Raw genomic sequence first — 57,671 nt, 5'->3', positions numbered from 1 at the left:
AAGTGTTGGAAAATCACTCGTTATCCAGTTTAATTTCATCTCCTACACCTGGACCTGCTCTTACATTAGGTGCTGCGACAACGATGGTTGCCGGGGGATTCATTGTTGGCTGTGTTACCACACCTGATATGACCAGGTATGCCCGTTCGGGTAAGGATGTTTTTTGGATCACATTAATTGGGACATTTCTTGGAGAATTAGGTGTGAATCTGATTGCAGTTCTAATGGCTCATGCAGTTAAAGATAGTGATATTATGTCAATTGTGCTTCAGCTAACTGGAGTGCTGGGAGCAGCCATTGTTGCTTTTGCAACAGTCAAAATTAATGATCTCAATTTATATTCTTCCTCCCTAGGTGTTACCAATGTAATCAACACCTTCTTTAACAAGAAAATTAATAGGGGCGTCGTAACGTTAATTATCGGAGTAATAGGAACATTTCTTTCCATCATAGGAATTTTAGACAAGTTCGTAGCTTTCTTAGTTTTTCTTGGTATTTGGGTACCACCTATTGCAGGGATAATGGTTGTGGATTATTTTATTTTGAAGCGAAGCAGACAGGTGCTGGATGAAAGCAGGAATAAAGGCACTCTCCCTGAAACCTATGAAAATATCAACCCGGTCTCTCTTATCGCCTGGGCACTAGGGTTTTTATCGGGTTATTTGATTAAAGGAGGCATTCCTTCGCTAACTTCCATCCTTGTTAGTGCAATCGTCTACTATATTGGAATGAAGATAATCGATACTATTTCAAATCAAAAAAAATTAGAAAACAATAAAACTCGACGAATGATAGGAGGATAACAAATGGCAACATGGATAGGTGAAGAAGAAATTGAAGATTTAGCCATCGGAGCCGCCATCTTAGGTACAGGTGGCGGTGGCGATCCTTATCTTGGAAAGTTAATGGTCCAAAAATCCATCCGCAAAAATGGCCCAATTAAACTAATAGATCCATCAGAAGTTCCTGACGAAGAATTGGTTATCCCAACAGCGATGATGGGGGCTCCAACGATAATGATAGAGAAAATTCCAAATGGGGATGAAGCCCTTAAATCCATGCAACTTTTAGAAAACCATTTTGGCAAGAAAGCTTTTGCTACCATGCCGATTGAATGCGGCGGCTTGAATTCTACCATTCCATTTGTTGTTGCATCAGAAGCAGGTATTCCTATTGTAGATGGAGATGGGATGGGTAGGGCATTCCCTGAGTTGCAAATGGAAACCTTCAATATATACGGAGTCAAAGGGACACCAATGGGGCTCTACAACGAACGCGGTGACCATTGCGTGTTAGACACTCTGGATAATGACATGTTGGAATATATATCACGGGGGATCGCTGTCCGAATGGGTGGAGTAGCACATATTGCAGATTACGCCATGACCGGCTCTGAAGTGAAGCGGACAGCCATTCCGAATACGATCAGCTTATGCATCCAACTGGGTAAAGCGGTTCGAACAGCCCAGGAACAAAAGACAGACCCGATAAAGGCCATTCAACAGGTAACGAAAGAATCGATTTACGGAGAAGCCATCGTTTTATTCAAAGGCAAAATTATTGATGTAGAGAGACGATCAACAGATGGATTTGTCCGGGGGAAAACAGTGATAGAGGGCTTTGACGAATTTGATGGAAAACACCTGCATGTTGATTTCCAAAATGAAAATTTAATTGCCAAAATTGGCTCTCAGCCTGTTGCCATGGTACCTGATCTTATCAGTTTTCTTGATTTGGAAACAGGTTCTCCGATCACAACAGAAGGACTGAAATACGGTTTCCGGGTATTATGTTTAGGAATTCCAACACCACCTATTATGAGAAGTGAGGCAGCTCTCGAGGTGTGGGGTCCTCGTTATTTTGGCTACGAGTATGATTATCAGCGATTAGAGGATATTCATAAAAGAAAGGAGTCTGTGAGATGATTTATAAAATAGGAATAGATGTAGGCGGCACAAATACAGATGCGGTCATTCTAGATGAGCAAAACCAGGTCATTCAAGCGACTAAAGCCCCTACAACTTCGGACGTTGAAACTGGTATTTTTAACGCCCTGGATCAAGTACTATCCAATACCTCAATCAACTTTGGAAAAATAAAATATGTGATGCTGGGTACTACGCATGCTACAAATGCGATTATCGAGAAAAAACGATTGGCAAAAATTGCGGTTGTTCGGATTTGTTTACCAGCTGGGCAATCCATTGAACCTATGTTTACCTGGGATGATTCACTGAAAGAAGCGGTGGGAAATCAGTATTACTTATTACATGGTGGCTGCGAATTTAATGGAAGACCTTTAAACAAGCCAGGACTGATTATCGAGGAATGTAACCAGGTCCTGGATGAAATCGAGAAATCCGGCGCTGAATCAATTGCCATCACCTCCATTTTTTCACCTGTACTTGATAATTACGAGAAAGACTTTGCTGATTTGGTAAAAGAGAGATTTGGAGGCGATTTCCCGGTGACTCTTTCATCCGAAATTGGCAATTTGGGTTTATTGGAAAGGGAAAATTCTGCAGCTCTGAACGCGTCCCTCGTAAAAGTCGCAGAAATGGTATCCAGGGGTCTTGAAAAAGCGCTACAACGTTATCAAATTAATGCAAATATCTATTTTGCACAAAACGATGGAACGTTAATGTCGATGGACTATGCTAAAAAATATCCAATTTTGACAATTGGTTCAGGTCCTACAAACAGTATACGGGGTGCAGCCCATTTGAGTACCCTAAAAGATTGTATTGTATGTGATATTGGCGGAACTACTACTGATGTAGGAATATTGATAAAAGGGTTTCCGCGGGAATCCGCCGTTGCTGTAGATATTGGTGGGGTTCGAACAAACTTCCGAATGCCTGACATTATTTCAATAGGAATTGGTGGCGGCAGTATTGTACGGGAGAAAGACGGGGTAATTACTGTTGGCCCTGATAGTGTAGGATATAACATCACAAACGAAAGTATCGTATTTGGAGGGTCCACATTAACGGCTACCGATTGTATGATCGCATCAGGTTTGGTAAAAATTGATCATCCTGCTTGTAACCCTACAAGGATTGAATCCTTGGATCCATCCATATGGAAAGGTGCTATAGAAGTCATCCAGGAACAAGTGTCCATTGCGATTGATAAAATAAAAACAAACAGTCAGGAAATCCCTGTTGTACTTGTAGGCGGGGGTGCCATTCTTATGCAAGGTAAAATAGAAGGCGCTTCAGAAGTTATCCTTCCAGAAAATTCCGGATGTGCAAATGCTTTAGGTGCAGCAATTGCCCAGGTTAGCGGTGAGATTGATAAAATGTTTTCCACCGAGGGTGGCAACCGTGAAAAAGTCATTGAACTAGCTATGAAACAGGTTAAACAAAAAGCAATTGATGCAGGTGCCAACCCCTCATCTGTCGAGTTGATAGACTTGGAAGAAGTACCTATGGCCTATGTACCATCGAATGTAGTAAGAATTAGAGCCAAGGCCGCTGGGGAACTTGTATTTAAACAAGAAGAAATTATTATCTGATTATAGTGTTATGTTTATATTTATTAAAAAAGTAAACCGAGGCTATTTGGGTAAGGCGAAACTAAAAAAGGGGAGTGCAAATCAATGAAAATTAAAGTAATTATGCCTATAACATCTGATATCTTTAACAAAGAAATTAGAGAAGAAGTAAAACATTATGCTTCCGATTCAACAGAAGTAGGAGTTACGAGCCTTGATTATGGACCGGCATCAGTTGAAAGTGAATATGATGAAGCGTTATGTGTTCCTAACTTTTTGGAAAAAGCAAAAGAGGCAGAAGAAGATGGATATGATGGCGTCATCAGTGATTGTTTTGGAGATCCCGGTGTAAAGCCTGCCAGAGAAATCTTGGATATTCCCGTTGTAGGTGCATGTGAATCGTCCATGCTATTTGCCAGCTCTTTGGCTAAATCCTTTTCGGTTGTAACCGTACTGCCAAACGTTGTGCCTATGATTGAAAACATAAGCAAAACAGTAGGAGTAAATGGTAATTTAGCTTCTGTACGATATGTAAATATTCCAGTTTTGGAAGTTCAGAATAAAGAAAAGTTGAAAAGCGGATTGTACGAAGAAATGGTAAAAGCTATCGAACAAGATAACGCACATGCTTTGGTTTTAGGCTGTACCGGTTTTATGGGTGTTGCAGCGGAACTACAGGCACGCCTGAAGGAAAACGGATATGATGTTCCTGTAATTGATCCAGTGTTCGCCGCAACAAGAATGCTCGAAAGTTTTATTGCGATGGGAGTAAAACAAAGCCGTTTGACATACATGACACCACCTTCTAAAGAAAGAGTGAAAAACTGATAACCTATGCATTGTAGTTTCCTGAGAACTTGAGGACGCACAGGCGGTGGTCTAATAGAATAAATATTGAATGGGACATTTTGAAATGTCCTGTTTTATTTTCCTGGTCAAGCAGTTCTTACGCCTTTCGATTTGACTGACGCTGACCGTTAAAGAAACTTAAAAAAGGTGCACAAAAAGATGCTATAAAGAGTTTGTAGAAAATATCGAATATGTAGAAACAATCGCTTTACTTGACTGTAACTTTAATGTGTGGAAAGATCAGCTAAAAACAATTTCATTATATTTCAGAATATTGGAGGTTTTTAGAAGATGAGGAAATTAGGAAAAAAAGAAATAGAAGATATTGCAGTGGGTGCTGCTTTACTAGGTACAGGCGGGGGAGGAGATCCTTATATTGGCAAGCTTATGGCCTTGCAAGCTATTGAAGAATATGGAGAAATCACGTTATTGGACGTCGATGAAGTACCTGATGATGCCGTAGTTGTACCATCTGCCATGATGGGAGCACCAACTGTAATGCTTGAAAAAGCCCCGAGTGGTGAAGAAGCAATCAGTGCTTTTAAAAACCTTGAGTCTTATTTAGGGAAAAAAATCTTCGCAACAATGCCGATTGAAGCGGGTGGACTTAATTCGATGCTACCATTAGCACTAGCAGCAAAGCTGGGGTTGCCTGTGGTTGATGTAGACGGTATGGGAAGAGCATTTCCAGAATTACAAATGGTTACTTTTTATCTAGACGGGATTTCAGCAACCCCTATGGTTCTTGCGGATGAGAAAGGAAATACCTCCCTTTTATCGACTATCAACAATGTCTGGACAGAGCGTATCGCCCGCGCCTCAACGATTGAAATGGGTGGTACGGTCATGACTGCCATTTATCCAATGACTGGCAAGAATCTTAAAGAAAGCGGAATTAGAAATATCTTAAAATTGGAAGAGGATTTAGGCAAAGCGATAAGACTTGCAAAACAAAACAATGCAGACCCAATAAAAGAGGTTTTGAAACAGGCTGGGGGTTTTGAATTGTTTCGTGGCAAAGTCAGCGATATAAACCGAAAGACAGAAACCGGCTTTGCAAGGGGAGTGGCGACATTCGAAGGGATCAATGATTATAAGGGAGAAACACTTGAGGTTCGCTTCCAAAATGAGCATTTACTTGCTCAAACAGATCAGCGCCTTCTTTGTATCACACCCGATTTAATCGCTGTACTTGATTCGGATACTGGCCTTCCAATAACAACTGAAGGAATCCGATACGGTGCGAGGTGCGTAGTAATCGGAATGCCTTGCCATCCGAAATGGAGAACGAAAAAGGGCATTGAAACAGTAGGTCCTAAATACTTTGGCTATGATGTTGATTATGTTCCAGTTGAAGAACTTGCAAAACAAGGAGTGACATTATAATGGGCATTTATCGTATTGGAATAGACGTAGGGGGAACCCATACGGATGCTGTACTTTTAGATCAAAATAATCGGGTGATTTCGGAAACAAAATCACCGACAACTGAAGATGTAGCAACTGGTATCTATACTGCCATGAAAAATATCATCCAAGATGCCAACGTTCCCAGGGAGCAAATCAAATATGCCATGCTAGGGACAACTCATTGCACTAACGCCATTGTTGAGAGAAAAAGATTAAATAAAATTGCGGCTATCCGCATCGGCGCTCCGGCTACATTGGCAGTAAAACCGCTCATTGGCGTTCCTGATGACCTTTGCGAAGCACTTGGAAAGTATGTATTTCTCATCCGTGGGGGGCATGAGTTTGATGGACGGGAGATTGTTTCTTTAGATGAAGAACATCTCTATCGAATAGCAGAAGAAATCAAAGGAAATGTGGATTCCGTCGCCATCACTTCAGTTTTTTCACCAGTGTCGCAAAAACATGAACAGCGAGCAAGTGAAATCTTAAGAGAGCTGCTCGGAGACGAGATTTCCGTTTCTTTATCATCAGAAATTGGCTCAGTAGGTTTGTTGGAAAGAGAAAATGCTACAATACTCAATGCAGCGGTCGTAAACGTAGCTAAGACAGCAGCAGAGGGATTTATCAATGCACTAAAAAATGAAGGAATTGATGCTAAAGTCTTTTTTGGACAAAATGATGGCACATTAATGTCTGTAGATTACGCTGTTAAATACCCCATTTTTACCATAGCTTGCGGCCCAACGAACTCTTTGAGAGGAGCATCCTATTTGAGTGAAATCTCTGACGCTATTGTTGTGGACGTTGGTGGCACAACGTCCGATGTTGGTGTCTTAGTTCAATCGTTCCCTAGAGAATCTTCCTTAGCGGTAGAGATTGGAGGGGCTCGTACAAACTTCCGGATGCCGGATCTTATCTCAATTGGCCTTGGAGGAGGCACAATCATCAGAATACAGGACAACGGCGACTTCACAGTTGGACCGGATAGTGTGGGGTATCGTCTGCCTGAAAAAAGCTTAATTTTTGGAGGAGATACCTTAACCACTACGGATGTAGTCGTCGCTCTTGGTAAGGTAAATTTGGGTGATCCCTCCAAGGTTGCTCATCTTGATAAGGAACTTTTAAATAAAGTTTATCTTAAGATGGTAGATCTTGTAGAAGAAGCCATTGATAGGATGAAAACAAGTGCAGCACCCGTACCCGTCATACTTGTTGGAGGCGGCAGCATTTTACTACCAGAAGAATTAAAAGGTGCATCTCAAGTTATTCGTCCTCAGCATTCCGGTGTGGCAAATGCTATCGGTGCTGCTATCGCACAGGTCAGCGGACAAATTGAAAAGGTTTATGCTTTAGATGGTGTTGGAAGAGAAAAAGCTTTGGAAATGGCCAAAGAACAAGCGAAATCTGAAGCGACAAATGCTGGTGCGGATCCAGAAACTCTCGTTATTGTTGATGTGGAAGATGTTCCGCTTGCATACATGCCTGGCAATGCGACTCGAATTCGTGTCAAAGCTGCCGGGGATTTAGCGAAAGAGGAAGTCAATGAGTGGGTCTGAGGCTTGTCAGTGGTGCTCGACTGACTTTTAACCTAGTATGTGCAAAACACCTCCCTCAATGCTATTTAGTAGAGGTGTTTATCTTGTGGAAAAAAGTCAAATATTCAGGAGAAAGATGGAAGACTATAGAGAGCTGGAGGACGAGTGTTTTACTGGACAAATGATTTGCACGGGCAGCTAACACCGCCTTGTTCTTATAGATGGACGTAGCGCCATATGGTTTTCCATATGGTCCAATTACGGAAGGCAAGGCAAAGTTCACCATAAACCCAAAAGGCTCTTACCGAACAGGCAATTGTGGAGGATTAACAAGGTAAATAATTTATAAATCCTTAATAAATCTTTAATATCCTTTAATTTAGTCGGACCAAAATAATTTAAAAAGATATGAAATATTTTAAAAACCAAAAAAGTATAAAAGCTGATTTTACAGCAATTTGAGCATACTTTAAAAAGAAAAAAATGGGTGAGATATGTTCCGTACACAAGTTCACCCTTGGGCACGCGAACAATACATGAGCATATATTAAAACCTGAAACCCCTTGACACCATTGGTATTAGGGGGTTTTATTTTTTTGTTATGGTGGTCAGTTTTATTAGTCAAAATGCTCATTGACCACATTTTGACCACCAGTATAATTTAATTTTTAAAAAAGCTTAAACATAATTTTTTGTAGGAATTCTAACAGATTTGTTAATAGAATAAGTTATGCAAGAGATCCATTTTTGGGTCTCTTATTCTTACTATCTTATTCAACAATCGGGCCAGATTGTTGAATAATGAGTTTGTACATATGAAGAATATATTTAAAATTTTTGATGTGAAAAACCACTTTCAGCACTTGATTTATATAACTCCGTTCATTAGTTTAACAAAATCTTTCTTGTGAACGATTAGATTAATGTCCATTTCGAATCAATTCAATCTTTCATAACCTAATAGTGAAAGGAGTGAATAAATTTATGAAGATGAATGAAGAATCAACTTGTCAAAAGTTTGCAAGAATTATCGGTGGACAAGCGGGATTCGCCGGTGGAAAATGTGTGGCAACAATAAGTCGAGAAGATATTAATGCAACTATCATGGGAAAACGATTTAGAGTTACAACTTCTTTCTCATATGAATCTAGAGATAAATGTGGAAGAGCTTTATGTCTAGGTAGGATAGCACTCTTGCAAAAAGAAGTAGCTGGATTTGTTAGTGCAATTATTAATCAAGGAATAGAAGTTTCGTCAATACACAACGAGTGGTTGTTTGATGACCCAAATTTGATTTACGTTAATATTGAAGATGTTGATGATCCACTGAATTTTGCAAGGAAAGTCATAAGAGCGTTAAGATGTCTTTAGTCGTATAGTTGGAAAATGCGCTTTTACGAGATACAACCAACACTCAATAGAAGAATTCTCTATCTTCCCCAAACGGATACTTTTATGAAAAACGTCCAGACAATCTCTATTGAGGGAGAAAACGAGAAAAAACAACCCAATTCGCATAGTAATTAGCACTATGAATCGCAGCGTAATTCGTTGCAATTTTTTATTGGTATATAAGTGTTTTGGTTAAAAAACACCACTTTTACCACCTTAATTAGCGCCTCAATTCGCACACGTAGAGCAGGTTCTTATTCAACACTCGGGTGCGATAGTTGAAGAGCAAAAACGAAACCGATCTACAAAAGATCGGTTCTTTTTGATTCCTCAAACTACGATTATGTTAACTAGTCAATAAAATTGAAGGGAAAACACAAATATATACCGAAATATGGAAACTAAGAATCGTTTATTTCGTAAATTATAGAAGGGAAGGAGCAAAATGGATATCGACAAAGCAAAGAAACCAAGTGTTGCTAAGGAGGCTGCGAAATCCTTTGTTAAAGGGATAACCTTCGGCTCAGTTTTTGATCCAGACATGACTGAGGAAAAAGCACATACGACTAAGGAATTTACAGATAAAGAAATAGTAAATCATCTTACTGGTAAGAAGAAGCTTACAGATCAAGAGGTGGAGGAACTAAAAACGTCCTCCAAATACAGAAGAAATTATAGATTACTAAAAGCAAAAAACTGATTTGCCTAAAGCGAATCAGTTTTTTTGAAGCCGAAAACTGCCATTATGTTAACTACTCTTTTTTCATTTTTCAGCCTGCCTCTTCCGGGTTCGGACCTTGCCACCAACCCAGGCTCCAGCTGCGCCCAAGCAAAACAAAATTGTCCCTTCGATATACCATGGTAAACTTTGAAGCCACTCGCCAATCGATGCCACTACTATTTCCCTTTAAATGAAAAGTATGGTAAAAATCCATCACTAGCATGGTGATTCACCGTCCTATAAACAGATAATACCCGTATAAATAAAACTGTCATTAGGACAGTTTTTTAAAAGCCGACCTTCAGTAGGTTTGCTTTTCCCTTTATGGTTCTTTTTATGGCTTCCGAAAACCACCATTATGTTAACTACAAATGTATATTCTATACACTCTAAAAACAGGAAAAAACCACTGACTCATCAGATATCAGTAGTTTTTTCAACCTAATAGCAATATAAGAACTGATCTATTGGAAGAGCAGGAGGATGCTCACTTTTATAGTATGCGAAATAATGAATATGGTTTGAACTGGCACTATTTTTTATAAGATTTATACTGTTTTTGTGTTTTTTTCCTATAAAGCACCTTATGAAACTAACTTTGTATACCGTATACATAATCGTTTTTAATCTAATAAATATGGACAGGTATACAGGCAAAAAAATATTTATTTAATAGGATATAATCCATTAATATATTCTGTTAAATAAAAGGAGATAAAAATGTTTGAAATTAAAAAAATTTGTTGATGCCCTTCCAATTCCCTCAATAATCAGGCCGAAGGGAATGTATGAAGATAAGCCATTTTATGATGTTCGGATGATTGAAACATTACACAAGTTTCATAGGGATTTACCTAAAACGAAGGTATGGGGCTATAATGGGCTAGTACCAGGTCCAACTTTTGATGTAGAAAAAAATCAGCCTATATATGTGAGATGGACAAACCACTTACCGTTAAAACACTTTTTACCAGTTGATAAAACCATTCACGGAGCTAGTCACAATCCAGAAGTAAGAACCGTTGTGCACCTGCATGGAAGCCCCTCAGAACCAGCTAGTGATGGTCATCCGGAAGCTTGGTTTACAAGAGATTTTCGACAAACAGGTCCCCACTTTATGAAAGAAATTTATTATTATACGAATCGGGAGAGAGCTACTGCTCTCTGGTATCATGACCATGCACTTGGGATTACTCGTCTGAATGTGTATGCAGGTCTTGCAGGACTTTACTTCATTCGTGACGAGCAAGAAAGATCACTGTCACTTCCTAAGGGTAAATATGAGGTCCCTCTCATTATCCAAGATAAAACATTTAATCCTGACGGTTCGCTCTTTTATCCTGCACAACCAGACAATCCATCCCCTAATTTACCATACCCTTCAATTGTTCCTTCATTTTTAGGGGATACCATTACAGTTAACGGGAAAGTCTGGCCATTTTTAAAAGTAGAGCCTCGCAAATATAGATTCCGTTTATTAAACGCTTCCAATACTCGAACATATCAGTTCCGATTAAGCAACTTGCGCCCTTTTGCTTTAATTGGAACTGATGGTGGCCTTCTTTCACGTCCAATTAAAGTGAAAAGTTTGGATGTTTCACCAGCTGAACGAATTGATATTGTTATTGATTTTTCAGGGTTAGAAGGGATAAATGTAATATTACAAGATGGTTTTGAATCAGAAAATCCAACCGGCGAGATAATGAAATTCCAAGTAACTAAATTTTTATCTTGTCCTGATCAGAGCAGACTTCCATCTTTCTTGGGCCATATTGATCGTATTCCATTAAATAAAGTGAAAAAGATAAGACGATTAACATTAAATGACTCGCAAGACGAATTTGGACGCCTTATGCTTTTATTTGACGATAAGGAGTGGATGGACCCAGCAACAGAAACACCCTTACTTAATTCTGTTGAAATATGGGAGTTAGTGAATTTAACCCCTGGAATTCATCCTATTCATGTACATCTGGTTAATTTTCGTGTCCTTGATCGTTATGATCAAAATGGAAACTTGGTAGCTCCTCTCCCAGCTGATTTTGGTTTGAAAGATACTGTTCTAGTGGGTCCAGGAGAAACCGTACGAATCATCATGAAGTTTCAGCCATTTTCTGGAGACTACGTATGGCACTGTCATCGGTTAGAACATGAAGACCATGACATGATGAGACCGTTAAAAATCATACCCTCCAACCCCAAAAGACACAAATCAAACAGATAAATAAATTTCATTGGAAAACGAAGGCTTGTAACTTTATATCAAAAAATCAAAAGAAAAGCTCTCTTAGGCTGTAGAGAGCTTTTTTAAATAGCTAACATATAATAAAACAACTTTAAGTTGTTTCTAATCGCCTTAAGGCAATTTTTCTATGTTTAACGGCTAAGATTTGGGCCTTGATTCTTTCCTCTATTTATAGTTGTAGACACCGAAACTTATAATAAAATGGTAGATTTAAGTAATGATAGCGAGAATGAACTTAAGGGGAGCATATCACTTTATGACTTGATCGCGTTATGGAGCAGTAGCGTCTGGTGGAGATATTGTGCGACGAGAATAAACTTATTGTAGTCTTGACGCTCTCTATTGTTCTTTTTTCGAAATCAAGCACTCTATACCGGCAAGGCAATAATCACATCGGCCAAGCGCTGTCATTTTACCTGGCTTTTTGATAAGAAAAAGGGGTATGCAGATGATATTTATCACTTATGGGTTCACCCTTGGGAACGCGAACAATACATGAGCATGTATTAAAACTCTAAACCCCTTGACACCATTGGTGTCAGGGGGTTTTTGTTTGTTGTTTTGGTGGTCAGTTTCATTAGTCAAAATGCTCATTGACCACATTTTGACCACCAAAATTTAATGGATTTAATTTTTAAACAAGCCCAAACATAATTCACTTTAGGAATGCAAACAGATGTGTTAAGAGAATAAGTCATGCAAGAGATCAATTTTTTGGTCTCTTATTTTTACTACCTTATTAAACAATCGGGCCAGTTTGAGTAAGGTGTTAGTCACCGAATAAAATACTTGTCTCATAATATGAAGTGACAGGTAATTTAAAAAGTCTTTTCTTGAGATGCGTTAGATAATGATTATTAAAACGGTTTTTAAGCTAACCGGGGCGATTGTTCAATAAGAGCAATAGCTTTTCTTGTTCCGCCAACGGGGCAGGATAGTTGAACAAGAAAGACGAATATTATTATCTAAAAATGCACTTTTAAGGTGGTAATTTTGTGAAAATATATATTCTTGTAAAAGAAATGATTGTTGAATGGAACCCAATAGGCTTGCTTAGTTTGGGATGTCCAGATAATGCTGTACATTAAGTCTCTTAGTAATCCAGATTTAGGAGGAGATCAATTTATAAGAAAAATTATTGTGCTTGAACATGTATCTCTTGATCGTTTCATACAAGCCCCAGGCGGGCCAGACGAATATATCACCCGATTACGATCTCCTGGCAGATCTTCTGGTTCAGGCTTCAAGCACTCTGTAGCAAAGTAGGGGAATAGTTCCCTTCAAAAAACAAGGAGGATTTTCATGGATAACAATCTGAATCAATCGTTCGAAATTGCAATTACGCGTGTATTCGATGCCCGTCGCGAACTCGTATTTAAAGCATGGACAGAGCTCGGGCATTTCGCGAAATGGTGGGGACCAAAGGGGGTCACCCTCGAAATCATTAAAATGGACGCTCGATCAGGTGGCGAGTTTTTAGGTATTCAGACGTCTCCTGACGGAAATCAGGTTATGTGGGGAAAATTGGCATACCAGGAGGTTGTCGAACCTGAGAAAGTGGCTTATATCCGATCCTTTTCCGATGAGCAAGGCAATACGGTCCGAGCGCCTTTTAGCGTGAGCTGGCCTCTTGAAATTATGAATATCATAACGCTAGAAGATGACGAAGGTAAAACTGTTTTAAAACTGAAAAGTTGCCCTGTGAACGCTTCAGCTGAGGAACAAGAAACCTACAAAGGTATGGCTCCAAAGCTTCAACAAGATCTTGAGGGTACTTTCGATAAACTTGCCGACTATCTTGTCTCCCTGAATTAGAATACGATAAAACTCAATTTTTAGAGAACATTACAAATTAAGATTTACTTTCAAATAGAGTAGAAGCATTTGCGGATACTAATGCCGAACAGTATAACTATTTAAATCAAAAAGTATTAACTGCTTTATTTAGCTAAAGGGTGCTTATATTCAAGATTAGCTTCTGAATCAGGCAGCTTTTTCTTAATTAACAAACGGGTAGGATTATGGAATAACGGACATTGGAAATATCTGTTAATTAAAAAAATTTAAGTTAGAATAGATCTAATATTAAGACATAAGGGTCAGTGGGGTGTGGGTATGATGGAAGGGTTATTTTTGGACGAGACAATTTATGGGTCTGTAGATGTTTTAACAATGTTGGATTCTTTGTTGCAAGACTTTCCAATCGTATATGTTGCTACGCCTAAGTCTCCACCTTGTAGAAAACAGGTGATTGCAAAGAAGCCATTCGGTTTTAAAGCTTTCTTGATTAGACCTATGTAGTTCATTCTACGGTGAGGAGCAATAAGGTGAAAGCATCCCAAATCATAAACAACGTCATATGCACCCTCTTCAATATCTAATTCAAAAATATTATGAACAAAGGAGAACTGAAAATGAGAAAGCTCGTTCTATTTCTGCACGCATCGCTTGACGGTTTTGTAGAAGGGCCGAACGGTGAAATGGACATTGGCTGGGTTTCCTACGATGCTGAATTGGAGAAACACGCGAAAGAAATTCTGAGTACTGCCGACACTGTTATTTGGGGACGTGGGACTTATCAGATGATGCACAATTACTGGCCATCTGTGCCTTCGAACCCATCAGCTTCCCAGCATGAACGGGATCATGCCGAGTGGATCGAAAAGACATCCAAAATCGTTTTTTCCACGACGCTGGAGAAAGTCGAATGGAACAATTCCAGACTGGTGAAAGAAGATGTCGAGAAAGAGATCAATAACCTCAAAGAACAGCCAGGCAAGGATATGGTCATCCTCGGAAGTCCTAGGTTCGCACACTACCTTATGCAGCTTGATTTAATAGATGAGTATAAAATTACGGTTTCACCCGTCCTGATTGGCAGCGGGTTGCCGTTATTCCAAGGTCTCAAGGAGAAGATCAATCTTAAACTTATCGAAAACAAGACATTTGATTCTGGAGCCATAGGCCTCGTTTACCAGACGGTTAGATGAACTTGTCTCCTAAAGTAGATTACGCTAACCGGATTACGTTAGCACAATAAAAGCAGCGGCAGTCTAGGTCTTTCGAGTTCCTGGTCCGTCACTGCTTTTTTTACGAGACAGTCTAATTCAGTTTGTCGGGTGATCGAAAGAAAGAGTCATTAGTTCTCGAATTCTTCGCTCATCAATCGTGGGCTGGATAGAAAAATTAAACTCATCGATTGTTTTTCTAAACGGCAGCCTCGACAGTTTAAGGGGACAGTTGCTAGGTACAAGTAGGAGAACTAAGTCTAACCGAAACCGCATTTTTTTCAGGTGTTATACATTTATTTCATTCGAGTTTAGAAAAATTTTAGATTTGAAGGATATACTTAAATGGACATTTTTAATCATTAGGGAACAGGAAGGAAGTATTATGTCTATTCGAGTACGTTTGCTTTTATCCAATCTTGCCATGATCATAATGCCCGTCATTTTGTTCGTTCTGGCTGCTTTTTTGCTCTTCTCGTTCGTCTTTGTCGACCACGAGGATCACCGCTCCATTTTTGGCTCGTTGGGTTCGACGGAAGGTGCCCGGCCGGCGGACAAGCAAGTCATGGAATTAAAGAAGACAGCAGCCTTAGCACCGGAAAAACTATTGAACGTCCGGTATTTAATCCGGGCAGATAAGGAATTAAATGGACAGGGTGCAGCTTTAGTCGTAAGAAGAGGGGACAAAGTCATTTACCGTCCCGTAAAAGACAAATCCTTGGAAATCAAGGATCTTCCACCTTTTGGATTCGAGGGATCGAACCGCCCGGTCTCGCGATTGGGCAATAAGCTTTATTCCATGCAAAAGTATGATTTTTACTTCTCAAATGGATCAACAGGGACGTTGTTTTTTATTCGAGATGCTGATTTTGTAAAACGGATCTTCCCCCTTCTTTTTGGTAGTTTCCTGTTCATCATGCTCATTACAAATGGGCTGCTCACCTATTTTGTATCCAAAAGCATCCTATATCCTGTGAACGAACTAAGGGCAGGGGCCAGGAAGATCAGTGAGGGAAATCTGGACTTTCAATTAGTATCAAAAAGAAACGATGAACTTGGCCAGCTCTGCCAAGCATTTGAGACGATGAGAAAAAAGCTAAAAGCTTCAACGGAAATCCAGCTGCAGTACGAGGAAAACCGGAAAGAACTGATCTCCAACATATCCCATGATCTAAAAACGCCATTAACCGCCATTAAAGGATATGTGGAAGGAATCCGTGACGGTGTGGCAAATACTTCAGAAAAAATGGATCGGTATACACAGACGATTTACAAAAAGGCAAACGAACTCGATCATCTCATTGATGAACTGTTTTTGTATTCCAAACTGGATTTAAAAAAAGTCCCATTTCATTTTGAAAAAATGGAAACCAGCGGGTATATCAAGAATTATATCGAGGAATTAAGAATGGATGATACAGTTGGTCAGGTCAGGTTGTCCCTTATGATTAAGGAGGGAAAAGAATTCGAAGTGATTGCTGACCGGGATAAACTAAAACGGGTTTTCACCAATATTATAGAGAACAGCCTCAAATACATGGATAAAAAAGAAAAGTCAATTGATATCGTGTTATCCTCCAATGAAGAAACCGTGTTGGTTGAAGTGCATGACAACGGCCCTGGGATCAAGGAATCTTCTTTACCGCACCTCTTTGATCGTTTTTACCGGGCGGATCCATCCAGGAATACAACCGGGTCGGGGCTGGGACTGGCTATTGCAAAACGGATCATCGAAGATCATGGCGGTGAAATATGGGCGGAAAGCCATGAGAATGAAGGGACCAGTATCCTTTTTACGCTGAAAAAAGCCGTGAATGAGGAGGCAAGCCCATGAAAAAGGTGTTAATTATTGAAGATGATGTGAGTATTGCCGAATTGGAGCGTGACTATCTGGAGATCAATGGGCTAGCGGCCGAAATCGCTTTAGCAGGGGATACAGGCCTACAAAAAGCATGTTCTGAACCGTTTGACCTCGTTCTCCTGGACCTAATGCTGCCAAACATGGATGGATTTGAACTATGCAAAAAGCTGCGGCAGGAAAAAGATATCCCGATATTAATGGTATCCGCCAAAAAAGATGACATTGATAAAATACGGGGATTTGGGCTTGGGGCGGATGACTTTATTGTAAAACCGTTCAGTCCGGGCGAACTCGTGGCGAGAGTGAAGGCACACCTGGCAAGATATGATCGGTTGAGTAAACGGGAAAATCCGGCTGATGAGATCCATATTCGCGGCCTTCACATAAAGAAAGCTTCCCGTCAGGTGCTAATGAATGAGCGTGAAGTGATCTTTACGGCAAAAGAATTTGATCTGCTTTTCTTTCTGGCGGTGAATCCGAATCATGTGTTCAGCAAAGAACATCTTTTCGAAAGTATCTGGGGCCTTGATTCGATGGGTGACATTGCGACGGTTACGGTGCATATCCGGAAGCTCCGTGAAAAAATAGAGATTGATCCCTCCAATCCACAGTACATTGAGACAATCTGGGGGGCCGGCTATCGATTCAGAGGTTAAACCCGGTATAGACCGGGTTTTTTTCGTTAGAATGCAACAGCAAGTTTATTGAAATTTAAGATTTTGTTTAGAAGAGGTTTAGAAATCATGGATACCATGAGGTGAAAGGGATTAGTGACGAAAAGGAGGTGTTTATGATGAAGCAGTTGACAGGCAGGGCAAAAAAATGACTGGTAATCCTCCATCTTTTATTTGCTGCTATTTTATTTGGAGTCACTGTATCCTTTCTTGTACTAAATGTTACCGCAGCTGCTACGGATGACGTGACCATACTGAAGAGCTGTTATACGGTCATGTACATTCTTGCAGCTTCGTCAGTACGTGCATCAACGATCGGTGTAGTCGTAACGGGAATCTTTCTGTCGGTTTGGACGAAATGGGGGCTGTTCAAATTCTACTGGATCATCGTGAAGGAAGTCTTAACGATTCTTTCTATAGGGCTAGGAATCTTCGGGATGTACTACTGGACGCTCGATGCCTCTTCTATAACGGCAACGGAAGGTCTTCGTGCGCTGCATGATCAGGGGTTCCTTGTGAACCAGCTGTAGTTGTTCATAGGTAGTATTTTTCAGATCCTTTCCCTTGGGACGATGTTCATCCTGTCAGTGTTTAAACCATTGGGACGCCGGACTGGCAACAGTTAACCACGATTAAATAAAAGGAGGAAAGTGTATGGGCTGGGAACATCACGGATTTCCATTTCCATTCTTCGGGTTAATTTTTTTAAGTCTAGTAACCGTACTGATCATTTTTAAAATGATAGCATTTCGGAGGTGCCATTCCTATATGAACAGTCAAAACGACGCTTCCGTTATACTGAAACGCCGTCTTGCTTCAGGGGATATTAAAGAAGAGGAGTACAAGAAGCTTAAACAGCTAGTAGACAAATAAAACTTAAAAGGGTTTTACTAATCGAGAAAGAAATAATAGGAGTAAAAAATACAAAAATGAGTAATACGGGGCTGTCCGGAAAGTAGTTTTTAAGCTCAAATTGGAAAAAGTAAAACCCAAGGATGCTGTTGTATCAACATTCTTGGGTTTTTAGTTTGGGCAAATTTCATCCTAAAATGGACTTTTTAGACAGCCCCAATTAATTAAAAGCCGCCTTCTAAAGGATGAAAAGGAATTCGCAATCTTTCTTCCACTATGCGCAGGCGTTGGTTTAATCGGTTTAACTGGCGTGAATGGCGTTCAACAGTGTTTTCAAGTTGGTTAACTTCCCGATTAAGCTGGTCGACTCGGTTTTCCAGCTGATTAACCCGTCTTTCAAGCTGCCTTATTGGAGGCTGTCTATCTGGGTCATGTTGCTGATGGGGATAATAATCATTCGACTGTTGTGAATAAGGGTCGTATTGCTGTTGCTGGACGTATGGTTGATAAGCACCGTATTGCTGCTGGACATATGGTTGAGAACCGTATTGATAAATAAATAACCTCTCCTTTCAAAATTCTTAAAATAAACTCCCTTACTAAGATATGTATCCAAAATCGGAGTGGACATATATAAATACCTATTTTAAAAAAGAAGGAGGAGTCCAGTTGTCATTAATCTCTAATATCATAGTAAATCCTTTTTAGTCAGCCTCTTTATTTTTGTCTAGGATTTAATGGTTTATTACTACAACGCTAAATAAAGGAGAAGAGTTGCACCTCGACGAAAACAAGAATTGTAATAATTTCATTTTTATCTAGAAAATTATGACGTAGAACGTGCAATTGGGACTGAGCCTCTATTTTATCCTTAGGTATATAAACAAACTTAACTGGGTTGGGCACTGCGACGAAAAATGTGTTCAAAAGCAAAGGTGATAAAATAAGATCCAAAATGAAGGGAATTGGATTTGACCAATCAAAAGCTGAACAACTAGAAGAAGTACTAATAAAGTAATAAGATTTACTTCAGTAAAATAAGGTATATTATATTTGTTGAATAGATTCTCTTTAAAGATAAGAAAAGTAGGTGAACAAAGTGGGGAAATATCAATTGGATTACAAAAGTCAGGTAGCTGTGACAAAGTTTCATGATAAACAGACGCCTGTCAAATTTGATAAAAAGAAGCACCTTGAAAAAATACGTGCGGAGTATTTGAAAAAGAAGCAAAAACAAACAGATAAATAAAAGGAATGAAAACATAGGAAGATTAAATTCTCCCTATGTTTTTCTTATTCGAAGTTTTTTTCAATATCTTCTGCAATTGGGTGCATTTCTTCAAGAAGGAGATCTGCGCATTTTTATTGAATCTATTGAACAAAATTATGGAAGAGGTTCCTATATTATAAAATGGCCAACTAATTAAATGAAAAAGGATTTTTCAAGAAACATTGAACCAATGATTAATGGCTCACGTTCAACTTGTAAAGGAGGTGTATCAAAGTATCGATTTTTCGTAATCCTCAAGTTGTTCTGTTCAGTTCGAATGTAGTTAGAGCAGCTGCGTTCTATCAGGGTCTGGGTTTTACCGAGACCTTTCGAGTACCAAATGATGGCGAACCGATTCATATTGATTTGGTTCTCGATGGCTACAGAATCGGCATCGCATCTGTTTCCTCTACGCGCGATGATCACGGCCTCGACCCCTTGTCACATGGGCAGCGTGCTGCAGTGATTTTGTGGACCGATGACACTGACGCGGCTTTTAAAACCATCATCTCGAAGGGTGCCAAAGTCCTCGTTTCACCGTACGAATGGCTCGGCCGACTACTCATTGCTTGGGTAGCAGATCCGGACGGGAATCCAATTCAGATTGTGCAAAATCTCTGACGATGCACTGTCGTTTCTGGTAACAAAATTAAGGTGGTACTCCATGCACGGATCCTTTTCAAGTGAATTTATATTCTCAGCAATCGGAGGCAATTCTAAGGTATTAGATTTCGCTCGTTTTCCGTTATCGGGTGCTTTAACATTATGCGATCCGCAAATTTTAGTTACTTTTTGAAGTTTAAAATGATAGTAAGAGATGAGGGATAAAATGCTCAATCCTCTGGAAGCATCAGTAAAGAAACTAATAAAAGAAGCATTTGAAGGGCCACCCATACCGATAAAAGAAAGTTGGTTTACAAATACTGAACCGAATTGAGGAATTTTTGGTGCCTTAGCACGTATCCTAAAATGAATTGGGTAAAAAGTTGGGAAATTAATGTAGTAAATGAACTGCAATGGAATCGAATTCAACAAGAATTACGAGATGAATACTTAGGATCGTGGAAGCATTTGAATTTATTAGTTGGAACGAATATCTTGCAAATGAGATTATAGGTTCTTTGGCTCATTCAACATATCATCTTGGAGCAATTCGACAAATATTAAAAGTGATTAAGCGGAGATAAACAAGTCATAATAGAACAAATTAAAATAAGCTTAAATTAATTTTATAGTCTTCCACAATCGAGTGCATTTCTTTAAAAAGGAGAAATGCTCTTTTCTATGGAACTTATTAAACAAACGTAGCAGGATTGTTGATTAAGGATTATTTGTATTGAATTTTTAGGTGGAGAAAGAGTTCTATGAAATTTTCCATTAGTGGTGAAACAGAAAAACAGTAGATAATTGTTTTAGGGGGCCAGGATAGATATCCTCTCTTTACATTTTATGTACAAAAACAACATTCTTTTAGATGTTCAAAAGTCTACCTCCGAAGAGATAGACTTTTACAAACACTCAGCTTTAAAACCATTGGTTCTGTTGTTGAATCTTTCTTTTCCAACAACTTGAAGATGAGCTTGAAGACGAGCTTGAAGATGAGCTTGAAGATGAGCTTGAAGATGAGCTTGAAGATGAACGTAGGCGTCTACATTTACATTTGATTTTGAATTTAGATCTATTTCTCTTTTTATGAGAAGATGACATTATTTTTCACCTCCTCGCATATCAATTTGAGAATAAGAGAGCATCTCTTGATCTCTCAATATAGTATGTAGAAATTTAGTAGATTGTGAAAATAAACCGTAAAAATGTGCGAATAGACAGTTAGTGTTCATTTAAAATTCAGTTGTGTTTTAATTCCATTTTAAGTTATGGAGTAGCATTAGATATTTTCAATGGAGTAAAAGTTGATTTGAAGAAATTGAGTAAAAGTATTAGAGACCACAAAGGGAATTCATCAGAAGTAATTGACAAAAAAACATGTATTGGAAGAATTATGATGGCACTCTGCCAAAAGAAATATAATGGATTGCTTAATATACAGAAATATGGCTTTGACTTATATAAGTATGAGGATGTTGGCTTAGATAAAATAGTTTCTGATATGGAAAAAAATGATAATGAGGAATAGAGAGGCTATTACAGCTCTCTCCAGTAGATATCAATGATTGGTTCTAGGTTAGTTTCTGCTGTTTTAGTAAATACAATCTTATCAATGATTAGTTTTAATGTTGCATTTGGCTCTTGCAGAGGCTTTTCATCAAAACAGTCAATTAACTCTAATATATTTTCAAGTTTAGAACTTTGAGAAGAAATGTCCAATTGCTTCAGTTTACTCTCAAAGTGCCGATTTTTCGTAATCCTCAAGTTGTTCTGTTCAGTTCGGATGTAGTTAGAGCAGCTGCGTTTATAGTCTTCCACAATCGAGTGCATTTCTTTATCTTTTTTATGGAACTTCTCCGTACCAGGATTGTTGAATAAGGATTATTTGAATTGAATTTTTAGGTGGAGAAAGAGTTTTATGACATTTTTCATTAGTGGTGAAACAGAAAAACAGTAGATAATTGTTTTAGGGGGTCCAGGATAGAGATCCTCTCTTTTTAACATTTTATGTACAAAAACATCATTCTTTTAGAAGTTCGAAAAGTCTACCTCCGAAGAGATAGACTTTTACTAACACTCAGCTTTAAAAAATATTAGTTATGATGTTGACAACGACACTTTTTCTTTCTTTTACAAATGAAACAACTTGAAGATGAGCTTGAAGATGAACGTAGGCGTCTACATTTACATTTACATTTGATTTTGCATTTACATCTATTTCTCTTTTTATGACAAGAAGACATTATTTTCACCTCCTCGCATATCAATTTGAGAATAAGAGAGCATCTCTTAATCTCTCAATATAGTATGTAGAAATTTAGTAGATTGTGAAAATAAACCGTAAAAATGTGCGAATAGACAGTTAGTGTTCATTTAAAATTCAGTTGTGTTTTAACTCCATTTTAAGTTATGGAGTAGCTTGCAAAAACGATTCAAAATGTTTTACAGTGTTCGTATAATGCCTATTTTGAATAGCATTTTTTTCGTTATGGGGGGAATGATTTGCCTTAGCTTGATGGGCATGTGGTGGTACCCCTATAAAGGGATAAGAATGAATCTGTATTAAGCAATTGATACGGGGGATAGGGAGCTTTTTAACTGATGGAAATGTAATAAGGTTGAGTTACTGTTTTCATAATAAACAGTGCCCTGAACTCAGATAAAAGTAACGGAGTCAGGGCGTATGATCTTTTATTAAAGAACTGTGAGTTTTTGTGCCAGACTATATAATTATTATTTCAAGTTTATTTGCAAGTTGATATGCTTTCTTCAATCATTCATCTTTGAACCCTTAGGCTGGTGAGAGTGGATTGGATTCCCCCGTAAAAGGAAGAAAAAACTGGCCGTTTTTGTTTAAGGAAGTGGGAGAACCGAAAAAGGCGTTTTGGACAGTCATATTCTCCATCGAAAGCCCCGTTGAAGCCGATATTGTCGGACAGGGTTCAAACCCCTCAACTCCCCAAATCCCTTGCCCAATATATGGAACCCTTTCAAGGGTACTTAAAAATTTTGCTTCAAACATGATATGAAGAACCGTACCATAAATATTTACAAGTTTTCTTATTGCAAAATTGAAGCCGACTACAAACAGCAGTCGGCTCTAACTTATTTCTTCTTGCGGATAAACTGGGCAAGGGAATTCTATTGTGTGCTTTCCAAGAACAGGTGTTTAAACAAAATTCTCTAGCACAACCTTGCCAATCGTCTTATTGCTCTCCAATAGCTTGTGGGCTTGGCGAAGATGCTCTGCTGAGATCGGTCCAAGTACTTCGGCGAGCGTTGTCTTCAATTTTTGATGATCCACAGCATCAGCTATCTGATTGAGCAGTAAGTGTTGCTCGATCATATCATCCGTTTCATAAAGCGAGCGCGTAAACATAAACTCCCACACGAAGGTGGCGCTTTTTTGCTTAAGCAATTTGAGGTTGAGCGGAGAGGTAGGATCATCAATTGCGCAAACGACTCCTTGGGGAGAAACGGCTTCGCTGATGCCGGCCCAGTGTTTTTCCAAAGCATTCAGGCAGAAAATATACGGAACGCTTGAAAACCCAATTGCTTCAAGCTGCGGAAGGAGCGGTTCATGGTGATTAATGGTATAGTCGGCGCCCATTGATTTAACCCAATCAACGGTTTCTGGGCGAGAAGCAGTCCCGATTACAATGAGCCCCGCTTGTTTTGCAAGCTGGATGGCAATGGAACCTACACCCCCAGCTGCCCCGATGATCAGCAGGGATTTTCCTTCGTTGGCGCCCGAATCTTGAGAAATCGACATTCGGGTAAATAATGCTTCCCAAGCTGTGATAGAGGTTAAAGGAAGAGCTGCCGCTTCCGCGAAATTCAAGGAAGTTGGCTTGCGCCCTACAATCCGTTCATCAACCAGATGGTATTCACTGTTTCCGCCTTGTCGTGCAATGCTGCCCGCATAAAAAACTTCATCCCCCGGACGGAACAACGAACAGTTCGGTCCCGCCTCTTCAACAATTCCTGCAACATCCCAACCTAAAATTTTAGGAACTTCTTCAACTCTGTCTTTAGGTGCACGTACCTTAGTGTCAACCGGATTGACCGATATGGCGAAAACTTTGACCAAAATGTCACGACCCGTTGCTCTTGGTTTCTCCACAACTACATCTACTAAGCTTTCTGGATTTTCAATTGGAAGGTATCGGGTTAGTCCTACCGCCTTCATTGTAGCCATAATAATCCACATCCTTTCCTTACTAGTATACCCATTGTAAGGTAATGATTAAAATACGGTTAGCCGTTACAAACAGCGCGGGGAACCATACGGAGAAGAGGGAATATCACATGCTTATTTCTAACCATTTAATATGGTAGTACTTAATTGCGCACCCTCGAAATGATTCAGTATCCTCACTCAGGACGGAAATCTTGTCGTGCAACAAAACTGCCCCTATCTCGAAGTAGACGGCAAAGATTTGTCTTCCTACCATTTCTATAAAAAAGTGAATGGCGAGATTCCGGCCTATTTGCGGATTCTGCCTGCAGGTGTATCCTACAAAGAAGTTTCACTGGGGCGTGTAATTGTTAAAAAGGAGTACAGGGGACAGGGACTTGCCCAGGAACTTCTGAGAAGAGGTATTGAGTTTACACTGATCGAACTTAAGGAAAACACGAGGGACAGCACTACCTGGAGAAGTTTTATGGATCATTCGGCTTCCAGACAATATCGGATGTGTATATGGAAGACGGCATTCCGCATGTCGATATGCTGCTGCAAAAAACCGAAACTCTATAAGAAGAAGTGAACTGTTCCCTTCAAGGAGCGGTTATTTTTGCAACTTTAAGCAATTTTGTGGTTGCCTGTATTGACAAGCAACCATAGAGTTGCTTATGATTGATATATGAATTGGGACAAAGACGCTATATTCAAAGCCCTTGGTGATTCGACCCGGCGGCTTATTTTAGACGAACTATCCGAACGCAATGAGATGACGTTGTATGAACTTTCAGCACGTCTTATTATGAAGCACGAACTTTCCATTTCACGACAAGCGATAGCGAAACATCTTTCGGCATTGGAAGCTGCCGGGCTCGTAATATCTAAAAGAAAAGGAAAATACCGAGTCATTATATTCAACAACGAACCACTGAAAAATTTGTTGAAAGGATGGATAGAGTAGTTTTTTAAGGCTTTTCTGGTTGAAAAATAAAGGACCATACATCACAAATATCAAAGGAGGCAAAACTATGATGAAAATCATTGTTAACAGCATCTTCGTTCAAGATCAAGACAAGGCATTGGAGTTTTATACAGAAACGCTGGGCTTTGTAAAAAAGCACGACATTCCCATAGGAGAATTTCGATGGATTGCGGTTGTTTCCCCTGATGAACAAGACGGTACCGAGCTTTTACTCGAACCAAATGAACACCCTGCCGCCAAAGAGTATCAACAGAAAATATTTGCCGAGGGAATACCAGCAACCATGTTTGGTGTTGCAGATATTAACAAAGAGTACGAGCGATTGCTGGAAAAAGGCGTGAAGTTTACCATCGAGCCGACAAAAATGGGTGAAGTCACACTAGCTGTCTTCGACGACACTTGCGGCAACTATATTCAGATCGTGCAGCAGTAGATTAACAAAATAACCTGAAGATGCGTTGTCGGCGTTGTCTGACAAATTGACACCCGAAGAAATTAAGAGTTTAGAAGAACTTTATGTCCCGCATCCACTAGTATAAAACAGAACGGCCGACAATAATTCAACTAAAACCAAACAAACCGATGACCCCTGAAGGGAATCGGTTTGTTTTTCGTTACTTACAAATTTTTTTCTGTATTTCGCAGAGCTCTTCAAGTCCTCTACATCTTGATCATTCAGCCTTTTCTTACCGGTAAGATGGTTTAGTATTTTTGCATCTGTGAATTCTTTTGTGCTTCTTTGTAACGAATTTCCTTGGTATAATGTCTGTCACCTTATGCTCATAAAATCAAAACCAGCCAAATAAAAGCAAATGGGTCATTCATACTGGTGTACAACCTATGCTGATTAAAGAAAAATGAATAGTATGAATTAATTGAAGTTAGAATTCAGGATGGTTATATATGATAACTAAAAAGGTGATAATATGGCGAAAAAACACAAGTCTGATAATAAAAAAAAGTGTTTAATCGGACCTTTAAATAAACACAAGCGGATTGAGAAAGCATTTCGTGTTCGTCTTAAGGCGGCATCTTCAGAGATGGAACTTCCCCTTATTGATCAGCCATGTAATGGTGACGAACAATTGTATACAACTAAAATTGCCAGCTTTTCTAAGGGGCTGCCACATAATTCCCTTGGTGAGGTTGATCTTCAGGCCTATAACCAATTTATTAAAGCACTAAAAACCGGTGATAAAGACCATTTTGAATCCATTCCTCTCGGCGGTAACGCCAAGCTTGCAAATCCTCAAGCCGCTTATGCCTTTGATCTTGCTGGAACGGATTGTCATAAATTAAAAATTTCTGCACCTCCATCTTTCAATAGTGCTTGGGCGGCCGGTGAAATGGCTGAATTATATTGGCAGGCGCTGACCCGAGATGTACCTTTTCATGAGTACCGCACCAATTCACTGATCAGGGAGGCCGCTTCAGAGTTATCGTCTTTCTCTGATTTTCGCGGGCCGAAAGCCGGCGGCAAAGTCACAACGGCTACGCTATTCCGGGGGAATACACCTGGCGACCTGACCGGACCCTATATCTCACAATTCCTTTGGAAAAACATCCCCTATGGTGGGACAACGATCATTCAACGTTATCGTACAACTTTGGCTGGTTCTGATCATATGACGTCTTATAAAAAATGGCTGGATATTCAGAACGGCTCAGCTTCTGCGGCACCGTTATTCGACCCTGAAGCCCGATATATCCGCAATGGTAGGGATCTGGGTGAATATGTTCATCAGGACTTTTCCTTCCAGAGTCCTCTCTCCGCTTGTTTAATTCTGTCCAGTTTCGGCAGAGAAGCATTGGATATTTACAACCCTTATCTTAAATCAGAAACCCAGGATGGTTTTATTACCTTTGGTGCCCCGCATATTCTTGATTTTGTTACGAAAGTGGGGCGTGCAGCACTGGAGGCCGCCTGGTTCCAAAAATATCTTGTCCACCGGAGACTCCGCCCCGAGGAGTTCGGCGGCCGGGTCCACAACCATATGACAGGTGCTGCAAACTATCCGATAAACTCCGAACTGCTCCATTCGAATGTCCTTTCAAAAGTGTTCAGCGAGTACCGTAGCTATTTGCTTCCTATGTCTTATCCGGAAGGCTGCCCAATCCATCCGGCTTATCCGGCTGGCCACGCAGCCATCATTGGGGCTGGTGCCACTGTTCTTAAAGCCTTCTTCAAAGAATCATTTAAAATTCCAGATCCAGTCACCGCCAGTTCTGACGGGATCTCCTTACTTCCTTATTTGGGAAAATCATTGACCATAGGAGGGGAATTGAATAAACTTGCCGCTAATATCTCGCTGGGCCGCAACACAGCCGGCGTTCATTGGCGATCTGATGGGATTGAAGGGATGAAGCTCGGTGAAGCTGTCGCAATAAGCATTCTTAGAGACTACAGTGCAACTTACCATGAGAAATTCTCTGGTTTTTCATTCACTAAGTTTGACGGGGCTCTGATCAAAATCAAGTAGACTGCTACTTTATTTTCCAAATAGAGGGAGGCTGGCCAGTAAAACTTTCATTTCGGCCAGTAAGTATCCGGTTTCGGCTTGTATTTTCCGAGGGGCGTGATGGTTTGATCCGGGCGAAAGGCAAGGATTGTAGAAGCTTAATCTCTGGGAGAAAAATAACAAAGCTAAAGTATGATCGCCTGGGTGGTATGCTTAAACCTGGGCCTATTTTAATTTGCCCATGCGTAACATATGACTTGGTATCATCGACAAAAGCTTTCCCGATGATACAGAATAGGAATCAATAGGAAAATAGGAATCGCACTTATTTCTAATAAATGTTGCTGCCGACGTCGTTCGGGTTCGGCTGGGGGTCCTTCTTACCCATGTGAACCTCCGGTTGGTGTCTTCGGGGGCTATCAGCTCCTATAAAATTAAAACATGCTCCCATAATCCTAGCCTTCCCTTTGCTGGAATAAATTCATCCAGCATCTGCATATCCTCAACTACCCAAGCATAACCTCCTACTCTAAAGTCACCCATAAAATAGTCATTCCCTGATACGATTCGACCATCCTCCAGAATGGCCCATGTCTCATTGTTTTCAGTTACCTTCAAACAATCTACAAGTTTGCATACAGCAATGATCTGGCCAGTTGGAAGATTCTCTGGTGTGTATCCGTGCTTACCAAGCAACGACTTTATGGCTTTATGGTTAGAGACGTCTTTATCTATTTTTTTACTTGTGTGAATGGCAAGTGGCCCCCTATAATTCGTTCTCCATGACCTTGTTTCATATGTTGCCTCTCTAAGGACAAAAAGGCTTGCCCATGGCTGGATCATTGATAAAACCTTCATTCTGACAGCCTCCAACCTATAGAAGTTTATTTTGATTATAGGGTGTCCCTGTAAAGGAATATTATGAGCAAAAGGCAGAATATCTGTTCACGGAGATCCAATTTATGAGGCATGAGTCATGACCAGTGATCATTAATATCATATATTAATCAGCGAACTATTTTTGTTGGGTTTTTACAAACTCACTAGATGTGATAGGGCACGAACTTACACATAGAGTGACCCAGTTCACAAGCAGCTAGAATATGAAAGCAGCCTGGAGCTTTAAACGAACATCTCTCGGATGTTTTTAGGATTGCTATACTCCACGCACACACCAAAGTACAAACATTAAGGCGTTACAGTTTTAGTCTTACGTAGTTGTAAATATCGATGAATAGATGTTCTTACCATTGATGATTTCGAGGATTTTGTGTGGATTTGGGTCATGCGCAAAATTACAACAGATATAAAAGTAGAGGATGATCAAGGAACTGATATTGAGATTATACTGAAATAGTAGATAATGAGGGCATAAATCAATGAAGTTTAAAAAAGGTTTGATAGAAAATGATGATACACTAATAAACAAACTGTTTGAACAAAATGAGGGTTGGGTTAATGTATGGACCAGTTTAAATGAGTATCCTGAATTAGGTATAAAATTGAGGGGAGCATTAGAGTTTAAACTCCATTCGATGATTTAAGAGAGCCTTTTGGCTCTTTTTATTTTGAAAAAGTTTTAACTTTGTAAATATGTGTTTTGCTGTCCGACCCTACCCCTATAGGGATTATTTCTATTAGGATCATGGTCCTTTGCTTACTCTAAGCTATATTAATATTATGTAAACTGGAGAGGATAAAGTTTTCACTTATTATATAACGGATTTACATAAATATGGGAATGCCTTCCCATAATATAAAAGGATATGAATTCCTTTGTAATAGGGAGGTGATTAGATGTTCAAAAAACGAAGGATTAGAAATAATAAAGACAAACAGGCCGTGACTGAGAATTCACAAGATATTGGCCAGCTGTTTGCTAAGGTTAAAAAATCCAGTGATTTTAAACAATTTTCACTTACGGATGAAGCGGGACATTTAATCATTTCTTACTACAATACACTGGTCGATCAACAACAACTCCAACTGAAAATTTTAATGATTTTCCGAGAGACCCCTTATGAACTAGACAGGCTAGAGAAAATTGATGACATAAAGAAAATCATCGCAATAGAAGATATTGTAATAACGGATAATCGGAAAGAAGCTGAATCAAAGTTACTTAAAGGGTATGCGATACTTCAAATGAAGGAAAATGACCAAAGGGTTGCTTTAATTCACTTATCTAATGATAAAGCTGGATTGCGTGAACAAAATAACGTTGAAAATGAGTTTAGTGTAGTGGGGCCACAAATTGGGTTTCTTGAGAATATTGATGTAAATATACATTTATTAAGACAACAAATAAATACCACTGATCTAATTACGAAGGAAGTAAGCATTGGTTCTACTTCAAATACTCGAGTTATTATTGCTCACATTGATGGTATTACGAGTGAGCAGCATGTTAATACCATGACCCAACGGCTTCAAAATATTGATTTTGATGTCATTTTTGATACTTCTCAGCTGCATCAATTTATAGAAGATAATTCCCTTACACCGTTTCCTTTGCTTCTTCCAACTGAACGTGTGGATAGGGCGGTTCAAGCTCTTATTAATGGACAAGTAGCTGTTTTAAGTAGTGGGTCGCCATATGTCGTTACAGGTCCTTCTACGATCATTGATTATTTTATTTCACCTGAAGATTACTTTCTCCCATGGATTCTTGGATCTTTTTTTCGTTTTATACGGGTATGCAGTGTCCTTTTCTCCATTTTTGGAACATCTATTTATATAGCCGTTATCACTTACCATTACGAGATGATTCCAAACGATTTATTCGGTTCACTTAGTATTTCTCGTTATAATGTCCCGTTTCCGCCGGTATTAGAGGTGATTTTTCTGGAATTAACGATTGAACTATTACGTGAAGCGGGAGTCCGGTTACCTACAAAGGTAGGACAAACATTGGGAATAGTGGGCGGTATTGTTATCGGACAAGCGTCAGTTGAGGCGTCCCTTACAAGTAATGTCTTACTCATTATAGTCGCCTTATCTGCCTTAGCTTCCTTTACTACCCCAATTTATAAAATGTCGAACACTATACGTTTTTTACGTTTTCCTTTAATTCTCTTCGCATCTATTTGGGGGGGACTAGGTATCGTTATCGGGATTGCCTTTTTAATCATTCACCTTACACGTTTAGAATCTTTAGGAACACCCTATACCGTTCCATTTTATCCTTTTAGACCTGAGGATTTAAAGGACAGCCTGATCCGTTCCTCTTATAGTAAAACATCCAAAAGGCCAAATTATTTACGTCCTAAATCAATTTGGAGATACCACCCACATAATCACAAAAAAAAGAAAAGTGATTTTGATGAATAATGAGGAAAGGATAATAAAGGTGAATTAAATGAAATTATGTTTTCTGTTAACTTTTAGCTTAACTTTCTTATTATCAGGGTGTGGTATACATGAGAGGATCATAGATGAAGTTCAGATAATTGAATCTCTAGGATATGATCGGGAAGAAGGCAAAGTTAAAGGAATTGCTATTTATCCTACTTTCGCAGAGAAGGGAAATGTCAAATTGAAGATTTATAAAACGGTGTCTGATTCATATGAAGACATAATCCCGAGAATGAATGCAAAATCAGCCTATCCTATTGAGACAGGAAAATTAGATTTTGTATTGTTCGGCAAGGAATATGCCACACAAGGGATCGAAGATGTTATCACTAATTTTGCCCGAAATCCAAATACGGCGAGTCGAATGCAATTGGGCATTGCTGAAAACAAAGCCGAAGATATACTTCAAGCCAGTAAACATGTGAATCTTTCATTCCATTTAAGTGAAAAAATAAATCAAAACATTGAAAGTGGTAATTTGCCAAAAATGAATCTGCACATGTTTTTGAACAATTTTCATCAAGAAGGGAGAGATCCAATTTTACCTTACTTTATCCTAGAGGAAAATCAAATTAAAATTGACGGGTTAGCTTTATTAAAAAACGACAAGTACATACATCATATTAATTTAAGACAGTCCTTAATTCTAAAAACATTAATCGACGGGTCTCAAAATGGACAATATAAAACCAAAATCACGCAAAATAAAAAGGAAGGTTTTATTCTCTTGAAAAACATGGATGCAAAAACTACATATACGGTTGAGAAAAGCGAAGACATTCCGAGTATATTCATCGATATAACCATCCATGGAGAGATTGAAAAAGCATCATCCAGGTTTGATTTGAAAAAAGATAAAGATATTGTAAAATTGGAACGAATTTTAAATGAACACTTTAAGGAAGAGGTCCAACGTTTAATTTCACTGGCACAAGGATACAATGTAGATCCCATTGGGTTGGGAGAAAAGGTTAGAGCCAACTCAAGAAAATGGGACTATCAACGGTTTATGGACATATACCCAAAAGTAAAAACCACTGTACATACAAATTTTCAAATCCTAAATACAGGTATTGAAGAGTAAGTCTACATGATAAGAGGAGGAACCACGTGAAATCATTACTAGACGAACGACATTTAGTATCTTCCTTTTACGTTTTCTTTCTGATCTACACGAATATTATTGGCATAGGAATCATGAGTTTTCAACGAGATATAACGAAGGGCGCAGGTTATGATGCATGGATTTCCATCATTTTATCGAGTATTAGCATTCATATATTAGTTTGGATGATCTATCGTATTCTTGGAATTGCTAATAATGATGTCATACATGTTCACAAATTTTGCTTTGGAAAATGGATTGGCGCACTGTTCAACATTTTTGTGATTTTCTACTTTCTTATATTAGCGTTAATTGTTTTCCGTGTTTATATTGAAGTTGTTCAAGTTTGGCTGTTTCCCTTAATGAAGACCTGGCAAATAAGCCTTATTCTTCTAGTCCTCATTTATTACGTTGTATCCGGCGGATTCCGCGTGATTACTGGAATGTGTTTCTGGGGAACTATCCTACCTTTAATTATCCTGTTTCCCCTTAATTTTTTTTCATTGGAATTTGCCGATTTTCACAATTTATTACCCGTCTTTAACCACTCTCTGAAGGAAATCTTATCATCCTCTAAAGCTATGTTGTTTCAGTATGTTGGCTTTGAGACCTTATTCATGTTCTACCCATTCATAAAAAATCCAGACAGATCACAAAAATGGGCCCATTTTGGACTTTTGTTCTCAAGCTTACTTTATCTAATAATAGCACTCATCACATTTGTCTTCTTTAGTGAAGGACAATTAAACCATACAATATGGCCAACATTAGCTCAAATGAAAATCGCGAAATTCCCTCTAATAGAAAGAGTCGAATTTATCGTTGTTTCGATTTGGTTACTTCTCATATTACCCAATATCAGTGTGAAAATATGGGCAGGATGTCGTGCTATTAAGAAAGTAATAAATGTGAAACAACGTATAAGTCTGTTCATTGTACTGGTCCTATTCTTTATTATATCTAATGTGCTCAAAGAGAGGAGTCAAATAGAGCGATTGAATGAAATGTATTCAAACATTGCTTTTTATTTTGTGTATCTATATATCCCTTTTCTCTTTTTGTACATTCATATTAAGCATAAAATAACTAAGGGCGGGTTTTAGTCATCATCAAGAATAGAAAGACACGCAGTATATGTTCCTTACACAAGTTCACCCGTGGGAACGCGAACATACATGAGCATGTATTAAAAAGACGAAACCCCCTGATACCTTTGGTGTCAGGGGGTTTTTCTGTGTTTGGGTGCTTCTCATCCTTCCGATGCCAGGTACTCAATCAGCTTTCTGCCTGCCTTTGACATATATTTGTCCCTCATCCAGACAATCGCCGGCTTTGCCTGCAGAAAAGGTTCTTCAATGGTGAGCACCTTGAATTTTCCATCATATGCCTGATGGATTTCCGAGCGGGGAATGATGGTCATCCCCATGCCGGTGGCCACAAAGGTCAGGATGGTCGAGATATCCGGTCCGTCCAAAACCACCTGAGGTTGAAGATCATAGTGATGAAAATGGGAAAGAATATTTTCGTAAATTCCTATTCCGGATCTTCTTTTTCCCAAGAGGAGATCCTGTTGGGCTACTTCTTTCAGGCTGATAGAGTCTTTAGGAAAGAGATTCTCCCATTGTCTTGGGATAACCGCTACAAACGGGTCTTCCTCCAGCGGAACGATTTCATAATCGCGTCCTTCGACCGGAAGTAAAAGGAGCGCAATATCAATCATATTCTGCTGCAGAAGTTCTTCGAGATAATACGTATCGCCATTGAAAATCTTCACATACACTTTCGGAAATTCATTATGAAACTGAGTTAAATGGGGGGCAAGGTGAGAAACACAAATGGTAGAAGTGCCAATGGTGACCGTTCCTGTAATGCCTTCTTTTATTTCCGACAATTCTCCTTTAATGGAATCAATCGACTGAAGCAGCTGTTTGGACCGCTCATAAAGTTTCTGACCGGCTTCTGTTACCTGCCACTGTTTTCCTTCACGAATGATTAAACGTACCCCGAGCTCCTCCTCCAACTGTTTGAGCTGCAGACTTAATGCCGGTTGGGCAATATGCAGGATCCTAGCAGCTTTTGTTATCTGTTTTTCTTCTATGATGGTTTGAAAATAGCGGAGCTGACGAATATCCATAAGTTCTCCTTTAACTTTATCATTGCGGGCTAAAATACATTTATCATATTCAGATTGAGCAGACGCCATTTAATTTGCGATCACCAAAAATAGGAGTCCGGAAGTATCACGGATTCTTATTTTTTGAACAATGGAATTCTGCCTTTAGTATTCCACATCCATAAGTAAAACATATGCATTGCATAAAATATATATATTTTTTTTATAAAAATGGGGAGAGTATACTTATTTCTGTAGAACACGCGATACGTTAAGAGCGAGAAAGGTGGGAACAAATGAGAATTATAGTTGGTATTACTGGTTCGACGGGCGTCGTTTTTGGCATTCGCATTCTTCAGCTGTTAAAGCTGGCCAATGTAGAAACCCACCTGGTGATGTCCCCGTGGGCAACAGCTAACATTCCTTTTGAAACATCCTATACCGTGAAGGAAGTAGAAGCAATGGCTGATTTCAGCTATTCCTACAAAGATCAGGCAGCCAGGATTTCCAGCGGCTCCTTCCGGGTTGATGGCATGATTGTGGCACCATGCAGTATGAAATCACTGGCTTCGATTCGCATGGGACTTGCGGATAACCTACTGACACGTGCAGCAGATGTCATGATGAAAGAAAGAAAAAAACTTCTTTTAATGACTAGGGAGACTCCGTTGAATACCATTCATCTTGAAAATATGCTGGAACTTTCCCGCATGGGCACGATCATTTTTCCGCCCATGCCTGCATTCTACAATCATCCACAAGATCTTGGAGATATGGTAGATCATATTGCTTTTCGCGCGTTAGACCAGTTCAATATTCATTTATCTGAAACAAAACGCTGGGAAGGTATGAAACCTAAGAAACAGGAGGACTAATAATGGCCTATAAAGATTTTCGTGATTTTCTTGCGACATTAGAAAAAGAAGGGCAGCTTCTTACCATCAATGATGAAGTGAAGCCTGAACCGGATATTGCTGCAGCAACCAAAGCGATGAGCAAGCTTGGCGCAGAAACTCCGGCTATGCTGTTTGACAACATTTATGGATATAACGATGCTAAAGTAGCCATGAATGTAATGGGCTCTTGGCCAAACCATGCCCTGATGATGAGTTTGCCAAAAAATACACCGTTAAAAGATCAATTCTTTGAATTTGCCCGTCGTTATGATCAGTTTCCAATGCCTGTTCAGCGAGAGGAAACCGCACCATTTCATGAAGTCGAAATTACAGAAAACATTAACCTTTTTGATATTTTGCCGTTGTTCCGTTTAAACCAGGGAGACGGAGGGTTTTATATTGATAAAGCGTGCGTGATCTCACGTGACCTTGATGATCCGGAGCACTTCGGAAAGCAAAATGTAGGTATTTACCGCATGCAGGTTAAAGGGAAAGACCGATTGGGAATCCAGCCGGTTCCTCAGCATGATATTGCCATTCACCTGCGCCAGGCTGAAGAACGCGGTGAAAACCTGCCTGTTGTGATTGCGCTTGGCAACGAACCGGCCATTACAACAGCAGCGGCTACGCCGTTACATTACGATCAATCTGAATACGAGATGGCCGGTGCGATTCAGGGAGAGCCATACCGTATTGTAAAAGCGAAAGATTCAGATCTCGATATTCCTTGGGGAGCAGAGGTTGTTCTTGAAGGAGAGCTTTTGGCAGGTGTCCGTGAATTTGAAGGGCCGTTTGGTGAATTCACCGGCCACTATTCAGGAGGAAGAAGCATGCCGGTTATAAAGATTAACCGTGTCTATCACCGTCAGAATCCGATATTTGAACACCTTTATATTGGAATGCCTTGGACAGAAACAGATTATATGATTGGTATTAATACAAGCGTGCCTTTATACCAGCAATTAAAAGAAGCATTTCCTAATGAAATCCAAGCGGTAAATGCCATGTACACTCATGGACTGGTCGCGATTATTTCCACCAAACGCCGGTACGGCGGGTTTGCGAAGGCAGTGGGAATGCGCGCCTTAACCACGCCGCACGGCTTGGGGTATTGTAAACTGGTAATTGTTGTTGATGAGGATGTAGATCCGTTTAACCTTCCTCAGGTCATGTGGGCCCTTTCGACCAAGATGCATCCAAAACACGATGCGGTGATCATTCCGGACCTTTCCGTCCTTGCACTGGATCCAGGTTCATCACCTTCAGGGATCACTCACAAGATGGTCCTCGATGCCACTACGCCTGTGGCGCCTGAAACAAGAGGCCACTACTCACAGCCACTTGATTCTCCGCTTAATGTTGAGAAGTGGGAACAACGTTTACGGGAATTATTACGATAAAAGGAGTGTTGGATATGCATACTTGTCCGCGATGTGAATCAAAGAAAGCCGAAGTTGTATCAAAGTCACCGGTGGAAGGTGCATGGGAGGTTTATATGTGTCCGGTTTGCATTTTTACATGGCGTTCCATTGAGCCTGAAACCATCACGAATCCTGAAAAATATAATCGTGCGTTTAAGGTGAACCCGGCTGACATTCCATTTGCAGAAAATGTTCCTGCTCTTCCGGCAAAGTATATAAAATAATAAATGTAGTAAAACGCAGGGCTAGTCTGTTTTCAGACTAGCCCTGTCCTTAAATCTATTGATTTTTTTGAAAGGACGTGCAGATCTTTGGAACTATCGGATGAATTGTATGAACTACTGAATGGAGAGAATCTAGAGAATAAACAGCATGAGGCGATGCTTTTAATGACAGTAACGGAGGATGGCTGGCCGCATAATGCGATGGTCAGTGCAGGAGAGGTTGTTGCCCTCGACAAAGAAAATTTGCGACTGGCACTATGGCCAGGAACCACGACAACCAAAAATTGCATCAGAACGAGAAAGGCTACATTAGTAGCGGTCTATAAGGGTAGGGTTCATTATACCCGCCTTGCAGTATCCCCATTGGGTATACTCGAAGGCACAAAGCATCCGCTGGAGCGTTTTTCAGCCAAAATAGAGTTTTATAAAGAGGATCAGGCGAAATATGCAGACATCACTTCGGGAATACAAATCTCTTTAAAGGATCCATCCGCGGTACTTACAAGGTGGAAAGAAACCATTCAAGAAACATTGCGATAATAATGAGACTGCATTCTGCAGTCTTTGTTGTCGAAGTTTGATGAAAATAATTCATTTAATGTGTTATATTATGAGAATAACTAATATAAAGAGGGATTAATTTGTCGATAGCAAAATACGAGATCTTTCAAACAGTAATCGAACTAGGCAGCTTAACAAAAGCAAGTGAATCGTTAAATATCTCCCAATCCGGGGTAAGTCATGCCATTTCCAGCCTGGAAAAGGATTTGGGTTTTTCCTTGTTAACCCGAAACAAAGCAGGCATCAGGCTAACCGTAAACGGTGAGCGAATGCTGCAGTATATCAGGGAGATTCTGCATTTAAATGAAAAAATGCTTCAGGAGGCCGCGGAAATAAAAGGACTTGAAATTGGGACCGTGAGGATTGGCACATTTTCATCTGTTTCTGCCGTATGGCTTCCTGGTATAATAAAAAAGTTTACCGATCAATATCCTCATATCAAAGTAGACATTGCGGAAGGGAAACAGGAGGAAATTTCTCGATGGATTTCTCAGGGGATCATAGATTTTGGTTTTTTGATGCTGCCTGCAGCGGATTTGGAGATTTTCCATTTAAAAAAAGAGCCGTTATACTGTGTTGTTCCGGAAACCCATCATCTTGGAGCTGAAAAATCTATTAAGCCAAATGCACTCATAGAAGAGAAGCTGGTTCTCCAAAATTCTACTCTTAAAACCATCCGCATCCTGTTTAAAACAAATAAACTTTTCCCCGAAATTTTGTTTCAATTAGATGATGAACAGGCTGTGATCGCAATGGTGAAACACTCACTTGGTGTTGCCATCCTTCCGGAAATTGCATTGCATCACCTTCCAGAAGGTGTAAAAAAAATACCTCTCTCAGATGATCGGGCCATTTCCTCGATTGGGATTGGTTCCTTATCCTTTAAAAGTCTTCCCCCGGCTGCCGAAAAATTTATTGCCGCATCGACGTTATGGTTAAACGAACATTTTACATAAATATCATGATGTTTAACAGTTTACGTTAACTCTGCTGTACCAACTGCAGACTAGGTGTTTTGTGGGTCTATAGCTTAAGGGCAAAGGATGGAAATACCATCAACCTTGTAAAGGTTACAAAATTGACTTCCCTTTCTTTGTCGTGTCATGAATGATCACTTTAGGGTCGAAATAAATCACTTTTTCTATTTATTTATGAGCATGAAGATTTGCTCTTGTTCTCTTGGTGAGCATCACCGGCTTCCGATTTACGAGATAGATACTTACGATGATTAGAAAGAGGCCAGCCAGCTGGTAATAGGTAAAGGGTTCATCCAAAAACAAAATACCAATCAAAATGGAAATCAAGGGAACGAGAAAATTAAAGGAGGCGATCTTGCTGGCATTTCCATTAGAGATCAAGTGGAAATAAATGAGCCATGCGATGGCGACTGAAAATAATGCCAGAAACAATAGCGTCAGCAGCAATGGTGTGCTCCAAACGATGCTAGAGAAGCCTTCATAGCCGCTTCCGACTCCCGTCATGATCAAACCGCCAAAGATGCTTTGGATGGTGATCAGCCAGATGCCATCGACCTTCACACTGATTCTCTTCATATAAACCGTGCCAACCGCCCAGCTAAAGGCAGTGAGAATTCCCAATACAATTCCGATGGAGGATATATGAGAAGACAGACCTCCAAGACTGATTGTTGCCACACCTGCAAAGCCGAGCAACAGCCCGGTTAACTTGAGGGCAGTCATCGCTTCCCCGACCCACAGCCAGGCGATAATGCCGATCAGTACAGGTTGCAGGTAGACGATCACACTGAACAGTCCCGCAGGAACGAAAAGAAGGCCAATCGTTTGAAGACCATAAAAAAGCACAGAGTTAAACAGACCAGAAATAAAGTACATTTTCCACTTTTCACTAAAGTGAAGCTTGTCCAAACGATTCAAAGAAAAAAGAAACAGCAAAATGCCTGCACCGAGCGAGCGAAAGCCGGATAAAAGGATGGGAGGACAGTCATTCAAAGCGACCTTTGAAATCGGCCATGTGACCCCCCAGGTCATGACCAGAACAGCAATAAAAAATGCATTTAACCATGGAGACGTTTTTTTCATAGAGCGCTCTCTCCCATTTTAGAAAAACATTTAAGTATGTAAAATATAATCTTATTCTCTGACATTCAGGTTAGAATTGCAATAGATTTAAATTAAACTACGCGGTCTCTAAACTTAAATGAAAGCATAGTCAAGTGTTATTACTGTGAAAAAAGACACAGATTACGCTGTGTCTTTTTCGTGTATCTACTATTAAATTGGAGAAGGGTACGCTTGATGAATGACCTGCAAAAAAGCGGAGACGTTTCTGTTTTCTTGGGCCAGCGGGGCAAAAATATAGGAAAGCTTACGGTGAAAGGAGTGCTGGTCAATTTTGATGATGGATAGATTACCAGATTGCAGGTCCCTCTCAATCACACTTTTTGATAGAAGAGAAAGCCCAAGGCCGTGGATCACTGACTCTTTAATGCCTTGATTAGAGCTGATTGTAAGAAGCGATTTTGTCTTCAAACCGTTGGAGCGGATCACATGATTTAAATAATCGCGTGTCCCCGAACCCGCTTCCCTAGATACCCATGCCTGGTTTTGCAGATCATCCATGGTGACACTTTCTTTGGAGGCAAGCGGGTGATTTGGAGAGGAAACGATAAAGAGTTCGTCCTTCATGAAAGGGTGGACGGAAACTTCTTTTTCATTTGTCTGTCCTTCGATTAATCCGAAATCCACCTTATAGTTTCGGACAGAGGACACAATTTCTTCCGTGTTCCCGATCAGCACCTGAAGCTCCAGCTCAGCGTGGTTTTTTTGCAGCTGATACAAGAGCGCAGGGAGAATATATTCACCAATGGTAAAACTGGCTCCAATCTTCAGTTCTCCCTTTATGGTTGTGTGGTGCTCAAGGATTTGCTGCCTCGCTTGTTCATAAATGGTCAAAATCTGTTTTGCACGGTCGTATAAAAGTTCACCGGTTGGCGTGATCTGAAGAAACTTCGGCGACCGGATGAACAGCTGGGTTCGAAATTCCTTTTCCAGGTTTTTAATGTGCAGGCTGACGCTCGGTTGTGACATCCTGAGCCGTTCGGCAGTCTTCGTAAAGTTTTTTACTTCTGCCAGGGTAACAAATGTTTTTAAGGCATCATAATACATAATGAAAAACGTCCCCATCGATTAGGATTTTTAATAGTAATAATAATTAATATGTATTTTACTAATGTTATGGTCTGAGGTAAAGTAGATACTGTAAATTTTTTTAAGGGTTCTGACTATTTTTAAGATTAAAACCGACTTAATAGATCGATTTAATTTTAGTCTTAGTAGGGTGAAACCTTAATTCATAAAATGACGGGAAATTTAAATGTGAGGTGTTATCATTGCAACTTCAGGCAACAAACAGTCCATTTACCCAGGAGCAGGCAGAGCTGCTTAACCAGCTTTTGCCGAACCTGACAGAAGCTCAAAAAGTATGGCTTTCCGGCTTTCTTGCTGCATCCCAGGCGATGCCTTCAGCAAACGGCGAAACTTTGCAAGCGGTTCCTGCACCAGTATCTCAACCGGTATCAAAAGAAATTACCATTCTTTACGGATCACAGACCGGAAATGCCCAAGGTATTGCTGAAAGCAGCAGCAAAACCTTGAAGGAAAAAGGGTATGATGTGACTGTTTCATCCATGAGTGATTTTAAACCCAATCAATTGAAAAAACTTAAAAACCTTTTAATCATCGTCAGTACCCATGGAGAAGGAGATCCTCCGGACAATGCAATTTCTTTTCATGAATTTGTCCATGGCAAACGTGCTCCGCAGCTTGAAGACCTTCATTTTTCCGTATTGTCTCTTGGCGACAGCTCTTACGAGTTTTTCTGCCAGACAGGAAAAGAGTTCGATAAAGTGCTCGAAGATCTTGGCGGAACTCGCCTGACGCCTCGTGTGGATTGTGACCTTGATTATGATGAGCCGGCGGCTGAGTGGATTTTGAACGTGGTGGAATCATTAAATGATACACAGGAAGAAGCGGTCAGCAGTGTTTCATCAGCGAATGTTCCTGCAACCTCCGGGGAATCGCAATACTCTCGAACCAATCCATTTCAAGCTGAGGTACTTGAAAACATCAACTTGAATGGACGTGGATCGAATAAAGAAACACGGCATCTCGAAATCTCTCTTGAAGGCTCCAATTTATCCTATGAACCGGGAGACAGCCTGGGGATTTATCCGGAGAACGACGCCGTTTTGGTCGATATGCTTCTGGATGAGCTCAAATGGAATCCAGAAGAAATCGTCACTGTAAACAAGCAGGGCGATGTAGCACCTTTGAAACAGGCGCTGATTACCAATTTTGAAATTACGGTTCTCACCAAGCCGCTTCTTCAGCAGGCAGCGCAATTTACCGAAAATGAAAAACTTCATGAAATGTTGTCGGCTGGACATGAAGAAGAATTGAAAAACTACCTTTCCGGCCGCGATCTGCTGGATCTGATTCAGGACTTTGGTCCGTGGGCAGCTTCACCGCAGGACTTTGTCAGCATGCTGAGAAAGATGCCTGCCCGTTTGTATTCCATTGCCTCAAGCCTTGAAGCCAATCCGGATGAAGTTCATCTTACCATTGGCGCTTTAAGGTATGAATCGTTTGGACGAAACCGGAACGGTGTATGCTCCATTCTTTGTGCGGAGCGGCTGGAGCCTGGTCACACGCTTCCGGTTTACATCCAGCATAACCAGAATTTCAAGTTGCCTGAAAATGGCGAAACACCGATCATTATGGTTGGCCCCGGAACTGGGGTGGCACCATTTAGAGCCTTTATGCAAGAGCGTGAGGAGCGGGGAGCAGGGGGGAAATCCTGGATGTTCTTTGGCGATCAGCATTTCGTCACCGATTTTCTCTATCAGACAGAATGGCAAAAATGGCTTAAAGGCGGTGTTTTGACGAAGATGGATGTGGCCTTCTCCCGTGATTCTGAGGAAAAGGTATACGTTCAGCACCGCATGCTTGAACAGAGCAAGGAATTCTTCCAGTGGCTTGAAGATGGAGCGGTTCTCTATATTTGTGGAGATGAGAAAAACATGGCCCATGATGTACATGAAACATTGATCGACATCATTGAGAAAGAAGGAAACATGACACGCGAACAAGCGGAAGACTATGTGGCCCGTATGCAGCAGGAAAAACGATATCAGCGTGATGTGTATTAAGCGGGAACAGAAAGGAGTTTTAAAGATGTCAAATCCTAAATTAAAAGCACCTGACGGCAAGCCGAGTGATGTTGAACGTATAAAAGAAGAAAGTAATTATTTGAGGGGTACGCTGAAGGAAGTGATGCTTGACAGGATCAGTTCAGGTATCCCGGACGATGACAACCGTCTCATGAAGCATCACGGCAGCTATCTTCAGGATGACCGTGATCTTCGCACTGAGCGGCAGAAACAAAAGCTTGAGCCTGCTTATCAATTCATGCTGCGCGTGAGACTCCCGGGTGGTGTTGCCACACCATCACAATGGCTCACCATGGACCGGCTGGGAAATCAGTATGGAAATGGAACACTGAAATTGACCACAAGGCAGACCTTCCAGATGCATGGCATTTTGAAGTGGAACATGAAAAGTACGATCCAGGCCATCCATGCTTCCCTTATGGATACGATTGCCGCATGCGGAGACGTAAACCGGAATGTGATGTGCATTTCAAACCCTTACCAATCCGAAATTCATTCAGAAGTATACGAATGGTCCAAGAAACTGAGCGAATACCTCTTGCCAAGAACTAGAGCGTACCACGAAATCTGGCTTGACGAAGAAAAGGTGGCAGGCACACCGGATGCAGATGAAGTGGAACCGATGTACGGGCCGCTTTACCTGCCGCGTAAATTTAAAATCGGCATTGCTGTTCCTCCATCAAATGATATCGATGTCTTTTCACAGGATCTCGGATTCATTGCGGTTATTGAAGATGGCAAGTTGACTGGTTTTAATATTGCAATTGGCGGCGGCATGGGTATGAGCCACGGAGATAAGGAAACCTACCCGCAGCTGTCCAAAGTGATTGGTTTTTGCACGCCTGACCAGATTCTTGAGGTGGCGGAAAAAACCATTACTATTCAACGAGACTACGGAAACCGTTCCAAGCGAAAAAACGCCCGTTTTAAATATACAGTTGACCGCCTGGGGGTTGAAACCGTAAAAGAAGAATTGGAAAACCGACTCGGTTGGAGCCTGGCCGAAGCTAGGGACTTTTCCTTTGAGGATAATGGAGACAGATATGGCTGGGTTCAGGGTCTTCAAGATCAATGGCATTTTACGCTGTTTGTTGAAGGTGGTCGTATTACAGACTTTGAAAACTACAAGCTGATGACCGGCCTGCGTGAAATTGCCAAGGTTCACACTGGGGAGTTCCGTTTAACTGCGAACCAGAACTTGATCATTGCAAATGTGTCCGAGGAAAAGAAGCAGGAGATCACGAATCTTCTCGATCAATATGGAATGCTCAACAGCCAGAACGTTTCTGCTATCCGCCGAAATTCTATGGCTTGTGTAGCACTTCCGACGTGCGGCCTTGCTATGGCTGAAGCGGAGCGCTATCTGCCGGTGCTGATGGACAAAATTGATCAGATTGCGGATGAAAACGGGTTGCGCAACGAGGAAATCACCGTTCGGATGACCGGCTGCCCTAATGGATGTGCACGGCATGCACTCGGTGAAATTGGCTTTATCGGCAAGGCGCCGGGCAAATACAATATGTATTTGGGTGCAGCTTTTGATGGCAGCCGTTTGAGCAAAATGTACCGCGAGAACATAGGGGAGGAAGAAATACTAAAGGAATTAAAAGTTCTTTTCCCGAAATATGCGAAAGAGCGTCTTGAAGGCGAACACTTTGGAGACTTTGTCATTCGAAGCGGAGTTATTAAAGCCACAACAGATGGCACCAATTTTCATTTATAATCCTAAAAACAGCGGCCCGGCAGTTATGCCGGGCCGCTGTTTGCTTATTTTTAATGTAAGGTGCGGTACACACCAATTACTTTTCCGAGGATGGTCACGTTTGGAAGAAGGATGGGTGATAACGAAGAATTTTCAGGCTGCAGACGGATATGGTCTTTCTCTTTAAAGAACCGTTTGACGGTTGCTTCATTCTCGTCTGTCATCGCTACGATGATATCACCATTTTCCGCTGTAGGCTGCTGCTTTACGACAACCAAGTCCCGATCGTAAATGCCTGCTTCAATCATACTGTCTCCTTCTACAGTTAACATAAAAACATTATCGTCTCCTACTACATGCTCTGGAAGAGAGAAGTACTCATCCACATTTTCAATGGCCGTAATCGGAGATCCAGCAGTAACCTTACCGATGATCGGCACATTGACGGATCGTGATTTGGTGATGATCTGGTCGGATTCAAGCCCCAATACTTCAATGGCCCTTGGTTTGGTAGGGTCACGGCGAATCAGCCCTTTTTTCTCCAGACGAGAAAGATGGCCATGAACGGTAGAGCTGGACGCCAGCCCGACGGCTTCTCCGATTTCCCGAACGGAAGGAGGGTATCCCTTTGCATTAACTTCCTCTTTAATAAATTCCAGGATATCAATCTGTCTTCTGGATAACTTTGTCATTATATTCGCACCTCATTCACTGAATACTCTTGAAAAAAGTATAGCATTTAAAAGCAAGATATACAAACATAAGTTCGAAAAAAACCCTTGAAAAGAACAGCTGTTCCCATTATAATGAGAACAAATAGGAACAAACATTCGCAGGGGTGATAGGAAATGAAGGGATTTTCACCGGTAGTTATGCTAATATCTATTTTTGCAGCAGGGTTTTTTATGTTTGCCCATCAGACACATGTTGAAGGCTCGAAGGAGTATATGGAGATTACAGTTAATAAGGGAGATTCACTCTGGAAAATTGCAGAAGAATATACTAAGGACCACAAAAGCAATTGGGCATTTGTAGACTGGGTGGAGAAGAACAACGGAATACAGGCAGGGGCCATTACACCGGGCCAGAAGCTCATCATTCCAATCAAAGCAGAAAAAGACAGGTGATGTTACTTGAACGCCATTATTTATTGCAGGGTAAGCACAGAGAAGGAGGAGCAGGCCGCTTCTCTTTCCCGGCAGGAAGAAGAATTAACAAGATTGGCTAAAGAGCATGATTTTACGATCGTTTCTGTCATCAAGGAACGGGAAAGCGGGTACAGCCTCGAACGGGAAGGCTTGCTGCGCATCATTGAAATGGCCCAGAGCGGTGAATTTGAAGTTCTTTTGGTATCAGATGATACCCGGCTGGGCAGGGGGAATGCCAAAATTGTACTGCTTCATGAACTGCTGAAACGTGAAATTAAAGTGTATACCTTCAGCAGCCAGGGAGAGTATCATCTTTCCGAGGCAGAATCGATGGTGCTTGAAATTGTGGCGGTGGTAGAGGAGTACCAGAGAAAGCTCCATAATTTGAAAATTAAACGTGGAATGAAAAAAGCGGTTCAAAAAGGGTACAAGCCGCAGAAAAATTTAAAGAATATCCACAATGGCGGCAGGGAGCGCAAAGAATTGCCGATTGAAGAAATCATTCGTCTTCGCAGGATGGATCTTACGTTCGCTGAGATTGCAGGAACCCTCCGGGGATTTGGATATGAAGCATCGAAAGCAACAGTTCACCGGCGGTATAAAGAGTATATAGAAAGTGCTGTGACTGGAAACCCTACCTGATATTCGTTTATGATAGGCATATCGAATATAAAAGGAGAGGTGTTCATGCTTACACCAGACAAATTGGAACGGCTCAACTTTCTTGCAAAGAAGTCGAAACAAGAAGGTTTATCCACTGAAGAAGCTGCAGAGCAAAAAGAATTACGAGAAGAGTATCTGAAGAATGTCAGAACTTCTTTTCAAAATAGATTGCATTCATTGACCATCATTGACCCTGAAGGCAATGATGTGACACCGGAGAAGCTGAAAGAAAGCAAAAAAAGCCAAAAAAATATAAAGCATTAAAAGGAAGCCTGATTTCAAATGAAATCAGGCTTTTTTTCTTGTTGCAAAATTCTGAATTTCCTATATACTGTACTATAACAACTTTGGAAGGGGAGAACAAAGTGACTTTTTCAATAACGGATTCTGTTGTAAAATTGTATCGTGAAATTGATTTGAACGAAGGTGAAGCCATTCGGCTTTTCGCAAGGTATGCAGGAAGCACTAGCCATGGCGGATACTCTGTAGGCGTAATTCCCGCAATGCCTGGTGATGGTGATCAGATCCATGAAGTGAGCGGACTGACGTTTTTTTTTAGACCGGACGATGAATGGATTCTTGAGGAAATGAAGCTGGATTATGATGAAACCGAAGACATCTTTTACTGTGACCTTCCCGCACTGGCGTAAGTGATACTGCCTGTATTATAACAAAAGTTATAATGCGGGCTTTTTTATTTGTATGAAGGCAATACTTTAAGGGAAACTAATGAAGGGCATTGTGCTTGTATAAACAGGCCAAAATGTTTATGATTGAATCGACAAATCTTTTACATATGTTCATATGTAGATGAAGGGATGATGAAATTAATGTCTACTGCTTCAATTGATCAATTATCAATTAACACAATTCGAACTTTGGCTATAGATAGCATCGAAAAAGCCAAATCGGGTCACCCGGGAATGCCTATGGGTGCCGCACCTATGGCTTACAGCCTTTGGACAAAGTTCATGAACCACAATCCTGAGAACCCGCAATGGTTCAACCGTGACCGTTTTGTACTGTCTGCAGGACACGGTTCCATGCTTTTATACAGCCTGCTTCACTTATCCGGTTATGATCTTTCCATGGATGACCTTAAAGAATTCCGTCAGTGGGGAAGCAAGACCCCTGGACATCCGGAATACCGTCACACTGCTGGGGTTGATGCCACAACTGGACCACTCGGACAAGGTATTGCGATGGCTGTTGGTATGGCAATGGCTGAACGCCACCTCGCTGCGACTTACAACAAAGATGGCTTTGAAGTGGTTGACCACCATACTTACTCTATCTGTGGTGATGGAGACCTAATGGAAGGTGTATCAGCTGAAGCAGCTTCACTTGCAGGCCACCTTGGTCTTGGTAAACTGGTTGTTATGTATGATTCCAACGATATTTCACTTGATGGTGATTTGCACCTTTCTTTCTCTGAAAGCGTGCAGGATCGTTTTAAAGCCTATGGCTGGCAAGTGATTCGTGTCGAAGACGGCACTGATCTTAAAGAGATCGAAAATGCGATCGCTGAAGCGAAAAAAGATACAAAACATCCAACACTTATTGAAGTTAAAACCGTAATTGGTTTTGGATCTCCAAACAAATCCGGTAAATCAGCTTCCCACGGTGCACCGCTTGGATCAGATGAAGTTAAACTGACGAAAGCGGCGTATGACTGGGTATTTGAAGAAGACTTTTACGTTCCGGACGAAGTGAGAGATCATTTTGCTTCAGTAAAAGAGGAAAACCAAAAGAAAGAAGCAGAATGGAATGACTTGTTTGCCCGCTATGAAAAAGAGCACAGCGAAGCAGCTGCTCAATTAAAGTTGGCAATTGACAACAAGCTTCCAGAAAACTTTGATGCAAACCTTCCTGAGTTTGATAAAGCGATCGCAACACGTGCTTCATCAGGGAATGCATTAAATGCTTTTGCTCAAAACATTCCTTGGCTGTTTGGTGGTTCTGCTGACCTTGCGGGATCCAACAACACCATGCTAAAAGGTGAAACCAATTTCAGCCGCGAAGATTACAGCGGACGCAACATCTGGTTTGGTGTTCGTGAATTCGCAATGGGTGCTGCGGTCAACGGTATGGCGCTCCATGGCGGATTAAAAGTTTTTGGTGCAACATTCTTCGTATTCTCCGATTACTTGCGTCCGGCCATTCGCCTTGCGTCCATTATGGGTCTTCCTGTAACCTTCGTATTCACGCATGACAGTGTGGCTGTTGGGGAAGACGGACCTACTCATGAACCGGTTGAACAGCTTGCGTCACTTCGTGCAATGCCTGGATTATCTGTAATCCGTCCTGCAGATGCATATGAATCTGTGGCAGCATGGAAATTGGCTCTTGAAAGCACAGATACACCAACGGCTCTTGTGCTTACAAGGCAAGCTCTTCCGATTTTGCCTGGAACAAAAGAGAATGCATATGAGAACGTTAAAAAAGGTGCTTATATCATTTCAGAAGCGGAAGGAACTCCACAAGCGATTCTTCTTGCTTCCGGATCTGAGGTAAGCCTTGCAGTTGAAGCTCAAAAATCACTGAAAGAAGAAGGAATCAACGTTTCTGTCGTTTCCATGCCTTCTTGGGACCGATTTGAACAGCAATCTGCTGAATACAAAGAAAGTGTATTCCCTTCTTCTGTACGTGCACGCCTTGGCATTGAAATGGCTGCTTCTCAAGGCCTTCATAAATATGTTGGACTTGAAGGCGACGTATTAGCGATTGATAAGTTTGGCGCTTCTGCACCAGGAAACAAAATCATCGAAGAGTACGGCTTCACTGTTGAAAATGTTTCTAACAAAGTTAAAGCATTGTTGAAATAATAAAAAATGGCCCGGAGGAAATCCTCCGGGTCTTTTTTGCGTTCGACAAAAGTAGTGATTTCAATCTTCAACATCAGACAACTTTTTTTTAGGACATGCTTTATACTGAGGAAAAAAGCGAGAGTAGGTGGCGGGGGCTTGAGAGAGTATTTCATTTATAAACTAAAAGATGAAGTTGCTGAACGATACTTTGGAAAAGAGTCAAAGCTTTTTCAGCTCTTTTTAGAGGAATACAAAACCTTTACCGCTCAGAAGGATGTCCTGCAAAAGCAAATCGAGTACATTACGTCTCCGCTACATGTTGATCCTTTACAAACCTTTTTAAAGCAAATGCTCCTCTCGAAGAAGGGGTTTCACACAGAAATTCATTCCTTTTTACTGGAAAGTGACAATAGTTCTGCCCGGCTCAGCTTCTCAGAACGCTACCTCATTCTTCAGAGTGTGGGTGGTTTTGAGGCGGAAACGATCATTTTTGAAACGATGCGCAAATACGAGCGCTGTTTTTTTGCCATGGATTTTAAATATTACCGTTATGGGTGGCTGAATCCGTTGAAACCGAGGACAGGGTACGGCTCATAAATATTTTAGTGTCCATCTTGTATATGTTTATCACTTTATAGTAAACTAGTGCTAGACAACATGAAGGAGGAAGTTTTACTATGTTTTATTATATCCTTGTGGGTATTCTAGCGCTTCTTGCAGGCGTAGCTATCGGCTTTTTCATTGCCCGCAAATACATGATGAGTTATCTGCAAAAAAATCCGCCAATTAATGAAAACATGCTTCGGGTCATGATGATGCAAATGGGCCAGAAACCGTCCCAAAAGAAAATTAACCAAATGATGCAGGCAATGAACAAACAAATGAAGTAATAAATCAGTGACAAGCTGATTTATCTTCAACGACGATAGAGAGTTGATCATTTCTTACGTCACTGGTTAAGTTCATCTTTATCCTTGATACCGGATTTGTTCTTCTTAGATCTCGTAATAAGCCGCCTTATGGTCCATGTGGACTGTAGGGTGGCTTTTTTTATTGCAGAAATGATTTTTAAAATTTTCATTATTTGGTAAAATAAAGAGGGTGTTTTTGGGGGAAGGGGATGCTGGGCTTGAATGTGTTTATGGATTTGATGTGGTACTTTAAACAGGAAAAAAGAAGGTACCTGACCGGAATTGCTTTGCTAGCACTTGTGTCGCTGTGCCTTCTGGTTCCGCCAAAAATCATTGGCTATACGGTTGATCATATAAAAAGTAATTCGTTGACCGGAAAACAGCTGGGGAGTTACATGCTGATTCTGGCGTTGGTCGCGGTTATTGTATACTTATTGCGTTTTTTCTGGAGAGTTCTGATTTACGGAGCCTCCATTCAACTGGCTTTGCTGCTGAGGAACCGGCTTTATACCCATTTTACGAACATGTCCCCCCGCTTTTATCAAAAAAAGAGAGTAGGAGATTTGATGGCCCACTCCACCAATGATCTCCAGGCGATTCAGCAAACAGCAGGGGACGGGGTGCTGACGCTCGTTGATTCCTCGATGATGGGTGGTTTTACGCTGATTACGATGGCTGCTACCATCAGCTGGAAGTTGACGCTCATCAGTCTGCTCCCGCTTCCGGTCATGGCCTGGTCAACCAGCCGGTATGGTAGCATGCTGCACGAGCGCTTCCATAAAGCGCAGGAAGCTTTCTCTGAGATGAACGATAAAGTGCAGGAAAGCATTTCGGGAGCACGGGTCATCAAAGCGTTTGGACAGGAAGAGCAGGACGTGGATGCCTTCAAAGCATTATCGAAGGATGTAGTCCAAAAAAACATTTCCGTGGCCAAGGTGGATGCTTTGTTTGATCCGACGATATCTCTCGTTGTCGGCGTTTCTTTTTTTCTTGCGGTTTCCTATGGCTCTTCCCTTGTTATAAACGGAGAGCTCACGATCGGACAGCTTGTCTCTTTTACAAGCTACCTTGGTCTCCTGATCTGGCCAATGCTGGCATTTGGCTGGTTGTTTAATATTGTTGAAAGAGGAAGAGCTTCCTATGACCGCGTGACAGATCTATTAAAAGTCAATGACGTGATCTCTGAAAAAGAGGATGGATTACAGGAGCCGCCTGCCGGATCGATCGAGATGAAGCTGACATCTTTTTCATATGATGAAAATGGTCCAGCGGCTCTAAAGGACATTTACTTTGAACTGGCGGCAGGGAAAACCATGGGGATTGTCGGCAAGACAGGCAGCGGAAAAACGACCCTCTGCCGGCTATTGCTCAAAGAGTTTCAAGTGGGAGATCATCAGATCATACTGGCCGGACATGATATAAACGATTATCGTCTTCATGCGGTAAGAGAAGCCATCGGGTATGTGCCGCAGGACCATTTTCTCTTTTCTGCAACCGTTGCTGAGAATATTGCCTTTGGAAAATATCATGCTTCCTTTCAAGAAATCAAACAGGCATCAAAGGATGCGGCCGTTTACGAGGATATCGTTCAATTTAAAGACGGGTTTGAAACGGTCGTGGGCGAGCGAGGCGTGACTCTCTCCGGCGGGCAGAAACAGCGGATTTCCATCGCGCGTGCCCTGCTAACAGATCCCGAGCTGCTTATTCTTGATGATTCCCTGTCGGCCGTTGATGCCAGGACAGAAGAAAACATTCTGAAAAACCTGAAAGGCAAGCGGAAAGATAAAACGACGATCATTACCGCTCACAGACTGTCTAGTGTGGATCATGCCGATCTGATCATTGTGCTGGATGAAGGCAGGATAATCCAAAAAGGAATACATGAAGAACTGATTGCAATTCCTGGATGGTACAGGGATACGTACGAAAGCCAGGCATTGGAATCATTGATCGCAAAAGGAGGATGAACATGGACCGGGCAAATACGGAAGAAATCAAGCAGCGGGCTGTGTTCAACCGGCTTCTCTCTTATTTAAAACGCGATCAGAAAAGGCTCATTTTAGCTTTTGTACTGTTGATAATCGCGACGGGAACCGATCTTCTCGGTCCGATACTTATTAAAGTATTTATTGATGATCACCTGACACCGCGAAATTTTGATCATACCATCATACTCCTTCTGGCGTTGGGATACATCAGTATTATTGTATTGTCATGTATTCTGAATTACATACAGCTTGTTTTGTTTCAAACGGCCGCCATGAACATCATTCAGAGCATGAGAATCGATGTGTTTACGAAGGTGCATGGCCTGGGGCTTCGTTTTTTTGACCGTACACCTGTGGGGAGTCTTGTTTCAAAAATAACGAACGACACAGAAGCGATCAAGGATTTTTATGTGAGTGTTCTTTCCGCGTTTGTCCAGAATATCGTATATTTAGCAGGCATATTTATCGCGATGTTTTACTTGAATGTAAAATTGGGATTGTTCTGCCTGATGCTGTTGCCGGTGATTGCGTTCATCATGGTCTTGTACCGAAAATTCAGCTCCCAATCGTTTTTGCATATGCGCGAAAAACTCAGTGAACTGAATGCCAAGCTTAATGAGTCGCTGCAGGGAATGAGCATTGTCCAAGTCTTTAACCAGCAGAAGCGGCTCAAAAAAGAGTTTGCGGATGTGAACCGGGAACATAATGAAGCATGGATGAAAAATATTAAATACAATGGCCTATTGCTTAGGCCCGCGGTGGATCTTGTGTATGTTCTCGCCATCATGATTGTTCTTTCATTTTTTGGTATCAAATCATTTTCGAGCCCGGTTGAAATTGGCGTCATTTATGCGTTCGTCAATTATATGGACCGCTTTTTTGAACCCGTCAACATGCTCATGATGAGGCTGTCGATGTTTCAGCAGGCCATTATTGCCGGAGGCAGGATGTTTGAACTGCTGGACGAAAATGATAAAGCTCCAGGGGCAGAGGGCGGCCGCCATCCAGTCATTACCGAGGGGGCCATTGAGTTTAAAAATGTTACGTTCTCCTATGATGGCAAGCACCCTGTTCTAAAAAATATTTCGTTTCATGCCCGCCCCGGTGAAACGGTGGCACTTGTCGGGCATACCGGCAGCGGCAAAAGCTCGATCACCAATTTGTTGATGAGGTTTTATGAACTGGGGCAGGGAGAGATTACAATCGATTCGGTTCCGCTGTCATTTTACGATAATCATGAATTAAGAAGCAAAATGGGACTGGTACTGCAAGACTCATTTCTTTTTGCCGGTACTATCTCTCATAACATCTCCTTATTCAATACGAACATTACAAGGGAGCGGATGAAGGAGGCAGCGGCTTTCGTACAGGCTTCCGAATTTATCGAAAAATTGCCAGAAGGTTATGATCAGGAAATCGGCGAGAGGGGGTCGACCTTCTCTACTGGTCAGCGCCAGCTCATTACATTTGCCCGTACGATGGCTTTTGAGCCTAAGATCCTTATTCTGGATGAAGCCACCGCGAATATCGATACGCAAACAGAAGATGCGATTCAGCATGCCCTGCAAAAGATGAGGGCAGGAAGAACCACCATCGCCATAGCCCACCGGCTTTCAACCATTCAGGATGCCGACCAAATTCTTGTCCTTCACAAAGGAGAAATTGTGGAACGGGGAACTCACCAGCAATTGATTCAAATGAAAGGGCTTTATTATAAAATGTATGCTCTTCAACAAAAAGACAAACTTTCAGAAGAGGTGGGCTAGAAAATCCTTTTTTCATTGAAGAACAGGTCCACTTTCATTTAAACTTAAAGTATTACATATAGAGGAGTCGACACAATGGACTTAAATATTTGGCTCGCTTTCGGAGCAGGATTGCTTTCCTTCATTTCACCCTGCTGTCTGCCGCTTTATCCAGCCTTTCTTTCCTACATCACCGGTATCTCGGTCCGGGATCTGAAAGAAGAACATGGGATGAAAAAGAAGCAGGCGCTGCTGCACACGTTTTACTTCCTGCTCGGATTTTCGATTATATTCTTCGTGCTTGGACTATCGTCATCGTACATCGGCGGTCTGTTTGCGCAATACAAAGATTTCCTCCGTCAGTTTGGAGCTATTATCATCGTCGTTTTTGGACTTCTGGTGCTTGGTGTATTTCAGCCTGCTTTTTTAATGAAAGACAGGAAGCTCACATTTAGAAACCGGCCGACGGGATATCTGGGTTCAGTGTTGATCGGAATTGGATTCTCTGCCGGATGGACACCGTGTACCGGACCCATCCTCGGTGCGGTGATTGCACTCGCGGTCTCCAACCCGGGAGCTGGGATGCTGTATATGGGCTGCTATGTGCTCGGTTTTGCTGTTCCGTTTTTCTTTTTAAGCTTCTTTTTGGATAAACTAAGCAGTATTAAACGGTACAATGTGCAGATCATGAAATCAGGCGGTTTTCTTATGGTTGCCATGGGGGTCGTGTTATACTTTGATTGGATGACGAAAGTTACTTCATTTCTTGTGAACCGGGTGTTTGGCGGCTTTCAAGGATTTTAGGGAGGTACAGCTTGGAGAGAAGCAGTAACGATCTTATTTTAAAAACCACCACAAATATTATCGTGTTTATCATTCTTGCTTTTTCGGTCAATTCTTTTTTCTCCGGCCATAACGCGCCGGGCGGGGGATTTATTGGAGGATTGATGGGAGCGGGAGCGATTGTTCTTTTATATCTGGCATACGGTATCGGGCCGATCAATCGTGTGATTCCGGTGAATTATCGAATTGTGCTCGCAGCGGGCCTTTTAATTGCTTTTTTGACAGGCATAGGCTCGTTTGTGTTTGGCGTTCCGTTTTTAAGCCATTCATTTGGACACTTTCATCTGCCGCTGCTCGGTGATACTGAGCTTGCCACAGCCATGCTGTTTGATCTTGGCGTTTATCTGACGGTCCTTGGCGTAACCATGACAATTATCTTATCGATCGCAGAGGATGATGGGGATACATCCGATTAAGAAAGAAGGAAAGAATGTTGTTCTTCATTGCGAGCAGTATTTTGGCAGCTGTCATGGCTGTAACTGTTATTTTTGTTCGTTTAAAAGCTACGAAAAAACCGGCTTCTTTAAAAAAAATTATCCTGCCTCCGTTTTTCATGTCGACCGGCTTTCTGATGTTTGTGGTTCCCGTGTTTCGGGTCACATGGATGGAAGCAGGGGAGGCCTTTCTGGTAGGCTGTCTTTTTTCCATATTCCTTATCAAAACGAGTAAGTTTGAGAAGAGGGGAGGGGAAGTCTACCTGATCCGGTCCAAGGCGTTTGCCGCGATTTTGATCATTTTGTTTTTGGTCCGTATGGCGATGAAAACCTACCTTGGACATCAGATCTCTTATCCGGAAACGAGCGGGTTGTTTTTTATCGTGGCGTTTGGCATGATCCTCCCCTGGAGGGTTGCCATGTATTTTGGCTACAAAAAAGTGCTGCAATCATAAAAAACTCGATCACCAATTGGTGGTCGAGTTTTTTATTATCCCAGTAAGCTCCGGTAAGGGGAGAGGTCGATCTGCTTTTCGTTTAGTTTTTTTACCAGCCATTTGTGGTCGCGTTTGGGAGTTGCAATAATGTAACCGCGAACAATCAAATCCTGAGTCATCACCGAAGCTTTTTCGGTCATGGCAAGTTCCCCGATTTTCCCCGCTATCTTTTCGCGTGCCACGTCCCGAAACAATTCGGGTACCGGTGAGACGAGTTCTTCCAAAAATTCCTTTTGTTTTGGTGTCCATAGGTGTTTCGTTTGGGAGATGTAATACTCCTGCCAATCAAGTATGGACCTGCCGTCTTCTTTCGGAAGCCGTTTTAAAAACTTCCGAAACATAAAATATCCGCCGATCGCAAACATGGAGATTAAAAAAATGGTCCAAAGTGCGATGAACAAAAAAAAGCCTGTAGACATGTTTGTCACCCCGATCGATATGGTTGCCAGAAACCACATTATGTATCCTTTCTTCATTATATAGGGGGAAAGTGCATTAAATCAATATCCATCTGTCAGTGAGTGTAGAGAGGGGAGGGGCTCGGGAAATAATTCAAAACGACAGCAAACGACATGGTTTTTAGACTATAACAGATAAGAAATTCAAACTATAACAGTTTTCAGGCTGGTACAGAAGGTTATAAACAATGATACAGGGTGAGTTGTGGATAAGTGTGAATAACCGAAACTGTGGATAAACATGGGGAAAACTCGGTATGCATAAATATTCACCACTGCATAAAATAAATATACATTGATGCATAAAATTGGTTTTGTTTCGGAGGAAAGGGAACGATACCCCCCTATTGTGTATTGGGTTTGGGAAATAATAGGTCCTCGGCTTGACTTCTATCCATCAGCAAAGGTACGCTGTCCGTACAAGTAATCATTTTTATGGAGGTGCTTTTAAGCGTGCGGTTGAAAAATAAACGAGTTTTAAGTTTTGTGCACCATGACTTTGAAGATCTGGAATTATGGTATCCGATTTTGCGTTTGCAGGAAGAAGGAGCTTCCGTGGAACTTGCCGGGGAAAAAGCAGGAGAAGTATACAAAGGAAAATACGGAGTGCCGGCCACTGCTCAGCTTTCGTTTGATGACGTTGATCCGGCAAATTATGATGCGCTGCTCGTTCCGGGAGGCTGGGCGCCGGACAAGCTGAGACGTTTTCCGAAAGTGATCGAAATCGTGAGGCACATGGAAGAACACCACAAGCCGATCGGACAGATTTGTCACGCGGGATGGGTGCTGATTTCCGCTAAAATTCTTAAAGGCAAAAAGGTAACAAGCACACCTGGAATTAAGGATGATATGGAGAATGCAGGTGCGGAGTGGCACGATGAAGCCGTAGTGGTTGACGGTCATTTGGTTTCAAGCCGCCGTCCGCCGGACCTGCCGCCATATGTGAAAGCATTTGCCGATGTGATTGCAGGGGATTACGAGAGACAATAAAAAAAGAAGGCGGCGCTGCCGTCTTCTTTTTATCTTTTTATTTATGATCTAATCATTTATATTGGCGGGACCATGTGGGAATCGAACCCACCGGAGACGGCACGCGCCTCCCAAAAAGTTTTGAAGACTCAGGCAAGCACCAGCTACGCTTCTGGCCCCGAGACAGTAACTTTATTTTTTGATCAGTTCTTCTTCAAAATAAAAAGTTGAAGGGTTTTCTTTTACCACATAAGAATAGCGTTTCATATTTTTGATAAATTTGCAGCGTAATACTGTAACCATCTCATCGGTTGCTTTGATTTTAACGGATTCTCCCGCGGTATACAGGTTTGTTTTCAGTTTCGCTCTCTCCTTTGTTCATTATAAAAATTAATTATTCTTGACGTGAAAAAAGAGTGAAGAATTCACTCTTTTACTACTTTCCAGTCATATAAATCTTCAACCTGGCAGTCAAGTTCTTTTGCGATGGCCATTGCATTGCTCAAGCTCATAACTTTTTTAGATTGATAATCGTTTAATTGATCCACTGAAATATTCGTACTTTTAGAAAGAGCTTCAATCTTCATTTTTTTTTTCGCGATCAATGATTTCAGGTTGCTTTTCTTCGGCTTATAATTGCTCAAAACGCCACCTCACTTTTATTAAGTATAGCACAATGCAGGCAGGATAGATAGTTTTGATAACATGATGACTGTACGGCATGATAAAATGAACCCAAATGAAAACAAAAAGGGAGGCGGGAACTTTGGCAACAAAACATGTCACGATCGGCATTGCCGGCCATATTGATCACGGAAAAACTGCTTTGACGAAAGCACTCAGCCAGGTGGATACCGATACGCTGAAAGAGGAAAAAGAACGAGGCATTACGATTGAACCGGGGATCGCCCCTTTTTCGTTAAGTGAAAGTATTTCCGCCGCCATCATCGATGTGCCGGGGCATGAAAGATTTATCCGCCAGATGATTGCCGGTGTCGCCGGAATTGACTTGGTGATCCTTGTCATCGCGGCTGACGAAGGCATCATGCCGCAAACTCTTGAGCACCTTGAAATTTTGC

Annotated in this window: 57 protein-coding genes, 1 tRNA gene and 1 pseudogene (2 of these 59 cut by a window edge); 46 read left to right on the top strand and 13 right to left on the bottom strand. The window is 41.1% G+C overall.

Annotation, left to right across the window (positions count from 1 at the left end; translation table 11 throughout):
- The 11 genes from DMO16_RS05430 to DMO16_RS05370 all read left to right on the top strand — a co-directional run.
- A protein-coding gene (locus DMO16_RS05430) for a purine-cytosine permease family protein (protein WP_129475860.1) crosses the window boundary here: on the top strand, positions 1-803 show its 3' portion. The gene continues 532 nt to the left of window position 1, outside the view; 803 of the gene's 1,335 nt are visible here — the last part of the coding sequence; its start codon lies beyond the left edge, outside the window; the stop codon is at positions 801-803.
- Positions 804-806: 3 nt separating this feature from the next.
- Positions 807-1,925 (top strand): DUF917 domain-containing protein, encoded by a 1,119-nt coding sequence (locus tag DMO16_RS05425; RefSeq protein ID WP_129475858.1) that lies wholly within the window; start codon positions 807-809, stop codon positions 1,923-1,925.
- Complete coding sequence (locus DMO16_RS05420) at positions 1,922-3,517, top strand: hydantoinase/oxoprolinase family protein (protein ID WP_129475856.1); 1,596 nt, start codon at positions 1,922-1,924, stop codon at positions 3,515-3,517. The genes DMO16_RS05425 and DMO16_RS05420 overlap by 4 nt, the downstream gene beginning before the upstream one ends.
- 84 nt (positions 3,518-3,601) lie before the next feature.
- Positions 3,602-4,324, top strand: coding sequence for an aspartate/glutamate racemase family protein (locus tag DMO16_RS05415; RefSeq protein WP_129475854.1), 723 nt, complete (start codon positions 3,602-3,604; stop codon positions 4,322-4,324).
- 312 nt (positions 4,325-4,636) lie between these two features.
- Positions 4,637-5,731, top strand: coding sequence for a DUF917 domain-containing protein (locus DMO16_RS05410; RefSeq protein WP_129475852.1), 1,095 nt, complete (start codon positions 4,637-4,639; stop codon positions 5,729-5,731).
- Complete coding sequence (locus DMO16_RS05405; protein ID WP_129475850.1) at positions 5,731-7,311, top strand: hydantoinase/oxoprolinase N-terminal domain-containing protein; 1,581 nt, start codon at positions 5,731-5,733, stop codon at positions 7,309-7,311. Before DMO16_RS05410 ends, DMO16_RS05405 begins: the two co-directional genes overlap by 1 nt.
- Positions 7,312-8,275: 964 nt before the next feature.
- A complete protein-coding gene (locus DMO16_RS05400) occupies positions 8,276-8,662 on the top strand; it encodes a DUF1259 domain-containing protein (RefSeq protein ID WP_129475848.1) in 387 nt (128 codons plus the stop codon).
- A 466-nt stretch (positions 8,663-9,128) separates the two neighbouring features.
- Complete coding sequence (locus DMO16_RS05395; RefSeq protein ID WP_129475846.1) at positions 9,129-9,383, top strand: hypothetical protein; 255 nt, start codon at positions 9,129-9,131, stop codon at positions 9,381-9,383.
- A gap of 745 nt (positions 9,384-10,128) precedes the next feature.
- On the top strand, positions 10,129-11,628 hold the full coding sequence (locus DMO16_RS05390) for a multicopper oxidase family protein (RefSeq protein ID WP_129475845.1): 1,500 nt from the start codon (positions 10,129-10,131) through the stop codon (positions 11,626-11,628).
- A 1,323-nt stretch (positions 11,629-12,951) separates the two neighbouring features.
- Positions 12,952-13,464 (top strand): SRPBCC family protein, encoded by a 513-nt coding sequence (locus tag DMO16_RS05380; RefSeq protein WP_129475844.1) that lies wholly within the window; start codon positions 12,952-12,954, stop codon positions 13,462-13,464.
- Between the two features lie 599 nt (positions 13,465-14,063).
- Positions 14,064-14,639 (top strand): dihydrofolate reductase family protein, encoded by a 576-nt coding sequence (locus tag DMO16_RS05370; protein WP_129475843.1) that lies wholly within the window; start codon positions 14,064-14,066, stop codon positions 14,637-14,639.
- Positions 14,640-14,756: 117 nt separating this feature from the next.
- On the opposite strand, the gene DMO16_RS25130 is transcribed toward DMO16_RS05370, so the two are convergent.
- Complete coding sequence (locus tag DMO16_RS25130; protein WP_276203843.1) at positions 14,757-14,933, bottom strand: ATP-binding protein; 177 nt, start codon at positions 14,931-14,933, stop codon at positions 14,757-14,759.
- 109 nt (positions 14,934-15,042) lie between these two features.
- On the opposite strand from DMO16_RS25130, the gene DMO16_RS05360 reads away from it, so the two are divergent.
- From DMO16_RS05360 to DMO16_RS05345, 4 genes are all read left to right on the top strand, one after another.
- Entirely contained in the window at positions 15,043-16,491 is a 1,449-nt protein-coding gene (locus DMO16_RS05360) for a sensor histidine kinase (RefSeq protein WP_129475842.1), read from the top strand.
- The gene (locus DMO16_RS05355; protein ID WP_129475841.1) at positions 16,488-17,174 is read left to right on the top strand and encodes a response regulator transcription factor; all 687 of its coding nucleotides are present in this window, start codon (positions 16,488-16,490) and stop codon (positions 17,172-17,174) included. The genes DMO16_RS05360 and DMO16_RS05355 overlap by 4 nt, the downstream gene beginning before the upstream one ends.
- 263 nt (positions 17,175-17,437) lie before the next feature.
- The gene (locus DMO16_RS24805) at positions 17,438-17,722 is read left to right on the top strand and encodes a hypothetical protein (RefSeq protein WP_241840460.1); all 285 of its coding nucleotides are present in this window, start codon (positions 17,438-17,440) and stop codon (positions 17,720-17,722) included.
- 124 nt (positions 17,723-17,846) lie between these two features.
- Positions 17,847-18,065 carry a hypothetical protein gene (locus tag DMO16_RS05345; protein ID WP_061969704.1) on the top strand — a complete coding sequence of 73 codons (219 nt, stop codon included), beginning with the start codon at positions 17,847-17,849 and terminating at the stop codon, positions 18,063-18,065.
- 203 nt (positions 18,066-18,268) lie between these two features.
- Here DMO16_RS05345 and DMO16_RS24800 read toward each other — a convergent pair whose 3' ends face one another.
- Together DMO16_RS24800 and DMO16_RS24795 are read right to left on the bottom strand one after the other, a co-directional pair.
- Entirely contained in the window at positions 18,269-18,601 is a 333-nt protein-coding gene (locus DMO16_RS24800) for a hypothetical protein (RefSeq protein WP_074440525.1), read from the bottom strand.
- Positions 18,602-19,467: 866 nt separating this feature from the next.
- Complete coding sequence (locus tag DMO16_RS24795) at positions 19,468-19,740, bottom strand: hypothetical protein (RefSeq protein WP_241840459.1); 273 nt, start codon at positions 19,738-19,740, stop codon at positions 19,468-19,470.
- Between DMO16_RS24795 and DMO16_RS25385 the strand changes: the two genes are divergently transcribed.
- Both DMO16_RS25385 and DMO16_RS05325 read left to right on the top strand, forming a co-directional pair.
- Positions 19,624-19,935, top strand: a complete 312-nt coding sequence (locus tag DMO16_RS25385; RefSeq protein WP_425590064.1) for a VOC family protein — start codon at positions 19,624-19,626, stop codon at positions 19,933-19,935. The two genes, DMO16_RS24795 and DMO16_RS25385, sit on opposite strands and share 117 nt — an antisense overlap.
- Before the next feature lie 1,303 nt (positions 19,936-21,238).
- Positions 21,239-21,448, top strand: a complete 210-nt coding sequence (locus DMO16_RS05325; RefSeq protein ID WP_206738060.1) for a hypothetical protein — start codon at positions 21,239-21,241, stop codon at positions 21,446-21,448.
- Between the two features lie 8 nt (positions 21,449-21,456).
- Here the strand turns inward: DMO16_RS05325 and DMO16_RS24550 are convergent, their stop codons facing one another.
- A complete protein-coding gene (locus tag DMO16_RS24550) occupies positions 21,457-21,738 on the bottom strand; it encodes a hypothetical protein (RefSeq protein ID WP_206738059.1) in 282 nt (93 codons plus the stop codon).
- 1,351 nt (positions 21,739-23,089) lie between these two features.
- A complete protein-coding gene (locus tag DMO16_RS05315; protein ID WP_241840458.1) occupies positions 23,090-24,118 on the bottom strand; it encodes a zinc-binding alcohol dehydrogenase family protein in 1,029 nt (342 codons plus the stop codon).
- 172 nt (positions 24,119-24,290) lie between these two features.
- Between DMO16_RS05315 and DMO16_RS25380 the strand changes: the two are divergent.
- From DMO16_RS25380 to DMO16_RS05295, 4 genes and pseudogenes are all read left to right on the top strand, one after another.
- Positions 24,291-24,679 (top strand): annotated as a pseudogene (locus DMO16_RS25380) (GNAT family N-acetyltransferase).
- Between the two features lie 106 nt (positions 24,680-24,785).
- Positions 24,786-25,064 carry an ArsR/SmtB family transcription factor gene (locus DMO16_RS05305; RefSeq protein WP_061969724.1) on the top strand — a complete coding sequence of 93 codons (279 nt, stop codon included), beginning with the start codon at positions 24,786-24,788 and terminating at the stop codon, positions 25,062-25,064.
- Positions 25,065-25,134: 70 nt separating this feature from the next.
- Complete coding sequence (locus DMO16_RS05300) at positions 25,135-25,518, top strand: VOC family protein (protein ID WP_129480312.1); 384 nt, start codon at positions 25,135-25,137, stop codon at positions 25,516-25,518.
- Positions 25,519-26,011: 493 nt separating this feature from the next.
- Complete coding sequence (locus DMO16_RS05295) at positions 26,012-27,565, top strand: vanadium-dependent haloperoxidase (protein WP_129475838.1); 1,554 nt, start codon at positions 26,012-26,014, stop codon at positions 27,563-27,565.
- 405 nt (positions 27,566-27,970) lie between these two features.
- On the opposite strand, the gene DMO16_RS05290 is transcribed toward DMO16_RS05295, so the two are convergent.
- Positions 27,971-28,402 carry an ASCH domain-containing protein gene (locus DMO16_RS05290; protein ID WP_061969726.1) on the bottom strand — a complete coding sequence of 144 codons (432 nt, stop codon included), beginning with the start codon at positions 28,400-28,402 and terminating at the stop codon, positions 27,971-27,973.
- Positions 28,403-28,923: 521 nt separating this feature from the next.
- Between DMO16_RS05290 and DMO16_RS24545 the strand changes: the two genes are divergently transcribed.
- From DMO16_RS24545 to DMO16_RS05275, 4 genes are all read left to right on the top strand, one after another.
- Positions 28,924-29,088: a hypothetical protein gene (locus tag DMO16_RS24545; protein WP_206738057.1), complete on the top strand. Its 165-nt coding sequence runs from the start codon at positions 28,924-28,926 to the stop codon at positions 29,086-29,088.
- 253 nt (positions 29,089-29,341) lie between these two features.
- Complete coding sequence (locus tag DMO16_RS05285) at positions 29,342-30,874, top strand: spore germination protein (RefSeq protein ID WP_129475837.1); 1,533 nt, start codon at positions 29,342-29,344, stop codon at positions 30,872-30,874.
- Between the two features lie 28 nt (positions 30,875-30,902).
- Positions 30,903-31,982 (top strand): Ger(x)C family spore germination protein, encoded by a 1,080-nt coding sequence (locus tag DMO16_RS05280; protein ID WP_129475835.1) that lies wholly within the window; start codon positions 30,903-30,905, stop codon positions 31,980-31,982.
- 26 nt (positions 31,983-32,008) lie between these two features.
- Positions 32,009-33,106: a GerAB/ArcD/ProY family transporter gene (locus tag DMO16_RS05275; protein WP_129475833.1), complete on the top strand. Its 1,098-nt coding sequence runs from the start codon at positions 32,009-32,011 to the stop codon at positions 33,104-33,106.
- Between the two features lie 146 nt (positions 33,107-33,252).
- Here the strand turns inward: DMO16_RS05275 and DMO16_RS05270 are convergent, their stop codons facing one another.
- Positions 33,253-34,137 carry a LysR family transcriptional regulator gene (locus DMO16_RS05270; protein WP_129475831.1) on the bottom strand — a complete coding sequence of 295 codons (885 nt, stop codon included), beginning with the start codon at positions 34,135-34,137 and terminating at the stop codon, positions 33,253-33,255.
- Positions 34,138-34,412: 275 nt separating this feature from the next.
- Here DMO16_RS05270 and DMO16_RS05265 point away from each other — a divergent pair, with 275 nt between their 5' ends.
- From DMO16_RS05265 to DMO16_RS05245, 5 genes are all read left to right on the top strand, one after another.
- Positions 34,413-34,991 (top strand): UbiX family flavin prenyltransferase, encoded by a 579-nt coding sequence (locus DMO16_RS05265; protein ID WP_129475829.1) that lies wholly within the window; start codon positions 34,413-34,415, stop codon positions 34,989-34,991.
- 2 nt (positions 34,992-34,993) lie between these two features.
- Positions 34,994-36,412, top strand: a complete 1,419-nt coding sequence (locus DMO16_RS05260; protein WP_061969736.1) for a non-oxidative hydroxyarylic acid decarboxylases subunit C — start codon at positions 34,994-34,996, stop codon at positions 36,410-36,412.
- Positions 36,413-36,426: 14 nt separating this feature from the next.
- Complete coding sequence (locus DMO16_RS05255; RefSeq protein ID WP_061969738.1) at positions 36,427-36,657, top strand: non-oxidative hydroxyarylic acid decarboxylases subunit D; 231 nt, start codon at positions 36,427-36,429, stop codon at positions 36,655-36,657.
- An 87-nt stretch (positions 36,658-36,744) separates the two neighbouring features.
- Positions 36,745-37,197 (top strand): pyridoxamine 5'-phosphate oxidase family protein, encoded by a 453-nt coding sequence (locus DMO16_RS05250; protein WP_129475826.1) that lies wholly within the window; start codon positions 36,745-36,747, stop codon positions 37,195-37,197.
- Between the two features lie 101 nt (positions 37,198-37,298).
- Positions 37,299-38,174 (top strand): LysR family transcriptional regulator, encoded by an 876-nt coding sequence (locus DMO16_RS05245; protein ID WP_129475824.1) that lies wholly within the window; start codon positions 37,299-37,301, stop codon positions 38,172-38,174.
- 189 nt (positions 38,175-38,363) lie between these two features.
- On the opposite strand, the gene DMO16_RS05240 is transcribed toward DMO16_RS05245, so the two are convergent.
- Together DMO16_RS05240 and DMO16_RS05235 are read right to left on the bottom strand one after the other, a co-directional pair.
- Positions 38,364-39,278 (bottom strand): DMT family transporter, encoded by a 915-nt coding sequence (locus tag DMO16_RS05240; RefSeq protein ID WP_129475822.1) that lies wholly within the window; start codon positions 39,276-39,278, stop codon positions 38,364-38,366.
- Between the two features lie 192 nt (positions 39,279-39,470).
- On the bottom strand, positions 39,471-40,364 hold the full coding sequence (locus tag DMO16_RS05235) for a LysR family transcriptional regulator (RefSeq protein ID WP_129475820.1): 894 nt from the start codon (positions 40,362-40,364) through the stop codon (positions 39,471-39,473).
- A 224-nt stretch (positions 40,365-40,588) separates the two neighbouring features.
- Between DMO16_RS05235 and DMO16_RS05230 the strand changes: the two genes are divergently transcribed.
- Positions 40,589-42,406, top strand: coding sequence for an assimilatory sulfite reductase (NADPH) flavoprotein subunit (locus DMO16_RS05230; RefSeq protein WP_129475818.1), 1,818 nt, complete (start codon positions 40,589-40,591; stop codon positions 42,404-42,406).
- A 25-nt stretch (positions 42,407-42,431) separates the two neighbouring features.
- Positions 42,432-44,150: an assimilatory sulfite reductase (NADPH) hemoprotein subunit gene (gene cysI, locus DMO16_RS05225; RefSeq protein WP_061969752.1), complete on the top strand. Its 1,719-nt coding sequence runs from the start codon at positions 42,432-42,434 to the stop codon at positions 44,148-44,150.
- 50 nt (positions 44,151-44,200) lie between these two features.
- Here the strand turns inward: cysI and lexA are convergent, their stop codons facing one another.
- Positions 44,201-44,821 carry a transcriptional repressor LexA gene (lexA, locus tag DMO16_RS05220; protein ID WP_061969754.1) on the bottom strand — a complete coding sequence of 207 codons (621 nt, stop codon included), beginning with the start codon at positions 44,819-44,821 and terminating at the stop codon, positions 44,201-44,203.
- Positions 44,822-44,977: 156 nt separating this feature from the next.
- On the opposite strand from lexA, the gene yneA reads away from it, so the two are divergent.
- The 12 genes from yneA (at position 44,978) to DMO16_RS05160 (ending at position 55,123) form a co-directional block, all read left to right on the top strand.
- Positions 44,978-45,256, top strand: a complete 279-nt coding sequence (yneA, locus tag DMO16_RS05215; RefSeq protein WP_061969756.1) for a cell division suppressor protein YneA — start codon at positions 44,978-44,980, stop codon at positions 45,254-45,256.
- A 6-nt stretch (positions 45,257-45,262) separates the two neighbouring features.
- Positions 45,263-45,919: a YneB family resolvase-like protein gene (locus DMO16_RS05210; protein WP_061969758.1), complete on the top strand. Its 657-nt coding sequence runs from the start codon at positions 45,263-45,265 to the stop codon at positions 45,917-45,919.
- A 45-nt stretch (positions 45,920-45,964) separates the two neighbouring features.
- Positions 45,965-46,204 carry a DUF896 domain-containing protein gene (locus tag DMO16_RS05205; protein ID WP_129475816.1) on the top strand — a complete coding sequence of 80 codons (240 nt, stop codon included), beginning with the start codon at positions 45,965-45,967 and terminating at the stop codon, positions 46,202-46,204.
- Positions 46,205-46,305: 101 nt separating this feature from the next.
- Positions 46,306-46,590, top strand: a complete 285-nt coding sequence (locus tag DMO16_RS05200) for a HesB/YadR/YfhF family protein (RefSeq protein WP_129475814.1) — start codon at positions 46,306-46,308, stop codon at positions 46,588-46,590.
- Between the two features lie 180 nt (positions 46,591-46,770).
- Positions 46,771-48,765 (top strand): transketolase, encoded by a 1,995-nt coding sequence (gene tkt / locus DMO16_RS05195; protein WP_129475812.1) that lies wholly within the window; start codon positions 46,771-46,773, stop codon positions 48,763-48,765.
- Positions 48,766-48,903: 138 nt separating this feature from the next.
- Positions 48,904-49,344 carry a sporulation inhibitor of replication protein SirA gene (gene sirA / locus DMO16_RS05190; protein WP_061969767.1) on the top strand — a complete coding sequence of 147 codons (441 nt, stop codon included), beginning with the start codon at positions 48,904-48,906 and terminating at the stop codon, positions 49,342-49,344.
- 80 nt (positions 49,345-49,424) lie between these two features.
- Positions 49,425-49,637: a YneF family protein gene (locus DMO16_RS05185; RefSeq protein ID WP_061969769.1), complete on the top strand. Its 213-nt coding sequence runs from the start codon at positions 49,425-49,427 to the stop codon at positions 49,635-49,637.
- Between the two features lie 239 nt (positions 49,638-49,876).
- A complete protein-coding gene (locus DMO16_RS05180; RefSeq protein WP_129480311.1) occupies positions 49,877-51,625 on the top strand; it encodes an ABC transporter transmembrane domain-containing protein in 1,749 nt (582 codons plus the stop codon).
- Entirely contained in the window at positions 51,622-53,412 is a 1,791-nt protein-coding gene (locus tag DMO16_RS05175) for an ABC transporter ATP-binding protein (protein WP_425590063.1), read from the top strand. The genes DMO16_RS05180 and DMO16_RS05175 overlap by 4 nt, the downstream gene beginning before the upstream one ends.
- A 75-nt stretch (positions 53,413-53,487) precedes the next feature.
- Positions 53,488-54,195 carry a cytochrome c biogenesis CcdA family protein gene (locus DMO16_RS05170; RefSeq protein ID WP_061969773.1) on the top strand — a complete coding sequence of 236 codons (708 nt, stop codon included), beginning with the start codon at positions 53,488-53,490 and terminating at the stop codon, positions 54,193-54,195.
- 11 nt (positions 54,196-54,206) lie between these two features.
- Positions 54,207-54,650: a Na(+)/H(+) antiporter subunit B gene (locus tag DMO16_RS05165; protein WP_206738056.1), complete on the top strand. Its 444-nt coding sequence runs from the start codon at positions 54,207-54,209 to the stop codon at positions 54,648-54,650.
- Between the two features lie 14 nt (positions 54,651-54,664).
- Positions 54,665-55,123 (top strand): CcdC family protein, encoded by a 459-nt coding sequence (locus tag DMO16_RS05160; protein WP_061969777.1) that lies wholly within the window; start codon positions 54,665-54,667, stop codon positions 55,121-55,123.
- Positions 55,124-55,158: 35 nt separating this feature from the next.
- Here DMO16_RS05160 and DMO16_RS05155 read toward each other — a convergent pair whose 3' ends face one another.
- Entirely contained in the window at positions 55,159-55,584 is a 426-nt protein-coding gene (locus tag DMO16_RS05155; protein ID WP_061971602.1) for a DUF2621 domain-containing protein, read from the bottom strand.
- Positions 55,585-56,076: 492 nt separating this feature from the next.
- Between DMO16_RS05155 and DMO16_RS05150 the strand changes: the two genes are divergently transcribed.
- Positions 56,077-56,613 (top strand): type 1 glutamine amidotransferase domain-containing protein, encoded by a 537-nt coding sequence (locus tag DMO16_RS05150; RefSeq protein WP_129475806.1) that lies wholly within the window; start codon positions 56,077-56,079, stop codon positions 56,611-56,613.
- Between the two features lie 62 nt (positions 56,614-56,675).
- Here DMO16_RS05150 and DMO16_RS24135 read toward each other — a convergent pair.
- Together DMO16_RS24135 and DMO16_RS05145 are read right to left on the bottom strand one after the other, a co-directional pair.
- Positions 56,676-56,772 (bottom strand) — tRNA-Sec (locus tag DMO16_RS24135).
- A gap of 245 nt (positions 56,773-57,017) precedes the next feature.
- The gene (locus tag DMO16_RS05145) at positions 57,018-57,236 is read right to left on the bottom strand and encodes a helix-turn-helix domain-containing protein (protein WP_061969781.1); all 219 of its coding nucleotides are present in this window, start codon (positions 57,234-57,236) and stop codon (positions 57,018-57,020) included.
- 122 nt (positions 57,237-57,358) lie between these two features.
- On the opposite strand from DMO16_RS05145, the gene selB reads away from it, so the two are divergent.
- Positions 57,359-57,671: the 5' portion of a selenocysteine-specific translation elongation factor gene (gene selB / locus DMO16_RS05140; RefSeq protein ID WP_164988860.1), read on the top strand. 1,589 nt of this gene lie beyond the right edge of the window; 313 of the gene's 1,902 nt are visible here — the first part of the coding sequence; the start codon lies at positions 57,359-57,361; the stop codon falls past the right edge of the window.

The sequence above is a fragment of the Fictibacillus sp. S7 genome, from assembly GCF_004127935.1.
Lineage (GTDB): Bacteria > Bacillota > Bacilli > Bacillales > Fictibacillaceae > Fictibacillus_C > Fictibacillus_C enclensis.
Note: the sequence above shows the minus strand (reverse complement) of the source record. Positions and strands in the feature narration are given on the sequence as shown.

Coding starts and splice junctions, on each gene's coding strand:
- DMO16_RS05315 (WP_241840458.1), bottom strand. CDS start 24,118: ATGGCTACAATGAAGGCGGTAGGACTAACCCGATACCTTCCAATTGAA.
- DMO16_RS05410 (WP_129475852.1), top strand. CDS start 4,637: ATGAGGAAATTAGGAAAAAAAGAAATAGAAGATATTGCAGTGGGTGCT.
- DMO16_RS05280 (WP_129475835.1), top strand. CDS start 30,903: ATGAAATTATGTTTTCTGTTAACTTTTAGCTTAACTTTCTTATTATCA.
- DMO16_RS05265 (WP_129475829.1), top strand. CDS start 34,413: ATGAGAATTATAGTTGGTATTACTGGTTCGACGGGCGTCGTTTTTGGC.
- DMO16_RS05270 (WP_129475831.1), bottom strand. CDS start 34,137: ATGGATATTCGTCAGCTCCGCTATTTTCAAACCATCATAGAAGAAAAA.
- DMO16_RS05295 (WP_129475838.1), top strand. CDS start 26,012: ATGGCGAAAAAACACAAGTCTGATAATAAAAAAAAGTGTTTAATCGGA.
- DMO16_RS05205 (WP_129475816.1), top strand. CDS start 45,965: ATGCTTACACCAGACAAATTGGAACGGCTCAACTTTCTTGCAAAGAAG.
- DMO16_RS05420 (WP_129475856.1), top strand. CDS start 1,922: ATGATTTATAAAATAGGAATAGATGTAGGCGGCACAAATACAGATGCG.
- DMO16_RS05395 (WP_129475846.1), top strand. CDS start 9,129: ATGGATATCGACAAAGCAAAGAAACCAAGTGTTGCTAAGGAGGCTGCG.
- DMO16_RS05360 (WP_129475842.1), top strand. CDS start 15,043: ATGTCTATTCGAGTACGTTTGCTTTTATCCAATCTTGCCATGATCATA.
- DMO16_RS05300 (WP_129480312.1), top strand. CDS start 25,135: ATGAAAATCATTGTTAACAGCATCTTCGTTCAAGATCAAGACAAGGCA.
- DMO16_RS05355 (WP_129475841.1), top strand. CDS start 16,488: ATGAAAAAGGTGTTAATTATTGAAGATGATGTGAGTATTGCCGAATTG.
- DMO16_RS05185 (WP_061969769.1), top strand. CDS start 49,425: ATGTTTTATTATATCCTTGTGGGTATTCTAGCGCTTCTTGCAGGCGTA.
- DMO16_RS05345 (WP_061969704.1), top strand. CDS start 17,847: ATGGGCTGGGAACATCACGGATTTCCATTTCCATTCTTCGGGTTAATT.
- DMO16_RS05240 (WP_129475822.1), bottom strand. CDS start 39,278: ATGAAAAAAACGTCTCCATGGTTAAATGCATTTTTTATTGCTGTTCTG.
- DMO16_RS05170 (WP_061969773.1), top strand. CDS start 53,488: ATGGACTTAAATATTTGGCTCGCTTTCGGAGCAGGATTGCTTTCCTTC.
- DMO16_RS05175 (WP_425590063.1), top strand. CDS start 51,622: ATGAACATGGACCGGGCAAATACGGAAGAAATCAAGCAGCGGGCTGTG.
- DMO16_RS05290 (WP_061969726.1), bottom strand. CDS start 28,402: ATGAAGGTTTTATCAATGATCCAGCCATGGGCAAGCCTTTTTGTCCTT.
- DMO16_RS05235 (WP_129475820.1), bottom strand. CDS start 40,364: ATGTATTATGATGCCTTAAAAACATTTGTTACCCTGGCAGAAGTAAAA.
- DMO16_RS05155 (WP_061971602.1), bottom strand. CDS start 55,584: ATGTCTACAGGCTTTTTTTTGTTCATCGCACTTTGGACCATTTTTTTA.
- DMO16_RS05415 (WP_129475854.1), top strand. CDS start 3,602: ATGAAAATTAAAGTAATTATGCCTATAACATCTGATATCTTTAACAAA.
- cysI (WP_061969752.1), top strand. CDS start 42,432: ATGTCAAATCCTAAATTAAAAGCACCTGACGGCAAGCCGAGTGATGTT.
- DMO16_RS25130 (WP_276203843.1), bottom strand. CDS start 14,933: ATGCGGTTTCGGTTAGACTTAGTTCTCCTACTTGTACCTAGCAACTGT.
- tkt (WP_129475812.1), top strand. CDS start 46,771: ATGTCTACTGCTTCAATTGATCAATTATCAATTAACACAATTCGAACT.
- DMO16_RS05255 (WP_061969738.1), top strand. CDS start 36,427: ATGCATACTTGTCCGCGATGTGAATCAAAGAAAGCCGAAGTTGTATCA.
- DMO16_RS05370 (WP_129475843.1), top strand. CDS start 14,064: ATGAGAAAGCTCGTTCTATTTCTGCACGCATCGCTTGACGGTTTTGTA.
- yneA (WP_061969756.1), top strand. CDS start 44,978: ATGAAGGGATTTTCACCGGTAGTTATGCTAATATCTATTTTTGCAGCA.
- DMO16_RS05380 (WP_129475844.1), top strand. CDS start 12,952: ATGGATAACAATCTGAATCAATCGTTCGAAATTGCAATTACGCGTGTA.
- DMO16_RS05260 (WP_061969736.1), top strand. CDS start 34,994: ATGGCCTATAAAGATTTTCGTGATTTTCTTGCGACATTAGAAAAAGAA.
- DMO16_RS05405 (WP_129475850.1), top strand. CDS start 5,731: ATGGGCATTTATCGTATTGGAATAGACGTAGGGGGAACCCATACGGAT.
- DMO16_RS24545 (WP_206738057.1), top strand. CDS start 28,924: ATGAAGTTTAAAAAAGGTTTGATAGAAAATGATGATACACTAATAAAC.
- DMO16_RS05400 (WP_129475848.1), top strand. CDS start 8,276: ATGAAGATGAATGAAGAATCAACTTGTCAAAAGTTTGCAAGAATTATC.
- DMO16_RS05425 (WP_129475858.1), top strand. CDS start 807: ATGGCAACATGGATAGGTGAAGAAGAAATTGAAGATTTAGCCATCGGA.
- DMO16_RS05305 (WP_061969724.1), top strand. CDS start 24,786: ATGAATTGGGACAAAGACGCTATATTCAAAGCCCTTGGTGATTCGACC.
- DMO16_RS05285 (WP_129475837.1), top strand. CDS start 29,342: ATGTTCAAAAAACGAAGGATTAGAAATAATAAAGACAAACAGGCCGTG.
- lexA (WP_061969754.1), bottom strand. CDS start 44,821: ATGACAAAGTTATCCAGAAGACAGATTGATATCCTGGAATTTATTAAA.
- DMO16_RS05160 (WP_061969777.1), top strand. CDS start 54,665: ATGTTGTTCTTCATTGCGAGCAGTATTTTGGCAGCTGTCATGGCTGTA.